51 protein-coding genes, 6 tRNA genes and 1 riboswitch (2 of these 58 only partly in view) are annotated in these 57202 nt (G+C 67.4%); of the genes, 36 read left to right on the plus strand and 21 right to left on the minus strand.

Going from position 1 to position 57202, the window contains the following annotated elements:
• From NFU08_RS11200 to NFU08_RS11235, 8 genes are all read left to right on the plus strand, one after another.
• Positions 1-1597 carry the 3' portion of an APC family permease gene (locus NFU08_RS11200; RefSeq protein ID WP_251423264.1) on the plus strand. The gene continues 380 nt to the left of window position 1, outside the view, so only the last 1597 of its 1977 coding nucleotides appear in the window; its start codon lies beyond the left edge, outside the window; it ends in the stop codon at positions 1595-1597.
• A complete protein-coding gene (locus NFU08_RS11205) occupies positions 1594-2979 on the plus strand; it encodes a class I SAM-dependent RNA methyltransferase (protein ID WP_251423267.1) in 1386 nt (461 codons plus the stop codon). The genes NFU08_RS11200 and NFU08_RS11205 overlap by 4 nt, the downstream gene beginning before the upstream one ends.
• A gap of 179 nt (positions 2980-3158) precedes the next feature.
• Positions 3159-5984 (plus strand): aconitate hydratase, encoded by a 2826-nt coding sequence (locus tag NFU08_RS11210; RefSeq protein WP_251423270.1) that lies wholly within the window; start codon positions 3159-3161, stop codon positions 5982-5984.
• A 141-nt stretch (positions 5985-6125) separates the two neighbouring features.
• Positions 6126-8099, plus strand: coding sequence for a 1-deoxy-D-xylulose-5-phosphate synthase (gene dxs, locus NFU08_RS11215; protein WP_251423273.1), 1974 nt, complete (start codon positions 6126-6128; stop codon positions 8097-8099).
• A complete protein-coding gene (locus NFU08_RS11220) occupies positions 8096-8713 on the plus strand; it encodes a DUF402 domain-containing protein (protein ID WP_251423275.1) in 618 nt (205 codons plus the stop codon). The genes dxs and NFU08_RS11220 overlap by 4 nt, the downstream gene beginning before the upstream one ends.
• Positions 8710-9270 (plus strand): hypothetical protein, encoded by a 561-nt coding sequence (locus tag NFU08_RS11225; RefSeq protein WP_174179313.1) that lies wholly within the window; start codon positions 8710-8712, stop codon positions 9268-9270. Before NFU08_RS11220 ends, NFU08_RS11225 begins: the two co-directional genes overlap by 4 nt.
• 7 nt (positions 9271-9277) lie before the next feature.
• The gene (locus NFU08_RS11230) at positions 9278-10255 is read left to right on the plus strand and encodes an aldo/keto reductase (protein WP_174179311.1); all 978 of its coding nucleotides are present in this window, start codon (positions 9278-9280) and stop codon (positions 10253-10255) included.
• 7 nt (positions 10256-10262) lie between these two features.
• Positions 10263-11288, plus strand: coding sequence for a nucleoside hydrolase (locus tag NFU08_RS11235; RefSeq protein ID WP_251423278.1), 1026 nt, complete (start codon positions 10263-10265; stop codon positions 11286-11288).
• A gap of 21 nt (positions 11289-11309) precedes the next feature.
• Here NFU08_RS11235 and NFU08_RS11240 read toward each other — a convergent pair whose 3' ends face one another.
• A complete protein-coding gene (locus NFU08_RS11240; protein WP_251423281.1) occupies positions 11310-12734 on the minus strand; it encodes a mycothione reductase in 1425 nt (474 codons plus the stop codon).
• Positions 12735-12946: 212 nt separating this feature from the next.
• Here NFU08_RS11240 and NFU08_RS11245 point away from each other — a divergent pair, with 212 nt between their 5' ends.
• Genes NFU08_RS11245 through NFU08_RS11255 form a run of 3 tightly spaced genes read left to right on the plus strand, consistent with a single transcriptional unit; the run spans position 12947 to position 16107 of the window.
• Positions 12947-13762 carry an ECF transporter S component gene (locus NFU08_RS11245; protein WP_251423284.1) on the plus strand — a complete coding sequence of 272 codons (816 nt, stop codon included), beginning with the start codon at positions 12947-12949 and terminating at the stop codon, positions 13760-13762.
• Between the two features lie 11 nt (positions 13763-13773).
• Positions 13774-14517, plus strand: coding sequence for an energy-coupling factor transporter transmembrane component T (locus NFU08_RS11250; RefSeq protein ID WP_251423287.1), 744 nt, complete (start codon positions 13774-13776; stop codon positions 14515-14517).
• A 3-nt stretch (positions 14518-14520) separates the two neighbouring features.
• Positions 14521-16107, plus strand: a complete 1587-nt coding sequence (locus tag NFU08_RS11255; RefSeq protein WP_251423290.1) for an ABC transporter ATP-binding protein — start codon at positions 14521-14523, stop codon at positions 16105-16107.
• Here the strand turns inward: NFU08_RS11255 and NFU08_RS11260 are convergent, their stop codons facing one another.
• The 9 genes from NFU08_RS11260 to NFU08_RS11300 all read right to left on the minus strand — a co-directional run bounded on the left by NFU08_RS11260 (position 16108) and on the right by NFU08_RS11300 (position 26418).
• Complete coding sequence (locus NFU08_RS11260; RefSeq protein ID WP_251423293.1) at positions 16108-18267, minus strand: 3-hydroxyacyl-CoA dehydrogenase NAD-binding domain-containing protein; 2160 nt, start codon at positions 18265-18267, stop codon at positions 16108-16110.
• Positions 18264-19541 (minus strand): thiolase family protein, encoded by a 1278-nt coding sequence (locus tag NFU08_RS11265; RefSeq protein ID WP_251423296.1) that lies wholly within the window; start codon positions 19539-19541, stop codon positions 18264-18266. The genes NFU08_RS11260 and NFU08_RS11265 overlap by 4 nt, the downstream gene beginning before the upstream one ends.
• 341 nt (positions 19542-19882) lie before the next feature.
• Positions 19883-21217 (minus strand): HRDC domain-containing protein, encoded by a 1335-nt coding sequence (locus NFU08_RS11270; protein WP_174179297.1) that lies wholly within the window; start codon positions 21215-21217, stop codon positions 19883-19885.
• A 115-nt stretch (positions 21218-21332) separates the two neighbouring features.
• Positions 21333-21983 carry a DUF3000 domain-containing protein gene (locus NFU08_RS11275; RefSeq protein WP_174179295.1) on the minus strand — a complete coding sequence of 217 codons (651 nt, stop codon included), beginning with the start codon at positions 21981-21983 and terminating at the stop codon, positions 21333-21335.
• 75 nt (positions 21984-22058) lie between these two features.
• A complete protein-coding gene (locus NFU08_RS11280; protein WP_174179334.1) occupies positions 22059-23144 on the minus strand; it encodes a low specificity L-threonine aldolase in 1086 nt (361 codons plus the stop codon).
• A gap of 30 nt (positions 23145-23174) precedes the next feature.
• On the minus strand, positions 23175-23894 hold the full coding sequence (locus NFU08_RS11285; RefSeq protein WP_174179293.1) for an SDR family oxidoreductase: 720 nt from the start codon (positions 23892-23894) through the stop codon (positions 23175-23177).
• A complete protein-coding gene (locus tag NFU08_RS11290; RefSeq protein ID WP_251423299.1) occupies positions 23891-25258 on the minus strand; it encodes a DUF6421 family protein in 1368 nt (455 codons plus the stop codon). Before NFU08_RS11290 ends, NFU08_RS11285 begins: the two co-directional genes overlap by 4 nt.
• A gap of 144 nt (positions 25259-25402) precedes the next feature.
• A complete protein-coding gene (msrB, locus tag NFU08_RS11295) occupies positions 25403-25912 on the minus strand; it encodes a peptide-methionine (R)-S-oxide reductase MsrB (RefSeq protein WP_251423302.1) in 510 nt (169 codons plus the stop codon).
• Between the two features lie 14 nt (positions 25913-25926).
• On the minus strand, positions 25927-26418 hold the full coding sequence (locus tag NFU08_RS11300) for a hypothetical protein (RefSeq protein ID WP_174179287.1): 492 nt from the start codon (positions 26416-26418) through the stop codon (positions 25927-25929).
• A 125-nt stretch (positions 26419-26543) separates the two neighbouring features.
• On the opposite strand from NFU08_RS11300, the gene NFU08_RS11305 reads away from it, so the two are divergent.
• Entirely contained in the window at positions 26544-27818 is a 1275-nt protein-coding gene (locus NFU08_RS11305; RefSeq protein WP_251423305.1) for a S9 family peptidase, read from the plus strand.
• 6 nt (positions 27819-27824) lie between these two features.
• Here the strand turns inward: NFU08_RS11305 and ybaK are convergent, their stop codons facing one another.
• From ybaK to NFU08_RS11320, 3 genes are read right to left on the minus strand one after another with little or no spacing between them, the layout of a single operon-like run.
• Positions 27825-28322 carry a Cys-tRNA(Pro) deacylase gene (gene ybaK, locus NFU08_RS11310; RefSeq protein WP_174179283.1) on the minus strand — a complete coding sequence of 166 codons (498 nt, stop codon included), beginning with the start codon at positions 28320-28322 and terminating at the stop codon, positions 27825-27827.
• Between the two features lie 20 nt (positions 28323-28342).
• Positions 28343-28801 carry a SufE family protein gene (locus NFU08_RS11315; RefSeq protein WP_174179281.1) on the minus strand — a complete coding sequence of 153 codons (459 nt, stop codon included), beginning with the start codon at positions 28799-28801 and terminating at the stop codon, positions 28343-28345.
• Positions 28802-28839: 38 nt separating this feature from the next.
• Complete coding sequence (locus NFU08_RS11320) at positions 28840-29763, minus strand: sulfurtransferase (protein ID WP_251423308.1); 924 nt, start codon at positions 29761-29763, stop codon at positions 28840-28842.
• A gap of 260 nt (positions 29764-30023) precedes the next feature.
• On the opposite strand from NFU08_RS11320, the gene zapE reads away from it, so the two are divergent.
• The gene (gene zapE, locus NFU08_RS11325; RefSeq protein WP_188730021.1) at positions 30024-31061 is read left to right on the plus strand and encodes a cell division protein ZapE; all 1038 of its coding nucleotides are present in this window, start codon (positions 30024-30026) and stop codon (positions 31059-31061) included.
• Positions 31062-31077: 16 nt separating this feature from the next.
• Here the strand turns inward: zapE and NFU08_RS11330 are convergent, their stop codons facing one another.
• The 7 genes from NFU08_RS11330 to NFU08_RS11360 form a co-directional block, all read right to left on the minus strand.
• Positions 31078-32301 (minus strand): benzoate/H(+) symporter BenE family transporter, encoded by a 1224-nt coding sequence (locus NFU08_RS11330; protein WP_251423312.1) that lies wholly within the window; start codon positions 32299-32301, stop codon positions 31078-31080.
• Positions 32302-32454: 153 nt separating this feature from the next.
• The gene (locus NFU08_RS11335) at positions 32455-32718 is read right to left on the minus strand and encodes an antitoxin (protein ID WP_174179273.1); all 264 of its coding nucleotides are present in this window, start codon (positions 32716-32718) and stop codon (positions 32455-32457) included.
• Positions 32719-32942: 224 nt separating this feature from the next.
• Positions 32943-33014, minus strand: a tRNA-Val gene (locus NFU08_RS11340).
• Between the two features lie 41 nt (positions 33015-33055).
• Positions 33056-33128: transfer RNA gene (locus tag NFU08_RS11345), tRNA-Gly, on the minus strand.
• Between the two features lie 60 nt (positions 33129-33188).
• Positions 33189-33263, minus strand: a tRNA-Val gene (locus NFU08_RS11350).
• Between the two features lie 41 nt (positions 33264-33304).
• Positions 33305-33375, minus strand: a tRNA-Cys gene (locus tag NFU08_RS11355).
• Between the two features lie 47 nt (positions 33376-33422).
• Positions 33423-33495, minus strand: a tRNA-Gly gene (locus NFU08_RS11360).
• 306 nt (positions 33496-33801) lie between these two features.
• Between NFU08_RS11360 and NFU08_RS11365 the strand changes: the two genes are divergently transcribed.
• From NFU08_RS11365 to hisF, 14 genes are all read left to right on the plus strand, one after another.
• Positions 33802-33873, plus strand: a tRNA-Val gene (locus NFU08_RS11365).
• Between the two features lie 101 nt (positions 33874-33974).
• Positions 33975-34835, plus strand: a complete 861-nt coding sequence (locus NFU08_RS11370; RefSeq protein WP_251423314.1) for a cytochrome — start codon at positions 33975-33977, stop codon at positions 34833-34835.
• A 78-nt stretch (positions 34836-34913) separates the two neighbouring features.
• Positions 34914-35513, plus strand: a complete 600-nt coding sequence (gene def / locus NFU08_RS11375) for a peptide deformylase (RefSeq protein ID WP_251423317.1) — start codon at positions 34914-34916, stop codon at positions 35511-35513.
• Positions 35510-36430: a methionyl-tRNA formyltransferase gene (fmt, locus tag NFU08_RS11380; RefSeq protein ID WP_251423320.1), complete on the plus strand. Its 921-nt coding sequence runs from the start codon at positions 35510-35512 to the stop codon at positions 36428-36430. The genes def and fmt overlap by 4 nt, the downstream gene beginning before the upstream one ends.
• A complete protein-coding gene (locus NFU08_RS11385; RefSeq protein ID WP_251423323.1) occupies positions 36427-37998 on the plus strand; it encodes an RsmB/NOP family class I SAM-dependent RNA methyltransferase in 1572 nt (523 codons plus the stop codon). Before fmt ends, NFU08_RS11385 begins: the two co-directional genes overlap by 4 nt.
• A 37-nt stretch (positions 37999-38035) precedes the next feature.
• A complete protein-coding gene (gene rpe / locus NFU08_RS11390; protein WP_251423460.1) occupies positions 38036-38716 on the plus strand; it encodes a ribulose-phosphate 3-epimerase in 681 nt (226 codons plus the stop codon).
• Positions 38717-38755: 39 nt separating this feature from the next.
• Positions 38756-38905: riboswitch (FMN riboswitch) on the plus strand.
• Between the two features lie 290 nt (positions 38906-39195).
• Positions 39196-40263, plus strand: coding sequence for a bifunctional diaminohydroxyphosphoribosylaminopyrimidine deaminase/5-amino-6-(5-phosphoribosylamino)uracil reductase RibD (gene ribD / locus NFU08_RS11395; RefSeq protein ID WP_251423463.1), 1068 nt, complete (start codon positions 39196-39198; stop codon positions 40261-40263).
• Positions 40263-40907, plus strand: coding sequence for a riboflavin synthase (locus NFU08_RS11400; protein ID WP_174179259.1), 645 nt, complete (start codon positions 40263-40265; stop codon positions 40905-40907). The genes ribD and NFU08_RS11400 overlap by 1 nt, the downstream gene beginning before the upstream one ends.
• Positions 40904-41635, plus strand: a complete 732-nt coding sequence (gene ribB, locus NFU08_RS11405) for a 3,4-dihydroxy-2-butanone-4-phosphate synthase (protein WP_174179256.1) — start codon at positions 40904-40906, stop codon at positions 41633-41635. The genes NFU08_RS11400 and ribB overlap by 4 nt, the downstream gene beginning before the upstream one ends.
• The gene (gene ribA / locus NFU08_RS11410; protein WP_246256304.1) at positions 41632-42420 is read left to right on the plus strand and encodes a GTP cyclohydrolase II; all 789 of its coding nucleotides are present in this window, start codon (positions 41632-41634) and stop codon (positions 42418-42420) included. The genes ribB and ribA overlap by 4 nt, the downstream gene beginning before the upstream one ends.
• 70 nt (positions 42421-42490) lie before the next feature.
• Positions 42491-42979, plus strand: coding sequence for a 6,7-dimethyl-8-ribityllumazine synthase (gene ribH / locus NFU08_RS11415; RefSeq protein ID WP_104187712.1), 489 nt, complete (start codon positions 42491-42493; stop codon positions 42977-42979).
• 103 nt (positions 42980-43082) lie between these two features.
• Entirely contained in the window at positions 43083-43346 is a 264-nt protein-coding gene (locus tag NFU08_RS11420) for a phosphoribosyl-ATP diphosphatase (RefSeq protein WP_015936881.1), read from the plus strand.
• 90 nt (positions 43347-43436) lie between these two features.
• Positions 43437-44297, plus strand: coding sequence for an ATP phosphoribosyltransferase (gene hisG / locus NFU08_RS11425; protein WP_174179254.1), 861 nt, complete (start codon positions 43437-43439; stop codon positions 44295-44297).
• A 72-nt stretch (positions 44298-44369) separates the two neighbouring features.
• Positions 44370-45146, plus strand: coding sequence for an imidazole glycerol phosphate synthase subunit HisF (gene hisF, locus NFU08_RS11430; RefSeq protein WP_188730001.1), 777 nt, complete (start codon positions 44370-44372; stop codon positions 45144-45146).
• An 80-nt stretch (positions 45147-45226) separates the two neighbouring features.
• On the opposite strand, the gene NFU08_RS11435 is transcribed toward hisF, so the two are convergent.
• Positions 45227-45871, minus strand: a complete 645-nt coding sequence (locus NFU08_RS11435; RefSeq protein ID WP_066280589.1) for a TIGR03085 family metal-binding protein — start codon at positions 45869-45871, stop codon at positions 45227-45229.
• Positions 45872-45983: 112 nt separating this feature from the next.
• Between NFU08_RS11435 and hisI the strand changes: the two genes are divergently transcribed.
• From hisI to gltB, 9 genes are all read left to right on the plus strand, one after another.
• The gene (gene hisI / locus NFU08_RS11440) at positions 45984-46427 is read left to right on the plus strand and encodes a phosphoribosyl-AMP cyclohydrolase (protein ID WP_174179250.1); all 444 of its coding nucleotides are present in this window, start codon (positions 45984-45986) and stop codon (positions 46425-46427) included.
• A gap of 117 nt (positions 46428-46544) precedes the next feature.
• A complete protein-coding gene (locus NFU08_RS11445) occupies positions 46545-48107 on the plus strand; it encodes an anthranilate synthase component I (protein ID WP_251423326.1) in 1563 nt (520 codons plus the stop codon).
• The gene (locus NFU08_RS11450; RefSeq protein WP_251423329.1) at positions 48107-48793 is read left to right on the plus strand and encodes a Trp biosynthesis-associated membrane protein; all 687 of its coding nucleotides are present in this window, start codon (positions 48107-48109) and stop codon (positions 48791-48793) included. Before NFU08_RS11445 ends, NFU08_RS11450 begins: the two co-directional genes overlap by 1 nt.
• Positions 48794-48897: 104 nt before the next feature.
• Positions 48898-49185, plus strand: a complete 288-nt coding sequence (locus tag NFU08_RS11455; RefSeq protein ID WP_104187722.1) for an HGxxPAAW family protein — start codon at positions 48898-48900, stop codon at positions 49183-49185.
• Entirely contained in the window at positions 49185-50006 is an 822-nt protein-coding gene (gene trpC, locus NFU08_RS11460) for an indole-3-glycerol phosphate synthase TrpC (RefSeq protein WP_174179244.1), read from the plus strand. Before NFU08_RS11455 ends, trpC begins: the two co-directional genes overlap by 1 nt.
• A 115-nt stretch (positions 50007-50121) precedes the next feature.
• The gene (gene trpB, locus NFU08_RS11465; RefSeq protein ID WP_251423332.1) at positions 50122-51462 is read left to right on the plus strand and encodes a tryptophan synthase subunit beta; all 1341 of its coding nucleotides are present in this window, start codon (positions 50122-50124) and stop codon (positions 51460-51462) included.
• The gene (gene trpA, locus NFU08_RS11470) at positions 51459-52283 is read left to right on the plus strand and encodes a tryptophan synthase subunit alpha (RefSeq protein WP_174179232.1); all 825 of its coding nucleotides are present in this window, start codon (positions 51459-51461) and stop codon (positions 52281-52283) included. The genes trpB and trpA overlap by 4 nt, the downstream gene beginning before the upstream one ends.
• Before the next feature lie 4 nt (positions 52284-52287).
• Positions 52288-53442: a prolipoprotein diacylglyceryl transferase gene (gene lgt, locus NFU08_RS11475; protein WP_251423335.1), complete on the plus strand. Its 1155-nt coding sequence runs from the start codon at positions 52288-52290 to the stop codon at positions 53440-53442.
• A gap of 263 nt (positions 53443-53705) precedes the next feature.
• Positions 53706-57202, plus strand: partial view of a glutamate synthase large subunit gene (gltB, locus tag NFU08_RS11480; RefSeq protein WP_174179228.1) — the 5' portion only. Its footprint extends 1117 nt past the window's final position; the window shows 3497 of its 4614 coding nt (coding positions 1-3497); the start codon lies at positions 53706-53708; its stop codon lies beyond the right edge, outside the window.

Genomic DNA, 57202 nt, shown 5'->3' on the forward strand with positions numbered 1-57202 from the left:
GTCCATCTCCTCCGCCGCCACGTACCTCACCACCGCCGTCCCGTCGCTGCACGGCAACCAGGCGGCCATTGCCGCCGTCGGCGTTGCGATCCTCGCCCTGGTGAACCTCCGCGGCGTGAAAGAGGCAGGCACCATGTTTGCCATTCCAACCTACCTCTTCATGGCGGCCATCCTGGGCATGACGGCCGTGGGCATTTTCCAGGCGGCCACCGGACAACTAGGGGAGGCACCCTCCGCCGCGTTCACGATCGTCCCGGCCCCCGGGTTTGACGAAGGCCTGGTCGGCCTCGCCGGCGCCTTCCTGCTGCTGCGCGCTTTTTCGTCTGGAGCAGCGGCGCTGACCGGCGTGGAAGCCATCAGCAACGGCGTGCCCAATTTCCGACCGCCGAAAAGCAAGAATGCGGCCACCACCCTGCTGCTGCTGGGCGTCATCGGCGCCACCATGCTGGCGGGCATCATGTACCTGGCCAACGCCACCAAGGTACACATCGTCCTCGACCCCGCAACGGAGTTCCTCCTCAACGGCAACCCGCTGCCCGAGGGGTACATCCAGACGCCGGCCATCAGCCAGATTGCCCACACCATCTTCGGGCCGGGATCCATACCGTTCTATATCGTGGTGGCCGCCACCGGCGTCATCCTGGTCTTCGCGGCCAACACGGCCTTCAACGGCTTCCCGGTGCTCGGCTCGATCCTCGCCCAGGACGGATACCTTCCGCGGCAACTGCGGACCAGGGGCGACCGGCTGGCCTTCAGCAACGGCGTCCTTGCCCTCGCCGCGGGCGCCCTGGTGCTGATCCTGGCGTTCAATGCGGACGTCACCAAGCTCATCCAGCTCTACATCGTTGGGGTTTTTATCTCCTTCACGGCCAGCCAGCTCGGCATGGTCCGGCACTGGGGCCGGAAGCTCAAACTGGCCAGGGACAAAGCCGCCCGGCGCCGCATGGCCAAATCACGCGTTATCAACAGCATCGGCTTCGGCATGACAGCCACGGTCCTCGTCATCGTGCTGATCACCAAATTCGAGCAGGGCGCCTGGATTGCCCTGCTGGCCATGTTCATCCTGTTCCTGATCATGTGGAGCATCAAAGCCCACTATGACAACGTGGCCAGGGAACTGGCAGTGGACGAGGACGCCTCGCCCCGGGCCCTCCCCACCCGGGTGCACGCCGTCCTGCTGGTCTCCCACGTTCGCAAGCCCGTGCTGCGGGCTTTGGCCTATGCCAGGGCCTCCCGGCCCTCCCGGCTTGACGCCGTCACCGTGGACATCGATCCGGAGGAAACCGCGCAGACCGTGGCCGACTGGGACAAGCTGGAGATCCCCGTGCCGCTGACGGTCCTGGCAAGCCCCTACCGCGAGACGGTCACGCCCATCATGGACTACGTCAAGCAGATGCGGCGTGACTCGCCCCGGGACCTGATCGTTGTGTACATCCCCGAATACGTGGTGGGCAAATGGTGGGAACAGCTGGTCCACAACCAGACAGCGCTCCGCATCAAGACCCGGCTGCACTTTGAACCAGGCGTCATGGTGGCGAGCGTTCCCTGGCAGCTGAAATCATCCGAAGAAGCCAAGAACCTGCAGGACGTCCAATGATTGCGAAGGCCCCGTTGCACACGACTCACCAGCCACCCGCCGGAGCCACCGGCACGGAAATAGTGCTCGACGTCGGCCCGGTGGCCCACGGCGGCCACTGCGTCGCCAGGCACGAGGGCCGCGTAATTTTCGTCCGGCACGGCATTCCCGGCGAGAAGGTGCGGGTACGCCTGACGGATGCCGAAGAGAAGGCCAAATTCTGGCGGGCCGACGTCGTGGAGGTTCTTGCCGCCTCCCCGGACCGCGTGGACCACTTCTGGCATGCCGCCGATTCGCTGCGGGCGTGGGGCCACGGACATCCCCCGGTGGGGGGAGCGGAGTTTGGCCACATGACGCTGGCCCGGCAGCGCAGCCTCAAGGCAGAGGTCCTGGCTGAACAGCTCACGCGCCTTGCCGGCGTCGGACAGCTGCCGGATGGAGCCGGCCCCAGCGTTGAAGCAGTGGGCGGACAGGACGACGGCGGGAACGGCCTCGGGTGGCGGACGCGCGCAAGTTTCTCGGTCACCCCCGGCGGGAAGCTCGGCATGCACGCGCACCGCTCCACGCACATCGTTCCCGTCCGGGAGATGCCCCTCGCCGTCGATGCCATCAACGCCCTGCGCCTCTGGGACCTCGACCTGCAGGGCATCGACCGGGTGGAAGTGGCCGCCCCGGCCAACGGCTCACGTCCGCTGGTGCTGCTGGCACCAGGTCCGGGAACCAAGCCCAAGCGGCTTAACGCCGTCGCAGCCCAACTGCCCGGCGAGGTGTCCGTAGCCACCTTTGACCCCGCTACCGAGGCCGTAACCCAGGTGCGGGGCCGCACCTGGGTGCAGGAAACCGCGGCCGGCCATGACTACCGGGTAACCGGTGCCGGATTCTGGCAGATCCACCGCGACGCGCCCGGAGCGCTTGTGGGGGGTGTCACAGAATTCCTCAAGGATGGCGGCTTCCTGCACCCCGGCGCGGTGGTGGCCGACCTCTACGCGGGCGCCGGACTCTTCACTGCCGTCCTGGCCGACGCCGTGGGGGAGACGGGTTCTGTCCTGTCCGTGGAGGGGGCTCCCGGAACCAGCCGGGACGCCCGCAAGAACCTGCATGCAGCGCCGCAGGTGGAGATCGTCCAAGGCCGGGTGGAGCGGGTCCTCCGCCAGAAACCGCGGAACTTTGACGCCCTGGTCCTTGACCCGCCGCGGGCGGGCGCGGGGAAGGCCGTGGTCGGGCAGCTGGTTGAGGCGCAGCCCCGTGCCATTGCTTACGTGTCCTGCGACCCGGCGTCGTTCGCCCGGGACGTAGGGTACTTCCGCCAGGCCGGGTGGGACCTGTCAGGCCTCCGGGCCTTCGACCTGTATCCACACACCCACCACCTGGAGACGGTGGCCCTGTTGACGCCGCGCGCCTGAGGACCGGTCCATGATGCCACCGTCGTTTTCGACTACGATGGCCGTAGTAGTCCCACGTCGCGCTCCGTAATCACGGCCGGCCGTGTGCAATTTTCGGGCCCGGATCTAATTAGGGCCTCCTAACTAGCAGGCGGTCAACCGCGCGACAAAGATGAAACTGTTGCGAGAGGAGTCCTGCGATGAGCACTGTGGACAGCTTCGGTTCAAAAGGCAAACTTAATGTAGCCGGAACCGAATACGAAATTTTCCGGTTGAACTCCGTTGAAGGTGCAGAAAACCTTCCGTTCAGCCTCAAGGTATTGCTTGAAAACCTGTTGAGGACCGAGGACGGCGCGAACATCACTGCCGATCACGTCCGCGCCCTGGCAGGCTGGGATCCCAATGCCCAGCCCGATACAGAAATCCAGTTCACGCCTGCACGCGTGATCATGCAGGACTTCACCGGCGTTCCCTGCGTGGTTGACCTGGCGACGATGCGTGAAGCGGTCAAGGAACTGGGCGGCGATCCCAAGAGGGTCAACCCGCTGGCGCCTGCCGAGATGGTCATTGACCACTCGGTCCAGATCGATGCCTTCGGCAACTCCGGCGCGCTGGAGCGCAACATGGAGATCGAATACCAGCGCAACGGGGAGCGTTACCAGTTCCTGCGCTGGGGCCAGACCGCGTTCGACGACTTCAAGGTTGTCCCGCCGGGAACCGGCATCGTGCACCAGGTCAACATCGAATACCTGGCCCGCACGGTCATGACCCGCGAAGTTGACGGTGCGCTCCGTGCGTACCCGGACACCTGCGTCGGTACCGACTCCCACACCACCATGGTTAACGGCATGGGCGTCCTCGGATGGGGCGTCGGCGGCATCGAAGCCGAGGCAGCCATGCTGGGCCAGCCCGTTTCCATGCTGATCCCGCGTGTTGTGGGCTTCAAGCTGACCGGCTCCATCCCGGCCGGCGCCACCGCCACCGACGTGGTGCTCACCATCACCGAGCAGCTCCGCAAGCACGGTGTTGTGGGCAAGTTCGTGGAGTTCTACGGCGAAGGCGTTGCCGCTGTGCCGCTGGCCAACCGCGCCACCATCGGCAACATGAGCCCGGAATTCGGTTCCACGGCTGCCATGTTCCCGATCGACGACGTCACCCTGGACTACCTGCGCCTCACCGGCCGGTCAGACCAGAACGTGGCACTGGTAGAGGCTTACGCCAAGGAACAGGGCCTCTGGCACGATCCTTCCCGCGAGATCAAGTTCTCCGAATACCTGGAACTGGACCTGTCCACGGTTGTTCCGTCCATCGCCGGCCCCAAGCGCCCGCAGGACCGCATCGAACTGACTGAGGCCAAGGACGAATTCCGCCACGACCTGAAGAACTACGTCGCCCACGATGCCGACGCCGGCACCCTGGACGAGTCGCTTGAGGAGTCCTTCCCGGCCTCCGACGCGCCTTCCTTCACGGCTGGTTCGACCCACATCTCCGACACCGACCGCGAGCCCCCGAAGTACTCGGCGGCACACGGCGGCGCCGGGCGCATCTCCAGCCCGGTTCCGGTCAAGATGGCCGACGGACGCGAGTTCGAGCTGGACCACGGTGCGGTCACCATCGCATCGATCACGTCCTGCACCAACACGTCCAACCCGTCGGTCATGCTGGCCGCCGCTGTGCTGGCACGCAACGCCGTCGAAAAGGGCCTCACGGCCAAGCCGTGGGTCAAGACCTCCGTTGCCCCCGGCTCGAAGGTTGTCACCGACTACTACGAGAAGTCGGGCCTGACGCCCTACCTGGAGAAGCTCGGCTTCTACATCGTGGGCTACGGCTGCGCCACCTGCATCGGCAACTCCGGTCCGCTGGAAGCCGAGGTCTCCGAAGCAATCCAGGCCAACGACCTCGCCGTCGCAGCTGTCCTCTCGGGCAACCGCAACTTCGAAGGCCGCATCAACCCGGACGTCAAGATGAACTACCTGGCCTCCCCGCCGCTGGTCATCGCCTACGCCCTGGCCGGTTCCATGGACTTCGACTTCGAAACCGATGCCCTCGGCAAGGACGAAGCAGGCAACGACGTCTTCCTGAAGGACATCTGGCCCAACCCGGTTGAGGTCCAGCAGGTCATCGATTCCTCGATCGACAAGGAAATGTTCGCCAAGGGCTACGAAGGCGTCTTTGAGGGTGACGACCGCTGGAAGGCGCTCGACACTCCCGCCGGCGACACCTTCGCCTGGGATCCGAACTCCACGTACGTCCGCAAGCCCCCGTACTTCGAGGGCATGCAGGCCAAGCCGGAGCCGGTCAAGGACATCACGGGCGCCCGCGTGCTCCTGAAGCTGGGCGATTCGGTCACCACCGACCACATCTCCCCGGCCGGTTCGTTCAAGTCCGACACCCCTGCCGGCCAGTACCTCCTGGCCAACGGCGTGGAGCGCAAGGACTTCAACTCCTACGGATCCCGCCGCGGCAACCACGAGGTGATGATCCGCGGTACGTTCGCGAACATCCGCATCAAGAACCAGATCCTGGACGGCGTCGAGGGCGGTTTCACCCGCGACTTCACCCAGGACGGCGGCCCGCAGGCCTACGTCTACGATGCTGCGCAGAACTACCAGGCAGCCGGCACCCCGCTGGTGATCCTGGCCGGCAAGGAATACGGTTCCGGGTCCTCCCGTGACTGGGCTGCCAAGGGTACCGCCCTGCTGGGCGTCAAGGCCGTCATCGCCGAGAGCTACGAGCGCATCCACCGCTCCAACCTCATTGGCATGGGCGTCCTGCCGCTGCAGTTCCCGGCCGGCGAATCCGCCGCAACCCTGGGCCTGTCCGGCACGGAGACGTTCTCGGTTGAGGGCGTCACCGCCCTGAACGAGGGCACCACGCCCAAGACCCTCAAGGTCACGGCAACTGCCGAGGACGGCAGCTCGAAGACGTTCGACGCCGTCCTGCGCATCGACACCCCCGGTGAAGCGGACTACTACCGCAACGGCGGAATCCTGCAGTACGTCCTGCGCCAGATCTCCGCTAACTAGCGGTTCCTGACAGCAGGCACCACCTTCCGAAGCCCCGGCCGGTCACCGACCAGCCGGGGCTTCGGCTGTGCAGGTGAGCCTTGTCCCGCGGCCCAAGGCGTTAGAGTTAAACGGCACGTCTACCACCTGAAGGAGGGGTCAGTGGGAATCTTGGAGACCATCCGGAATCCGCAGGACCTGAACGAGTTGTCCGAAGACCAGCTGAAGCAGCTGGCTTCGGAGGTCAGGGACTTCCTGATCACGAACGTCTCCCAGACGGGCGGGCACCTCGGACCAAACCTCGGCGTGGTGGAACTGACCCTTGCCGTGCACCGCATCTTCGACTCGCCCCGTGACAGCATCGTCTTCGACACCGGGCACCAGTCCTACGTCCACAAGCTGCTGACGGGGCGCCAGGACTTCAGCACGCTGCGCCAGGAGGGCGGAATTTCCGGATACCCCTCCCGGGCCGAATCCGAGCACGACATCGTCGAGAGCTCGCACGCCTCATCCTCCCTGTCGTGGGCGGACGGCATCTCCCGCGCCCGCCAGCTCACCGGTGAAGGCGACCGGTACGTTGTCGCCGTGGTGGGGGACGGTGCGTTGACCGGCGGCATGGCCTGGGAAGCCATCAACAACATCGCCGCGGACAAGAAACGCCGCGTGGTGATAGTGGTCAATGACAACGGCAGGTCCTACGCGCCCACCGTCGGCGGCTTCGCGGACTACCTCGCCTCCCTGCGCCCCACGATTGACTCCTTCCGGACCGCACCGGCATACGAAGTGGCGCTGGACTGGTGGAAAAAGAAACTCCAAAACGGGGGACCGGCGGGCCAGTTCACCTACAAGAGCCTGCACGCCATGAAAAAGGGCATCAAGGACTGGTGGGCTCCGCAAGGCATGTTCGAGGACCTCGGCATGAAGTACATCGGCCCCGTGGACGGCCACAACCTCCAGGCCATGGAGCACGCCCTCTCCACAGCCAAGCACTACGGCGGCCCGGTCATTGTGCATGCGATGACCGAGAAGGGCCACGGTTACGCACCCGCCCGCGCCCACGAGGCGGACCAGTTCCATGCCGTCGGCATCATCGACCCCGAAACCGGCGAGCCCACAGGTGCCGCCGGCGCCCAGTCCTGGACCTCGGTCTTCGCCGACGAAATAGCGGCCATCGCGGATGAGCGGAAGGACGTCGTCGGCATCACCGGAGCCATGCTCATCCCCGTCGGCCTGCACAAATTCGCGGCCCGGCACCCGGACCGCGTGATCGACGTCGGCATCGCCGAACAGCACGCCCTCACCTCCGCCGCCGGCATGGCCTTTGGCGGGCTGCATCCGGTGGTGGCCGTCTATGCGACCTTCCTGAACCGGGCCTTCGACCAGCTCCTGATGGATGTTGCCCTGCACAAGGCCGGCGTCACTATCGTCCTGGACCGCGCAGGCGTCACCGGGCCGGACGGCGCCAGCCACCACGGCATGTGGGACATGTCCATGGTCCAGATCGTCCCCGGACTCCACCTGGCGGCGCCCCGTGACGCCAGCAGGCTTCGCGAGGAACTGCGCGAAGCCGTGGCAATCGGCGATGCACCCACCGTGGTCCGCTTCTCGAAGGGATCCGTCGGGGCGGAAGTGGAAGCGCTTGAACGCCTCAGCGACGGCGTGGACGTGCTGGCCCGGCGGCCCAGCGGTTCCACAGAGAACGACGTCCTGATCGTCAGCGTGGGCGCCATGTCCGAACTGGCGCTGGACGTGTCCAACCGCCTCGGCGCGCAGGGCATCAGCACCACCGTGGTGGACCCGCGCTGGGTCCTGCCCGTCCCGCGTTCCATCATCGCGCTGGCATCGCACCACCGCCTGGTGATCTGCATCGAGGACGGCGTCCGTGCCGGCGGGGTCGGTTCGCGGATCCGCCAGGAAATGCGGGCGGCCGGAGTGGATACGGCCTTGAACGAGGTCGGCCTGCCGGTCGAGTTCCTGGACCACGGCACCCGCGCCCAGATCCTTGAACGCGTCGGCCTGACCGCCCAGCAGATCACGCACGACGTCGTCGCGCAGGTCCTCGGCACAAAGGTCCCCTTTGCGCGTCCCCTGCCCGGCCAGCAGCACCCCACCACCGGCAGCCTTCCGATCCTGTGAGGGGAGAGGCTGAGCTGAAATACCCCGGCGTCCTGGGGGAGCCTGTCGGGGAAAGCCATACGGCAGCAACGCGGGTACCGGAGAACCTGGAGCCCGGCCAGCTCGTGGTGGCACGGAACCGTAAATGGAACGGCAAAGCCCACTGGGTGGTACCGGGACGCTACCTCGGCGAGGACCGGCATGGCTGGTGGATCTTCCAGGGCACCAATGAATTCTGTTCGCGCCCGGGCGCGGCGTTTTACACCAAATCAGATGCCGTGCTCCTGGTGCCCCGTGAAGGCGACTGGGTGGCCACTTTCTACGATGACGCCCATCCGGGCGGCATGCGGGTCTACATCGACCTTGCCGTGGCCCACGAGTGGAGCACCATCCGCCCCGCAGTCACCGAATTCCACGTCATCGACATGGACCTGGACGTCGTCCATACGGCCGGCAGGGGCGTGTTCATCGATGACGAGGACGAATTCGCGGAACACCGCGTTGCCATGGACTATCCCGCAGTACTGGTGGAATCCCTCCAGGCATCGGCGGACCAGCTTTACCAGGCCGTGAAGGCGCAGCACGCACCGTTCGACGGCACTGACGCCGAATGGTTTACCAAAGGACGGTCATGAGCGGAATTGTCAGGGTTTACAAGCGCGACGACGAGGGCACCCTCCATTTCCGGGAGGCGTGGTATGACGAGGACTACGGCCAGTTCGTGATGAACTACGGCGTTGTGGGGCACCAGAGCAAAACCGAGGAAACGGACGTCGCCACGCCCGAGGCGGCGGAGAGCCTCCTGGACGCCTTCGCAGCCCAGTGCGCCGAAGACGGCTACGCCGAAATCCCGGAAAAGGAACAGTTCTGGGTGGTGGCCCAGTTCGCGCTGAAGACCCGGGAAGGCACCGACAGGGACCGCTACCTGGAGGAAAAAGCCACGGACGCCCTCATCAGCCACCTGGCCTGGCGCGGGCTGGGGACGGTGGAACGCTCCGAATTCACCGACTACAAGCTCAACATCTTCTGCCTGTGCCCGGAGGTGAACAAAGCCGTTAACGCCGTCAAGGTCTGCATCCGCGGCGAGGACCTGGACTTTACCAAGCTGAGCATCGGTGCCGCCCCCTTCACTGAGCCCACCACCTTCAAGCTCAAGCACTCCGCCAAGCCCGCTGCCGGCTTCAGCCTCTAGGAGCACCATGCCCACCTACCGCCGCCTCGGCAAGTCAGGCCTGACCGTGTCCACGGTGGGCCTTGGCTGCAACAATCTCGGCCGCGCCAACACCGCCACCGAATCCCAGGAGGCCACGGACGGCGTCGTCCACGCAGCGATCGACGCCGGGATCACCCTGTTCGACGTCGCCGACACGTACGGGCGGGAACCAGGGCTCAGTGAGGCGATGCTCGGGAAGGCGCTCGGCGCCAGGCGTGGGGACATTGTCCTGGCCACGAAGTTCGGCATGGACATGAAGGGTGCCAGCGGCCCGGACCTCGGTGCACGCGGCTCACGCCGCTACATCATCCAGGCCGTGGAAGCCTCGCTGCGGCGGCTAGGCACCGACTGGATCGACCTCTACCAGTTCCATACGCCGGACCCGTTGACCCCCATCGACGAGACCCTGTCAGCACTGGACACCCTCGTCAGCAGCGGCAAAGTCCGCTACATCGGGCACTCCAACCGTGCCGGCTGGCAGATCGCCCAGGCGGAGTACGTTGCGCGGGAACTGGGATGCGCCCGCTTCATCTCCACGCAAAACCACTACAACCTCCTGGATCGGCGCGCGGAGCTTGAGGTGACGCCGGCGGCAGAGGAGTTCGGGCTGGGCGTCCTGCCCTACTTCCCGCTCGCGAACGGACTGCTGACCGGCAAGTACTCGCCCGGCCATGCCCCGGACGGATCGCGCCTCAGCCACACCCGCCAGCACCTGGTCCACGACGCCGACTGGGACCAACTGGGCAGGTTCAGCACTTTCGCCCGGGAACGCGGCCTGACCGAAATCCAGGTTGCGTTTTCCTGGCTGGCAGCCCAGCCTTCGGTGGCCAGCGTCATCGCCGGCGCCACCGGGCCGGAACAGGTCCGCCAGAACGCTGAATCAGCCGGCTGGGCGCCCTCGGAGAAGGACCTCGCGGAGCTGGACAGCATCTTCCCTGCCGCTCCCAGGGTTGCCCTGTTCTAGGACCGGGATGAGCGCCTTCCTGCTGGACGTGGACACGGGCATCGACGATGCCCTGGCCCTGGCCTACCTTGCCGCCCTGCCCGATACGGAATTCGTTTCCGTGACAGCCACCCCCGGGAACGTGGACGCGGACCAGGTGGCGCGCAACACCCTGGCATTGCTCGAACTGTGCGGCAGGCCCGGAGTGGAAGTGGCCATCGGCGCACGCGAACCGCTGGCCATACCGCTGCTCACCACTCCCGAGACCCACGGACCGCAGGGAATTGGCTACGCGGTCCTGCCCCAGCCGGCCGGGGCGGTGTCGGAGCGGAACGCCGTCGACCTCTGGGTTGAACACGCCCGCAACCGGCCAGGGGAGCTTACCGCCCTCATCACTGCGCCGCTGACCAACTTTGCGTTGGCCTTGCGGCAGGAACCGGAACTTCCCGAACTGCTCGCCAAGGTGGTGATCATGGGCGGCAGCTTCTACCACCAAGGCAACACCACGCCCACTGCGGAGTGGAACACCCACGTGGACCCGCACGCCGCCAAGGAAGTGTACGCCGCTTTCCGGGGCCGGGCACCGGAGAAACTTCCCATTGTCTGCTCCCTGGACACCACCGAGCGGATGGAAATGCACCCCCACCACGTGCGCCGGCTGGCGGAAGCGGCCGGTGCCCGCATCCCCGAACTGGTGCTGCCTGGACAACCCGAGGGACTGCGCAGCACCTCGGACAACACCCTCGTCCGGCACCTGTCCGACGCCCTGCGGTTCTACTTCGAGTTCCACCGGCACTACGACCAGGGATACCTGGCCCACGTCCACGACTTCTTCGCCGCCGGCGTCGCAGCGGGCACCCTGGAGTTTGAGGCCCGTCCAGCCACGGTGGACGTCGAGACCGGGTCGCCGCTCCTGGCTGGCACCACGGTGGCAGACTTCCGCGGACTCTGGGGCGCACCGCCGAACGCCCGCGTGGTCTCCGCCAACTATCCCGCAGCGGCCTTCACCGAGCTGGTCTCAGCGGTGGGCGGCCTCGCCGCCCGGCTCGCCTAGCGGCCGCTTTCGACGGCGGAACTACAGCGGGGCGTCCTCCGGCAGGTCGACGTCCAGTGCCAGGAGGGCATTTTCCACCACCTCGGTCAGCGCCGGATGGATCCAGTACGGGCCACGGGCCAGCTCATGGACGGGCACCGACCCGGCCATGGCCTGGACCAGGGGCTGGAGGAGGATGGATGCTTCATGACCCAGGATGTGGGCACCCAGCAGCCTGCCTGAGGACTTTTCGGCCACAAGTTTGACGACTCCTTCGCCATCCTCCATGGCCCAGCCGTAGGCGGTGGTGCCGTAGTCCTGGACGGCGGTCACGATGTCGGTTCCCGCGGCTGCCCGTGACCGGGCTTCTTCCTCGGTGAGGCCGACCGATGCCACCTGCGGGTTGGAGAAGACTGCGGCAGGCACTGCGGTGTAGTCGATGCGGCGCAGCCGGTCCGGGTGCTCCAGGTTGTGCGCCACCACGCGGGCTTCCCGGTTGGCCACGTGCTTGAGCTGGTACCGGTTGGCTACGTCGCCCAGGGCGTAGACGCCGTCCAGCGGCTCGCCGTGGGAAAGGACCCGCAGCCTGGCATCCACGGCCAGGGTTCCGTCGTCGTCCACGTCGAACCCGGCGGCCTCCACGCCCAGCCGGTCCGTGTTGGGAACCCGGCCGGTGGCCAGGAGCACAACATCCGCCGGGACGCACAGCGGCCGGCCCTCGGCATCGGCGAAGTTCACCTCAACGGTGCCGGTGCCGGTGTCCTTGATGGACTGCAGCGAGAAGCCCGGTTCCAGCCTCCACCGGCTTGCTGCAGCCGCCGCGAACCGCACGGAGATGTCGGCGTCGTGCCCGCGCAACAGCCGGTGCGAGCGGTTGACCTGGGTTACAACCGAGCCGAAACCGTGGAAGATCCCCGCGAACTCAGCCGCAATGTATCCGCCGCCAACCACCACCACCCTTTCCGGCAGCCCGTCGATCCGCATCACGGTGTCCGAGGTGTGCACCTGCGGCAGGCCGATTCCCGGCACATCGGGCAGGACGGCCCTGGAGCCTGCGGCAACCACAACCTGCTCAGCCGTGATATCTACACCGGATTCGGTCCGCAGGGCCCGGGGCCCGGTGAAGTGTGCGTAGTCCTCATAGAGGTCAACATGGTCCAGTTCCTTTGCCCGGTAGTCCCGGCCGGCTGAGGAGATGGAATCGATCCGGCCGAATATCCGGTCGCGGATCCCGTTCCAGTGCACTTTGTCCAGGCTGAGGTCGACCCCGAGCCGGGCTGCCTCATGGTGCGCCGCGGCCAGCCCGGCCGGATACACGAACATCTTGGTGGGAATGCACCCCACGTTGAGGCAGGTGCCGCCGAAGACGCCGCCGTCGATGAGGGCCACCCGCTTGTTGTCCCAATATGGCGTGATCAGAGAATTGCCGGAGCCGGATCCGATGATGGCGAGGTCATAGTGGGGCATGGCGGGTCTTTCCACGGCAACGGCAGGCGGAATTTGCCTGTCCGGGCAGTCTAGGGCAGTCCGGGACCGGATGCCCCGGCAGCGGTGCTTCGCCAGTAGAATAATCGCGGACGGAACAGGCGCAGCAGCCTGCCGCCAGCTGCCGAGGTGACATACGCAGCGTTCCACCGGCCCGGACTCCCGGGCCTCCACGCGCACCCTGAAGGAACTCCATGTCGCCCTCCCTGACGATGCCCGCCCCGGCACCGGCCGCCGCCCGCAAACGCCGCCTGCTGGAAATCCTTGGCGCGGTGGCCATCGCCGCCACCTACATCTACCTTGTGCTCAACCAGCCGGCTGACATCACCGGCGGGCCCGGCAGCGCGTCCGCCCTCATTGCCCTCTCCGGCTTCCTGGCGGGTGCCATCCTGCTGATCGTCGCCGTCCTCCCGGCGTTGCCGGCCTCCACCGTGGTGCTGATCCCCGTCGCCCTGGTGCTGAACATCGTGCTCGGTCAGTTCGTGGGCAGCACCCTGGTCCCGTTCTACCTCGATGCGATCGGCACGGTCCTCATCGCCGTGCTGGCAGGACCGGCTGCAGGCGCCGCCACCGGAGCGCTCAGCAGCATTGTCTGGTCCTTCTTTAACCCCACGGTGCTGCCCTTCGCAGCCGGCGCCGCACTGATCGGCTGCCTGGCGGGACTCGCCGCGCGCCACGGCATGTTCCGACGCTTCTACCTCGCCCCCGTTGCAGGCTTCGTCACCGGGATCATTGGGGGAGTGGTGTCCGCGCCGGTGGCGGCCTTCGTCTTCGGCGGCACCTCCGGCGTGGCCACCGGTGCCATCGTCAGCGCCTTCCGGTCCATGGGGGACACCCTGCTGGCCGCCATTACCAAGCAGGCGCTCATCTCCGATCCCATGGACAAGGCGATCGTCTTCACCGTGGTGGCAGTCCTGGCCTACGCCCTTCCCCGCCGTGCGCGCCTGCAGTTCCCGTTTGTCCGCCGGCACCGCGTGCTGGCCGGAACCACACCCGGACAGGACTCCTGACCACCCTGCCCATGCGCCTCCACCCGCTGACCTCCCTGGCAGCCGCCGGCAGCACGGCAGTGATAACGACGGCGGCAGCCAGCCTGCCGCTGTCCCTCGCCGTCATGGGTGCTGCCGTGGCCCTCTCGGCCCGGAGCGGCACGGCACGGAGGCTGCTGCCCGCGGCAGCGGCAGTGCTGCTCCCGCTGGGCTTGTCGCTGCTGGTCATGCACGGGCTGTTCTTCCCCGAGGGGCGGACAGTCCTGGCCCAATGGGGAATGGCACGCGTCACCGCGGAGGGGCTTGCCTTCGCCCTGGAAAGGGCAGCGCAGCTGGGGGCGGTGGTCCTTGCCCTTTTGGTGTTCTCCTTCAGCGTCCGCGTGCCGGACCTGGTGGCGGTGCTGTCCTCGCGCGGTCTCCACGGACGGTTCGCGTTCGTGCTGGCCTCCACCTTGACCCTGCTGCCGGCCATCACCTCCCGCGTGGAACGGATCCGGCAGGCACAGGAATCCCGCGGACTGGTGGTCCGCCGCGGACTGCTGCACCGCGCGGCCGCGTTCCGGCTCCAGGCAGTGCCCTTGGTCCTATCCCTGATCGAGGATGCCGGCACCCGGACAGCGGCCCTCGAAGCGCGGGGCTTCAGCAATCCCGGGCCCCGGACCAGCTACCGGGCCGTTCCGGATCCGCGGGGCCAGCGCGTGCTCCGGGCCGCCCTGCTGGCCGCCGCAGCAGCCGCGGTCGCGGCGCGGCTGCTGCTCACCCAGGCAGGAAGCTGAGCCATGTCCGTCGCGCCGCACTCAACGGAATCCCTGCCGGTACTGTCAGCCGGCATCCGGAGCTTCACCTACCACGGGGACGGGCTCCCCGTGCTGGAGGGAATTGATCTCGACCTCGCTCCGGGAACCTTGACTGCCGTCCTCGGGGCCTCCGGAAGCGGCAAGTCCACCCTGGGCCGGCTGCTGTCCGGATGGCTTCCGCCCGGAACCGGAGGCACCCTCCGCGGCTTCCTTGAACTCGCGGGCACGCGCCTGGAGTTCGGCGCTGGCGGCGACCCGCGGATCAACCCCGCGGAATGGGGCCGCCACGTTGGCTTCGTTCCCCAGGACCCCGCCGCCGTCCTGTCCACGGTGCGGGCAACTGTGGCGGAAGAACTCGCGTTCGGGCTGGAAAACGCGGCAGTGGAGCGGCAGGCCATGAAAGCCGCGGTGGAGCACACTGCAGCCCTCCTCGGGCTCACGGAGTTCCTGGAACGGGATCCGGGCTCGCTTTCCGGCGGGCAAATGCGCCGCCTCGCCATCGGCTGCGCCATTATCGCCGGGCCGCGGGTGCTGATCATGGATGAGCCCTTTGCGTCGCTGGACACTGCGGGAACTGCCGGGCTGGCACGCCTGCTGCAGGACCTCGTGAGGCTCGGAACCGCCGTCGTGGTTCTCAGCCAGGTGGTCGACGCGCCGCTCCTGGCCGCCGGAACCTGGGTTGTCCTGGAGAACGGCAGCGTCACTGGAAGCGGCACCCCGGCCGGGCTGCAGGCCGGCTCCGGGCTGCTGCCGCCCGGAATTCGGGCCTCCGGCGGCGCGCCTGCACCGGCCGTGGACCATGCCGGGGCGGCACACGCGGACCGTCTGCTGCCACGCGGCGGCGCCGGTGTCCCTGCGCTGGAACTCCGCGGGGTCTGCTTCGGCTACGGCACCAGGGGCAACGCAGCAAGCGGCAGGACAACCTGGCGCCGGATCCGGGGCGGAAGCACTGCAGCCCATGCCTCCGCTCAGGTGCTTCAAGGCATCAGCCTGCGCGTCCGGCGCGGCGAGATCGTGGCGGTGACCGGCCCCAACGGAGCAGGAAAATCAACGCTGCTGCGCCATGTCAACGGTCTCCTGCGGCCCACCGCCGGCCGCGTGCTGGTCAACGGCAGGGACATTGCAGGGGAGCCGGCCGGCGAGGCGGCACGTTCCGTGGGACTGCTGTTCCAGCAGCCCCGGGACCAGCTGTTCGAGCGGACCGCCCTCCGCGAAGTGCGTTTCGGCCTGGACCGCCTGTTCCACCCCGACGAGGCCGCCGGCCGTGCCCTGGAGGCGCTGTCCGCCGTCGGCCTTGCGGGGGCGTCCGACGCGCACCCCGCCGAACTTCCCGCATCAGGCCAGCGCCTCCTCGCCCTGGCCACGGTGCTTGCCCGCAAACCGGCAGTCCTCGCCCTGGACGAACCCACCGTGGCGATGGACGGCGGCGGCCTTGCCCTGCTGGACGCTGCGGTGCGTTCCGCTGCAGGGGAGGGCGCCGCCGTCGTGCTGGTCACGCATGACCTTGACTATGCGCGGGCCGTGGCGCACCGCGTGGTGACGCTCGACGGCGGCCGGCTGGACGGCTAATCAGGCAGGGCGCGATGCCACTCCCGGCGGCAGGAAGCGCCGTCCGTTGACGCGCTCTGAGGCACCTACCCTGTCGAGGTAGGGGGTGATGCCGCCCAGGAACATGGGCCAGCCCGCGCCCAGGATCATGCAGAGGTCGATGTCCTCGGGAGCGGCAACCACGCCCTCGGCGAGCATGAGGCCGATTTCCTCCGCCAGGGCATCCTGCGTGCGCCGCAGCACCTGCTCCGACGTTGAAGGGGAGGTGCCGAAGGACATCAGCGCCAGCGTGGACTCCGGAATTTCCTGCGAACCGTCCGGTCCTGTTGCCCACAGGCTCTTCACGCCGTTGTCGATGAGCTTCTGCAGGTTGGCAGACACGGCGAAGCGTTCGCCGAAGGCAGCGTGCAGCGACTCCTGGACGTGCTGGGCTACGGGGAGCCCCACCATGGCGCCGAGGGTGAAGGGCGTCATGGGCAGGCCCATGGGCCGCAGGGCGTTGTCCGCCACCTCAGCGGGGGTGCCCTCGTCAAACGCTGCCGTCACCTCTCCCATCAGCCGGAGCAGGATGCGGTTGACCACGAACGCGGCGGCGTCCTTGACCAGCACAGCCGTCTTTCTCAGTCCCTTGGCCAGCTCGAAGGCGGTTGCGAGCACGGCGTCGTCTGTCCTGGGGGCGCGGACGATTTCCAGCAGCGGCATCACGGCCACCGGGTTGAAGAAGTGGAAGCCCACAACGCGCCCGGGGTGCTGCAGGTCCTCCGCCATGGCAGTGACGGACAGTGACGAGGTGTTCGTGGCCAGGATGCAGTCGGGTGAGACGATAGCCTCGAGTTCCGCAAAGACCTGCTTCTTGACGTTCAGCTCTTCGAAGACGGCTTCGATCACAAAGTCGGCGTCCGCGAAAGCGTCCTTGGACACAGACCCCGTCACCAGGGCCTTGGTCCGGTTGGCAGCGTCCTGGCTGATGCGCTTCCTGTCCAGCAGCTTGTCCACCTCGGCATGGACATAGCCCACGCCCTTGTCCACCCGGGCCTGGTCGATGTCCGTCATCACCACGGGGACCTTGAGCTGGCGGGCAAAGAGGAGTGCCAGCTGGCTGGCCATCAGGCCCGCGCCAACAACGCCCACCTTCGTGACAGGACGGGCGAGCTTGCGGTCCGGGGCGCCTGCGGGGCGCTTGGAGCGCTTCTGGACGAGGTCCAGGAACGCGTACACGGTGGCACGGAACTCGTCGGTCTGCATGAGGTCGGCGAGGGTTTCGCATTCGAGGGCAGCGGATTCCGCCTGGGTCATGGTGCGGTTTGCCTCGAGGATGTCCAGGACCTTCCCCGGCGCCGGCGCCGCATTGGACGTCTTCGCGTCAACGGAGGCCCGGCCGGCCTTGACGGCAGCATCCCACTGTGCAGCGGTCGCCGCATCGGCGGGATCGACGGCGTTTGCCCTTTCCGGAACCACGGCGCCGGAAATGACGCCGGCCGCCCACGCAAGGGACTGCTCCAGGAAATCTGCCGGCTCGAACAGGGCGTCCGCGATGCCGAGGCCGAACGCCTGGGCCCCGGTCAGGGTCTTGTTGTTGCTAAGCGGGTTTTCAATCATTACCTTCACGGCGTTTTCCGGGCCGATGAGGCGCGGCAGGATGTACACGCCGCCCCAGCCCGGGACCAGGCCCAGGACGGCCTCCGGCAGCGCAAGTGCGCCCGCCCCGGTGGAGACCGTGCGGTAGGTGGACTGGAGGGCAATCTCCAGCCCTCCGCCCAGTGCCGCGCCGTTGATGAACGCGAAGCTGGGGACGCCCAGGCCGGCCAGCGTGCTGTACACGTCGTGGCCCAACTGCGCCATCCACAGCCCGTGCTCGCGCTGGTCCAGGTTCTTGACGGCGGACAGGTCGGCGCCCGCCACCAGGTAGTAGGGCTTGCCGGTTACTCCGACGCCGACGATCTCACCCCGGTCAGCGCGTTCCCGCAGACCTTCCAGGACCTTGCCGAGCTCCACCAGCGTGTTGGGCCCCAGAGTGGTGGGCTTGGAATGGTCCAGGCCGTTGTCCAAGGTGATGAGGGCGAACGTGCCCGGGCTTTGCTTCCCGGCCGGTGCGGGCAGTTCGATGTCCTGGACGTAGGAATGCGTCACTGTTTCGTTGGGGAACAGGTCGGCAAGTCGGGTGAAATCTTCGGCGCTCATGCGGCTCCTTCGGAAACGGTGTGGGTGGCGGAGTTTGCCGGCCGGGCTCCGCTGTAGTCGGCGTGGTGGGGGTTTTCCCAGACCACCGTGGCGCCCATGCCAAGGCCAACACACATGGTGGTGATGCCGTACCGGACGGAAGGGTCCTCCTCGAACTGCCGGGCCAGCTGGGTCATCAGCCGCACGCCGGAGGAGGCCAGCGGGTGGCCCACCGCGATGGCGCCACCGTAGCGGTTGACCCGGGGGTCGTCGTCGGCAATGCCAAAGTGCTCCAGGAAGCTCAGTACCTGGACGGCAAAAGCTTCGTTGATCTCAAAGAGGCCGATGTCCCCGATAGCCAGCCCTGCGTTCTTCAGGGCCTTCTCGGTGGCCGGCACCGGGCCGATGCCCATGACTTCCGGTTCAACGCCCGCGTAGGCGTAGCTGACCAGGCGCATCCTGACCGGCAGTCCAAGCTCCGCCGCCGCGTCGGACGATGCCAGGACAGCGGCGGTTGCGCCGTCGTTCAGGCCCGCGGCGTTACCCGCAGTGACCCGCCCGTGCGCCCGGAACGGGGTGCGGAGGCCGGCGAGGTCAGCCAGGGAGGTGCCGGGCCGCGGCGGCTCGTCCACGGTATGGAGCGTCCAGCCCTGGCCGGGCTTCATGGCTGCCACGGGAACCAGGTCCGGCTGGATGCGGCCGTCGCGGCGGGCGGCCTCATATTTGTCCTGGGAGGCTACGGCATACGCGTCCGTGCGTTCCTTGGTGATGGACGGGAAGCGGTCGTGCAGGTTCTCTGCGGTGTTCCCCATGTTGAGGGCGGCGGGGTCCACCAGCCGCTCGGACATGAAACGCGGATTCGGATCAGCGCCTGAACCCATGGGGTGGTTGCCCATATGCTCCACGCCCCCTGCCACCGCCACGTCATAGGCTCCGAAACTGATTCCGCCGGCCACAGCCGTCACCGCAGTCATGGCCCCTGCGCACATCCGGTCGATGGCGAAGCCGGGGACCGTCCTGGGCAGGCCGGCCAGCAGCGCGGCGGTCCGGCCCAGGGTAAGGCCCTGGTCTCCGGTCTGGGTGGTGGCAGCGATCGCCACCTCATCAATCCGTTCCGGCGGCAACGAGGGGTTGCGGCGCAGCAGTTCGCGGATGCATTTCACCATCAAGTCATCAGCCCGGGTGCCCGCGTAGATGCCCTTTTCCCCGGCCCTGCCGAACGGTGTGCGGAGGCCGTCCACAAAGACGACGTCCCGGACAGTGCGCATGGATGCGCCGCTTTCCTGGTGGCTCACGTATAACTCCTCATCGAGACGTAGGCGCCGGATGCATGCCGGGATGCGGCAGCCAGCCTGGCGGCAATACCTTCGATGTTACTCGTGAGTAACTTAGCCCGCAAGGCCCCCGTTTGATGGGACGCTCTCTCACTTAATGCATCGTATTGGCAAACGCTCTCTCACTTTGATCCTCAAGTACAGCGAGAGAGCGCCGCCAAAAAGCGCATCGAGTGAGAGAGCGTTGGGGTTGGACACGCATCGAGTGAGAGAGCGTTTGGGTTGGACCGGCATCGAGTGAGAGAGCGTCTGGGTTGGACCGGCATTGAGTGAGAGAGCGTTTGGGGAGTTGTTGGCTGCGGCTACTGGCCGGCCGGGGCTGCGTCCGCTTTGGGTTCCTTGGCGGGCAGCGGCTGGGGGTGCAGGAACGCGTCGGAGATGAGGGGGGCGGCCAGTTCCACTTGCCAGTCCCGTGCCCCCAGTGCGCGCAGTTCCGCGGCAATCGCGTCCTCGCTGACATCCGCCGGTGGCCGCCAGGCCACCCGCCGCAGGTAGTCAGGGGTCAGCAGGTTCTCCAGCGGCAGGTTCAACTCCTCGGCCCGCGCCTGCAGCAGCGGCCGGGCGGTGGCCAGCCGGGCAGCTGCAGCCGGATCGCGGTCGGCCCACACGCGCGGCGGGGGTGGCGCATTGGTGGGCAGGTGCAGCGGCGGGAGCTCATCCAGGTCCCGGGCTGCAGCGATGCACCGCAGCCAGCGGGGAGCCTCCCGCTGGGCAGCCCGGCCGTGGAAGCCCTTGGTCCCCAGCAGTTGCGGCACCGTGGACGGCATCGCCTTGGCTGCGGCCACCAGGGCAGAGTCCGGGATCAGCCTCCCGGGCGCAACGTCCCGCTTCTGCGCCAGGGAGTCCCGCTCCAGCCACAGCTCCCGCACGGCAGCAAGCTGCCGGCGGTCCCGGATCTGGTGGAGCCCTGAAGTCTTCCGCCAGGGATCGACGCGGGCCGGCGGCAGTCCTGCGGCCAGGATCGCAGCGAACTCCTGCTCGGCGTACTCCAGCTTGCCGTCGGCCTCCAGGAGTTCGATCAGCTCCTCCCGTAGTTCCGTCAGGACCTCAACGTCCAGTGCGGCATACCGCAGCCAGGGTTCGGGCAGGGGGCGGGTGGACCAGTCGGCGGCCGAATGCTCCTTGGCCAGCCCGAAGCCCAGCAGCTGTTCGATGACGGCCGCGAGTCCCACACGGGGGAGGCCGGCGAGCCGTGCCGCGAGTTCGGTATCAAAGAGTTTGTCCGGCCACATGCCCAGTTCGGAGAGGCAGGGCAGGTCCTGGCTTGCGGCGTGCAGGATCCACTCGACGCCGCGCAGGGCGTCATTGATGATGTCCAGGTTCCCAAAGGGCTCGGGGTCGATCAGCCAGGTACCGGCGCCTTCACGCCGGATCTGGACCAGGAAAGCGCGCTGCCCGTACCGGAAACCGGAAGCACGCTCAGCGTCAACCCCAGCCGGCCCCGTTCCTGCCGCTATGGCCGCAGCGCAGCGCTCCAGGCCGGACTGCGTTTCGATCACCAGCGGAACACCGTCCCGTGGTGCCGCAAGTTCGACGATTTCGGGGACGGGGCTGTCAAAGCCTTCCACCGTGATGTGGGGTGCGGTATCAGCAGCCGGGACGCCGGCCGTGGTGTTATCCGGAATGTTAGGGGTCATGATGCCCTTAGTTTACCGGCCGGCCGGTCCGCGCCTGCGTGCGGGACATCGTGCGGGCCTGCAAAGTGCTGCCTTCCGTCCCTGGGCGCCCTTTGTGCGCCACCGGCCAGGGCCCTCAGTTCCGCCGCCGGTGCGTCAGCGGCGTGACGCCGTCCGGCAGGGGCGGCAGTCCGGCGAACGTGCAGACCATATCCGACCACGCCTCGAGGTGGGCCCTGACATCGGATGTGGCTGGCGTCCAGGAGGCACGGAGTTCAATATCAATGGAACCAGGACGCTCCGAGAGGGTGCCGAAGCTTTCGGAGAGGACGCGCGTGGCCGTACCGCCCGCTGCCCGGTACGGTGCCTTGTGGTTTTCCAGTGCCTCCACGAGCCAGGTCCAGGCGACTGTTCCGAGCATCTCATCGTTGCCCATCTCGGGCTCCAGTTCCGCGCGGATATAGGTGACGATGCGGAACTCCCCGCCCCAGACCTCCGACCCGTCCGGGTCGTGCAGGAGGATGAAGCGGCCCGTTGCCAGTTCCGTGCCGCCGTCGTCTTCCGTTCCCGACGCGGCGGCCAGTGCCATGGCAGCCGGGCCGTGGAGCGGCGTTCCGGCCGTGCCGGCGCCGGGAGCATAAACCTCGGCACCGAGGGCCACGGCAAATGGCGCCAGGCGGGCAGGCGCCGGAATCTCCGCCAGGCGGAGCTCCCGGCGGCACTGGGCTTTCCTGAGGGTTCCCAAGGCGTGGAGAAACTCCGGGGGAACCTGGTCAAGTGCGTTCACCTTCGCAGGTTACGCAACCGGGCCGGGCCGGGCGGGTAGGCTCGCCGCCCGCCCCCTGCCCTGGTGCCCGCAGCGTCATCCCTCACGCTGCCGGAGTTCCCGGCGGATGGCGGCAGCAAAGGTATCCACGTCTTCCTCGGTGGTGTCAAAGGAACACATCCAGCGGACCTCCCTGGCAGCCTCATTCCAGTCGTAGAAGCGGAAGGACGTGCGCAGCCTGTCAGCCACGCCTTCGGGGAGGATGGCGAACACGCCATTGGACTCGGTCTTCTGGGTGGGCTGGACGCCGTCGATGGTGTCGACGGCGGCGCGGAGCCGGGCGGCCATGGCGTTGGCGTGGGCGGCGGAGCGCAGCCACAGGTCACCCTCCAGGAGCGCGATGAACTGCGCGGACATGAAGCGCATCTTGGACGCCAGCTGCATGTTCATCTTGCGCAGGTACACGAGCCCGTGCGCGGCTTCCGGGTTCAGGGCCACCACCACTTCACCGAAGAGCAGGCCGTTCTTGGTTCCGCCGAAGGACAGGATGTCCACGCCGGCGTCGCGGGTGAAGGCGCGCAGCGGAACCTGGAGGTGGGCCGCGGCGTTGGCCAGCCTGGCACCGTCCATGTGGAGCTTCATGCCCCGGGCATGGACGTGGTCGGCGATGGCGCGGACCTCCTCCGGCGTGTAGCACGTGCCAAGCTCGGTGGTTTGGGTAATGGAGACGGCGAGCGGCTGGGCACGGTGCTCGTCGCCCCAGCCCCATGCCTCCCGGTCGATGAGTTCGGGCGTGAGCTTGCCGTCTGGCGTCGGAACGTGCAGCAGCTTGATGCCGCCGACGCGCTCGGGGGCGCCGTTTTCGTCCATGTTGATGTGGGCCGTTGAGGCACAGACCACCGCCCCCCAGCGGGGGAGCAGCGACTGCAGCGAAAGGACGTTCGCGCCGGTGCCATTGAAGACCGGAAAGCACTCAATCCCGGGCCCGAAGTGCTCCTCCATCAGTTCCTGCAGCCTGGCTGTGTAGTCGTCCTCGCCGTAGGAGACCTGGTGGCCGTCGTTCGCGGCAGCCAGCGCTGCGAGGACTTCCGGGTGGACCCCGGAATAGTTGTCCGAGGCGAAGCCCCGCACGTTCGGATCGTGGAGGCGGATCCCGGCGGCGGTTTCAGCAGTTGTTGTCATGGGTTTGCTCACGCTTTCAGTCTAGGTAGGTCAGGGCGCCAGCAGCATCCGGCTGCCGTTCAGTTCCGCGGCAGGGGCCTGGAAGAGGCCGACGACGGCGCGCGCCAGGTCCCCGACGTCCGTCGCCCCCGGGAATGAACGCTCCGGGTGGCTGCGGCGCAGCCCCTCATCCACCAGGGCCTTGACCACCAGGACGACGGCGGCCGCCGTGCCGCCGTCGACCTTGCCGGCGTCCCGGCGGAAACCGTCCGCCACGGCCATGGTCCAGGCCTCCGCGGCTGCCTTCGCTGCGGCATAGCTGGCCGCCGCCGCCGAGGGCTTGGCGACGGCGGTGGAGGACACCATGGCGAAGCGGCCGTCGGGGGAGGCGGCGACGTCGTCGTAAAAAACGCGCGAGACGTTGCGGAGCGTCGTGATGGCTCCCCGCTCCAGGAAGTCCCAGTCCTCGTCCGTCTGGTCCGTGATGCCGCGCGCGCCCCGCCAGCCGCCCACCAGGTGGATCACCGCATCCATCGGCCCGGCAGCAGCGGAGACCTCGGCCCGCAGCTGGCGTACCTCCTCCATCCGTGCGAGGTCGCACACGAAGGGGGCAACGCCGTCGCCCGCCTGTTCGGCCGCGGCACTGATCCTGGCCTGGTCCGACCCCACGGTGAAGACGCGGTGGCCCGCTTCCCGGAGGGCGCGGGCCACGGCAATGCCGGACGCTCCGCTGCCGCCGGTGACCAGTACGTTCAGCCGCCGTTGTGTCACAGGGCAGAGGCTCCGGTGATGCCGGCCGTGGACTCGATGACGGGGCGCATCTTCTTCTCCAGCGCTTCGTAGAACATGGACAGCGGGAATTCGTCGTCCAGCACCTGGTCGGTGAGGCCGCGGGGCGGGCCGGCCAGCGGCAGGGCCTCCGGGCCCTTCGCCCAGACGGACGCCGGGTGGGGAGTGACGGTCGCGGAAATCAGCTGGTACGCGGCCAGCCAGTGGGCAGTCTTGGGCCGGTCGATGGAGCGCCAGTACAGCTCGTCGATGCTCGCGCCGAGGGCGATGACGGCGTTGGCCACTTCGTCCCAGTCGATGGTGAGCCGGGTGTCCGTCCAGTGCAGGACCCGCTGCTGGTGCAGCCAGGCGAACAGGAGCTGGCCGCCCAGGCCGTCGTAGTTCCGGACCCGGCTGCCGGTGATCGCGAACCGGAAGATGCGGTCAAAGAGGATGGCGTACTGCACCAGTTTGGCGTGGCGCCGGGCCTCGGGATCGGCGTCCTCGTCTTTTTCTATCCTTACCGATTCGCGGAACGCCGTCAGGTCGCAGCGCAGCTCTTCGAGTGAGTACAGGAAGAAGGGCATCCGCTGCTTGATCATGAACGGATCGAACGGCAGGTCCCCACGCATGTGCGTCCGGTCGTGGATCAGGTCCCACATGACAAACGTGGCCTCGGTCAGGTCCTGGTCGGCGAGCAACTCCGCTGCGCCTTCGGGCAGTTCCAGGCAGGTGATCTCGGCTGCGGCTTTGAGGACGCGGCGGAATCTGGCCGCTTCCCGGTCCGCGAAGATGGCCCCCCAGGTGAAGGTGGGGGTCTTGCTGACGGCGACGGTCTCCGGGAACAGCACGGCGGAATTGGTGTCATAGCCGGCAGTGAAGTCCACGAAGCGGATGGGAACGAACAGCTTGTTCGCGTAGTCGCCCGCCTCGAGGCCGGCAATGAACTCCGGCCAGATCACTTCGACCAGGACTGCCTCCACCAGGCGGCTGCTGCTGCCGTTCTGCGTGTACATGGGGAAGACGACCAGGTGCTGGAGGCCGTTCCGGCGCTGCTCCTGCGGCTGGAAGGCGAGGAGGGAGGACAGGAAGTCCGGAGTGGCAAACGCGGTGCCGGCCCAGCTGGAGAAATCCGCGCACACGGCGTCCAGGTAGGCGGCGTCGTGCGGGAAGGCGGGGGCCAGGGCGCGGACGGCGCGGACGATGTCCTCCACCAGGGACGCGGCCTCGGAGTGGTGCGCGGCGTCCGGGATGGAACCGTCCTGGACCTGGAGGGCCTGCAGGGCAGTGGCGGCGGCCTTGAGCCGCTTCCAGTCCTGGTTCTCTGCGGAAATCCCGGTGACGGCGGTGGTCAGGGTTTCGGTCATCGTCGGCTGCCTTTCTGGTTGCTTGCTACCTGATGCCGAGCGTAGCAAGCAACCAGCAGGGCTAATGCCGAAATGGTCTTAGCCTAAGAAAGCGTTAGGCTCAGGTGCCCAATCTGCCACGGGAGGAGGCCCGCAGCTGGGGGATCAGTTCTCCTGTTCCGTTCCGCTGACCTGCGCATCCTCCTGCGGGACCAGCCGGATCGAAATGGAATTAATGCAGTAACGCTGGTCCGTAGGGGTTCCGAAACCCTCGCCTTCGAACACATGGCCCAAATGGGAATCACACGATGCGCAGCGGACCTCCACCCGGTCCATCCCCAAGGTGCGGTCGTGGATGTAGCGGACGTTCCCCTCAGCGAGCGGGGCCCAGAAGGACGGCCACCCGCAGTGGGAATCGAACTTTTCCTTGCTGGTGAAGAGTTCTGTTCCACACGCGCGGCACTGGTAGACGCCGGCTGTGTGGGTGTCCCAGTATTCACCGGTGTACGGACGCTCGGTCCCCGCCTGGCGGAGCACATGGTATTCCTCGGGCGTGAGCTCCTCACGCCATTGGGCATCGGTCTTTTCAGCGCCCTTGCCGCCCACAGCGGACGCCGCTTCCGGAGCTGTGTCGGGGGCCTTGTGTCCGAAGATGCTGTTTCCGAAGATGCTCATAGCCTTGTCAACGCTCACGAGTCGCCAATAAATCCCGAGCCCGCGTACAGGTGCAGCACGGGTACTCCCAGCTGGTCCTGTGCCTTGTTGGCCCAGTCCGTGTGGAACGTGTCCGCCACGGCGTGCGGCCGGGTAATCACTACTGCCTGCGCAGCGCCGGTCTCACGTACTTTCGAGACCAGGCCACTGACAGCGCCGCCGTCCACGACTTCCCCCGTGACGCCTGAACCCAGTCCTTCCAGGGCCGCAAGGGACACGGACAGGGTCTCAGCGGCCTTGGCACGTTCCTGGGTGGGATCCGGAGCGTGGGAGGTCAACTCCCGGAAGGCCTTGGCGATGTCCAGCAGCGAAAGGTTCTCGAGGAAGTCCACCAGCAGGTGCCGCTCGGTGTTTGCCGGCACCAGGACAACCAGGCGGGTATCCGCGCCGTCCACGAGGCGTTCGATGTTCAGGCGGTCGTCCGCCCCCAGGGGTTCTTCGGTCAGGATGACGATGGGTTCACTCATGGCCCTAGCCTAGTCCTGCAGCGCTGCCCTGCGCAGTGGCAGCCGCGCCGTCCGGAGGTGCGGGCAGGCCATGACCGCACGCGGCGGAATGCGGGCATCCGTCCCGGGCCGGTAAGAATAGTTTCATGGCATCTTTCCAGCGAACCCGCCCCGCCCCCGTCCAGACCAGCCCCGATTCCGGGGGGATGTCGCTGCGGGCCAAATGGGCGATCGGCGGCGCGATCGGCGGAGGTGGCGTGGCAGGGCTCCTGGCCACGGGGTCATCGGCGCTCGCGGTGTACTTCGCGCGGCGGGTCATCACACCGGCACGGCAGCGGGCAGCAGACCAGGAGATGCTCGCGCTCATCAGGGACGGCCAGCGGCAGCAGGCGATCTTCGCCGCCACGGACGACACCACGGTGGACGGTGTTTACGGATTCTTCTTCGACGGCGGCAAAGGGCACGCGCGGATCGGCCGCATCGTTTCCTATTCGCCCGCCGAGCGGACCGTCCTGCGGGACGTTGAGGCGGTCTACTCCGGGGACCTCTCCACCGCCCGCCGCGGCTGGTGGAGCGGAGCTGTCCATCCGGACCCCGCCGCCGTCGGACTGCCGTATGAGGAGGTCATGATTGACGTTGACCGGGGGCAGGCCCCGGCGTGGCTTGTCCGGGCCGGCGGGACGGCCCGGACCTGGGCGGTCATGGTGCACGGACGCGGAGCCACGCGCCAGGAGGCGCTGCGCGCCGTAGGCCCCGCTTTGGAGCTGGGGCTGACCAGCCTCCTGGTGTCCTACCGCAACGACGGCCTTGCCCCCTCCGCCGACGACGGCCGGTACGGCCTGGGTTCCACGGAATGGCGTGACGTCGAGGCGGCGATCGAGTACGCACTGGCCAACGGTGCGGAAGAAATCGTGCTGTTCGGCTGGTCGATGGGCGGCGCCATCTGCCTGCAGGCGGCCGACCTTTCCCGCTGCCGGCACCTGATCCGGGCGATGGTGCTCGATGCGCCCGTCACCGACTGGGTGAACGTCCTGGCCCACCATGCACAGCTGAACAGGATTCCCTCCCTGGTGGGCCGGTATGGCCAACTCATGCTGGGGCATCCCCTGGGGAGGCGCCTCACGGGATTGTCTGCCCCGGTGGACCTGAAGGCGATGGACTGGGTGTCCCGTGCAGTGGAACTCCGCACGCCCACGCTGGTGCTGCACAGTGTCGACGACGAATACGTGCCGTACGGGCCCTCGGCCCTGCTCGCCGAGCGGAACCCGGAGATGGTGACCTTCGAGCCCTTCCACCAGGCACGGCACACCAAGGAATGGAACGTCGATCCGGAGCGGTGGGAAAGCCTGGTCAAGGCGTGGCTGCGGCAGCAGCTGGCGCCCAGGCTGAATCCGGGCGCGCTGGCCCCGGCCAGTTCCTGAGCCTAATCAGGCGGCCGGCGTACCGATCGGTGCTGTCACTGCCTGGGTGAGGCGGACCAGGTCAGCCGGTGCCAGTTCGATGTCCAGGCCGCGCTTTCCGCCGGAGACCAGCAGGGTCTCCAGGGCCAGGGCACTTGAGTCCAGGACGGTGGGGGAGGGCTGCCGCTGGCCGAGCGGGGAGATGCCTCCCAGTACGTAGCCCGTGCGCCGTTGGGCTGCCGCCGGATCTGCCATTGCCGCTTTCTTGGCCCCGAGGGCGGTGGCCAGCGCCTTGAGGTCCAGGGTTCCGCTGACCGGGACGATGCCCACGGCCAGCCGGCCCTCCACCTCAACCATCAGCGTCTTGAAAACCCGTGAGGGATCAATGCCGAGGGCCTCGGCCGCCTCCGCCCCGTAGCTGGCGGCGGTCGGATCGTGCGTGTAAGGGTGCAGCACGAACGGAACCCCGGCCGCGGTCAGCGCCGCTGTTGCCGGGGTTCCCTGTGATGCGTTCCTGCGGGCCATAATGCTGGTCCGGGCTGCGGCTAGGAGCGCACGCCGGACGCGGCAGCGACCTTGCGCTTGATCCTTCCCAGCATGGCGGTCATGCCGCGCATGCGGAGGGGCGTGATGGCCCGGGTGAGTCCGAGGAGTTCAGGCATGTCGTCCGGGACGGAGAGGATCTCTTCCGCGGACAACCCGTCCAGGCCCTCGTGCAGCACGCCGGCGAACCCCCGCGTTGTCGGGGCCTCTGCGGGAGCCTTGAAGAACAAGCGCACGGCGCCGGCCGGGCCGCCGTCGTTCTCCGTCTCGATAGTGAGGAAGAGCGGCGACTGGCACTCCACCACCTGCTCCAGCAGCTCAGGGTGGTCCTTGAGCCGGTCCGGAAGTTCCGGCAGGCCCTCGGAGAATTCCAGCAGCAGCTGCAGCCGCTCGGGTTCGGACATGGCCTGGAAATCGTCCACGATGGCCGCGAGGGCGGAAGGCAAGGCTTGAGTAGTCATCGGTTCAAGTCTACGCAATTGCTGCGGCACGGGCCGCGTCAGGAACCGACGGCAACAGGAACAGAACCGCGCTCTGCGCCCTTGGCGATCGGCACCCGCACGGCGTTGCCCCATTCGGTCCAGGAACCGTCGTAGTTGCGGACGGAATCGAAGCCCAGGAGGTACTTGAGGGCGAACCAGGTGTGGCTGGAACGCTCACCGATGCGGCAGTACGCTACAACGTCGTCGCCTTCGGCCAGCCCGGCTTCGTCGAGGTAGAGGGCCTCAAGTTCCGCACGGCTGCGGTAGGTGCCGTCCTCTGCGGCGGCGCGTGCCCAGGGGATGGAGGCAGCCGTGGGAATGTGGCCGCCGCGGAGGGCGCCCTCCTCCGGGTACGCCGGCATGTGCGTGCGCTGGCCCGTGTATTCCTCGGGGGAGCGGACGTCGATGAGCGGCTTGCCCAGGTGGGCAAGGACGTCCTCCTTGAAGGCACGGATGGGGGCGTCGTTGCGCTCGACGACGGGGTAGTCACCCCTGGCCGGGGCCGGCTTCTCCCTGGTGAGTTCGCGCCCTTCGGCAATCCACTTGTCCCGGCCGCCGTCCAGCAGGCGCACGTCCTGGTGGCCAAAAAGCGTGAAGACCCAGAGGGCGTAGGCAGCCCACCAGTTGGATTTGTCCCCGTAGATGACCACGGTGCTGTCACGGGAGATGCCTTTCGACGCCGCCAGCTCGGCGAACGCGGCTCCGTCCACATAGTCGCGGGTGACGTCGTCGTTCAGGTCGGTGTGCCAGTCGATCTTCACGGCGCCGGGGATGTGCCCGGTTTCGTAAAGCAGCACGTCCTCATCAGATTCGACCACCACCAGCTCACCGTTGGCGACGGCGCCGCTTTCGATGGCGGCAGCGAGCCACCCGGTGGACACCAGCCGTTCCGGGTGGGCGTAGGCTGCGAACTTCTCGTTCTGTTCAACGGGGTAGGGCATGATCTTGGCCTTTCATTGAGGACACGGGGAGCCTGCTGGACCTGGCGGCGCCGGCATTGGGACCTGCTTCCACACTAGCCAGCACCCCGGCCGGTGTCCGTATTCCGTTAACAGGACGAAATGTTGCCTTCATCACGCTGCGCTGGCCGGAACCGGTGACGCAGTATGCGGGAGCAATGCGTGGCGCATCATGGGACGGAAACGGGGCGCCGCATTGCCGTATTCTTTCTGGGGACCAACCACCAGCAGAACGGACCCCCTTGGTACAGATCGAACAGCTTGCCGCCCGCACTCCGGCAGTTTCGGTGGATGAGCTCCTCAAAGGTTTCTATCCATCGCCGCGGTTCGGCCAGGTTTCCTTTTCCAGCTACCGCCCCGATCCCAAGCAGCCCAGCCAGTCTGCGGCCGTCAGGGCGCTGGAGGGGTTTGCCGACGGCGTGGGCTCCGCGGGCGGGGGAGGACTGTTCAAGAAGTTCTTCGCCAAGAAGGACGAAACCCGAGCCGGCATCTACCTCGACGGCGGGTTCGGCGTCGGCAAGACGCACCTGCTCGCCTCGCTCTGGCATGCCTCGCCCGGCCCCAAAGCTTTTGGCACCTTCGTGGAGTACACCAACCTGGTGGGTGCGCTGTCCTTCCGCAAGACGGTGGACGCGCTCAGCAGCTACAAACTTGTGTGCATCGATGAGTTCGAGCTCGACGATCCCGGCGACACCGTCCTCATGTCCCGGCTCATGCGTGAACTGGCCGACGCCGGGGTAAAGCTCGCAGCCACCTCCAACACCCTGCCCGGATCGCTGGGCGACGGCAGGTTCGCAGCCGTCGACTTTCAGCGTGAAATCCAGGTCCTCGCGGACCAGTTCGACGTCCTCCGGATCGACGGGGAAGACTTCCGGCACCGCGGACTGCCCGCAGCGCCGGCGCCCCTGAAGAACAGCGAACTGTCCTCGCACATGAAGGCGGAGTTCGATGGGAAGACGGTGGCCCAGGACGAGTTCAGCACGCTGATCCATCACCTGGCGGGCGTGCACCCCAGCCGCTACCGCCAGCTCATTGACGGCATTGACGGCGTGGTGTGGCGCAACGTCCACACCATCACCGAACAGGCCGTGGCGCTGAGGTTCGTGGTGCTTGCTGACCGGCTTTACGACAAGGATGTCCCCATCCTCGCCAGCGGTGTTCCGTTCGACCAGCTGTTCACGGAGGAAATGATGACGGGCGGCTACATGAAGAAGTACTTCCGCGCCGTTTCCAGGCTCACCGCACTGGCCCGCGAAGGCCAGAACCACGAACCGTCCTAGCGGCGGTCCGGCCCGGTCAGCCTGTTGCTCCGGGACTGCGCGGCCTTAGCACCAGGCGGACCGCCAGCCCGGCAGCGAGTGCCCAAAACGCCGACCCAATACCGGCGAAGGCAAGGCCCGAGGCCGCCATGAGGAAGGTGACGGCCGGGGCTATCCTGTCCTCCGCATCGGCCAGCGCGGCTGACACGGCACCGGCCAGGGTCCCCAGGAGTGCCAGGCCGGCCACGGCTTCGAGCATGCCGGCCGGTGCGGCCGTCACCAGGGTCACCAGCGCGGCGGAGAACGCAGCCAGCACAAGGTAGGCAAGCCCGGACGTGAAGCCGGCCACCCACCGGCGGTGCCGGTCCAGCCCTGCCTCCTCACCGGCTGCCAGGGCGGCGCTGAGCGCGGCGAGATTAATGGCGTGGGCGCCGAACGGCGCTGCTGCCGCGGTGCCCGCACCGGTCACCAGCATGGCGGGACGCCACGGGGTGTCATAGCCGAAAGACCGGAGCACTGCCACGCCGGGGACGTTCTGCGATGCCATGGTCACCACAAACAGCGGAAGCGCAATACCCGCCATGGCCTGCAGGCTGAAGGCCGGCGTGGTCCATTCAAGGGCTGGAAGGATTTCGCCCTCCCCCAGGGAGGTGCCCCCTGAGGCCAGGGACATCCCGATCACGGCCAGGGCCGCCAGCAGGGCTGCCGGGACGGACCAGCGGGGCGCCAGCTTCATCATCAGCAGCCAGCACAGGATGACCGGCGCAATGAACAGCGGGACTGTCCCCAGTGCCTTGAACGGTGCCAGGCAGAGCTGCAGCAGGACGCCGGCGAGCATGGCCTGCGCAAGGGTCGCCGGGATCCTTGCCATCAGCCGCCCCAGGGCCGGGACCAGGCCGGTCATGGCGATCAGCACCCCGGTGGCAAGGAAGGCCCCGACGGCGGCCGGCCACCCGCCGTCGACCGTTCCGGACGTTGCCAGCAGGGCAGCGCCGGGCGTGGACCAGGCGAGGGTCACCGGCACTTTGGAACGCCATGAAAGCCAGAGCACCCCCAGGCCCACGGCCACGGTCGGTGCCAGCAGTCCGGACGCCGCCTGCGCGGGGCTGGCGCCCACTGCCCTGAGCCCGGCCAGGACCACGGCGAAGGAGGACGTGAAGCCCACCAGCGCGGTGACGATACCAGCCACAACGGGGCGGGAATCGAGCTTGTGCCGACCGGGTGACTGCTGTGCCGTGGGATATGCGGGGGACTTCGCCATAGGGGCAGGTTACCGGCCCTGTTTCGTGAAGCCTCAATCGGCCTGGGCATGCCGGCTGAACGTCCCGCTTAAACGCCAAAGGTGCAGGTGCCGCCTCCCGGCGGGACCTGCACCCCCTTGACGTGCTAGGGCAAGACCCTGGCCAAATCCTGTTTACGGAGTCCTGTCAGCCGGCGGAACCGGGTTGACGGGAGTGACCGGCGGAACCTGCTCGGCGGCAGGTGCCTGTCCCGGGGTGCCGTTCTTGTCAATGAGCTTGGAAGCGCCATCCTGGACCTTGTTGACGTGGCCCGAGTACTTGCCTCCGGTCTTGGTGTCCACAAAATCACCGGCCTTGTTGATGCCGTTCTTGATGGCCTGCTCGTTGCCGCGGATGAGACCCTGAGCCTTGCCCTTTAGATCGTCAATCAGTCCCACGAGCACCTCCCTTCAATCGCGGAGCCAGGTCGCTCCTCCGCATTCGATCCTAGCGCCGTCCGGAAGGCCTGCCAAGGAAATCAGGGGTACAAGGCGTTCGCCCGCAGCGGATGCACGCCTGCCTGCAGTGGTTGCCGTTCGTATGTCTCCGGCAAGGGCGCCGTGGATGAGGGCGCACACGGTGGCCGGGCACGAAAAAAGCAGCTCCGGGGAGCTGCTGCATGTGGGCGATACTGGGATCGAACCAGTGACCTCTTCCGTGTCAGGGAAGCGCGCTACCGCTGCGCCAATCGCCCGGAACCGGAAGACCGGCTGATGGGATCTTAAGAAACAAGAGAGCGGACGACGAGATTCGAACTCGCGACATCCACCTTGGCAAGGTGGTGCTCTACCAGCTGAGCTACGTCCGCAGATATGAAGTGCGTTCCGGCGGGGGGCCGGTCGAACTGCATGAAGCAAGTTTCCTTGCTTGGTGGGCGATACTGGGATCGAACCAGTGACCTCTTCCGTGTCAGGGAAGCGCGCTACCGCTGCGCCAATCGCCCATGTCCATCCGGAGGTGATCCGGAAACCATGGTTTTCACCGAGGTGGGTACGGGATTCGAACCCGTGTATACGGCTTTGCAGGCCGCTGCCTCGCCTCTCGGCCAACCCACCGTGTAAGCGTCGGTTCCGGAGAACCGTTGCTGTGACAGTGTCCTGCGAGCGGACGACGAGATTCGAACTCGCGACATCCACCTTGGCAAGGTGGTGCTCTACCAGCTGAGCTACGTCCGCATTTTGGAGGCTGATTCCCTGCCGTTTCCGGCATTTCCTCGCGTTCCAACGAGTAAAAACAATATAGGAGGTTCAAGGATTCTCCAAATCGCCGGCGCCCCGATTGCCCTTTGTGTCCTTTCTTCCCAGCAATGGCGCGGTTTTGGCCTACTTACAGCTGTGTAATTTACGACGACGGATGCGCGCCTGGGTGCCACCTTCGGCAGGGTGCAGGGCGGGTCGGGGCGCTTTTGGCTGCCTGGGGATGGGGCCGGAAGCGCCGATTTTTGAATTGGGTGCGGCGTCGGCTAGCATTCAAGTGCATCAGGGCGATTGGCGCAGTGGTAGCGCGCTTCGTTCACACCGAAGAGGTCACTGGTTCGAACCCAGTATCGCCCACCGCACAAAGGTCCGTTTCCGCGCGCAGCGGAAGCGGACCTTTTTTGTGCGCGGATCCGTGCCTGCTGATTTTGTCGGCCCCCTGTGAAAGAGTTTTTTCCATGACAGCTCCACTCCTCGCCCACGCCACCGAATACGGCCGGATGTACGCCCGCTCAACGTCGGAGCAGTACTCGGTTCCGTCCATCACCACCGTCATCAGCCAGCAGCCGCACGGACTGGATGGCTGGTTCGGCTACATGGGCGCGAGCAGCCTGGCGAACGATCCCCTGCTGGCGGACTGCCTGGGCAGCCCTGCCAAGATCAAGCAGGCCGTCAGCCGGGCAGCCAGGGCGGCCGAGACGTACCGCGATGAAGCCGCGAAGCGCGGGGACCGGGTGCACAACTACTGCGAGCAGGTGGCGCTCCGCGCCCTGGGCCGCCCGCACGCCATGAAGGAAACCCGTGAGGCCCTGGCAGCCAACGGCGAGGAAGCCTTCGCGGTCCGCTTTGACGAGTGGTGGGAGCTGTACCGGGTGGAGCCCATCGCCCCGGAAATCACGGTCTGGAACAACGCAGTGGGATACGCGGGAACCCTGGACCTGGTGGCCCGCATCAACGGCCGCGTCTGCCTTATCGACTACAAGACCAAGGGCACCACCCGGGACGGCCTGGTCAAACCGCTCGATGACAAGGTGGTGATGCAGCTTGTCGCCGGGATGAAGGCGGAAGAGAGCCTTGTTGATCCCGTGGCCGGGACCTGGGAGCCGTGGAAGTACGGGGAGGACCCCGTCCTCCTGGCAGTGGCCATCGGGGAAACCGAAGTGCGTCCTGTGCGGGCCAATCCCGAGGTCCTCAAGCACCACTGGTGGAAGTTCTGTGCCTTGAGGCGGGTGTGGGAGCTCTCGGCGGACACCATCAGCGCCGGTGCCGCGCTGCTTCCCATCGCCCCGCCGCCGCTGGCACACGTAAAGACTGCTTAGGCGTTTGACGGCGGCCCATATGACTGCGCCTAAACTGGACAGGTTCCCTTTCCCGCCAACTGTAAGGAATTACTGCGCATGGCTATCCTGAATATCCGCATCATCGGCGATCCTGTGCTGCGCACAGTGGCCGATCCCGTGACGGAATTCGGGCCGGAGCTGGCCAAACTGGTCGCGGATATGACCGAAACCATGGAGGACGTGGACGGTGCAGGCCTGGCCGCGCCCCAAGTAGGCATCAGCCAGAGGGTTTTCACCTACCGGATTGACGGCGTGGAAGGGCACATCATCAACCCCGTCCTGGAAAACAGCGAGGATTACCAGGACGACCAGGTGGAGGGCTGCCTGTCCATTCCCGGACTTGGCTTTCCCGTCCGGCGCTTCCGCTCCACCCGCGTGACCGGCGTGGACATGCACGGCAACCCCGTCACGGTGGAAGGGGAAGGGATGCTCGCGCGGTGCTTCCAGCACGAGAACGACCACCTGGACGGCATCCTCTACACCGACCGGCTGGAGGGGGAAGACCGCAAGGCCGCCCTGCGGTCCATACGTAATGCCAACTACGGCTCGGTCACAGAGCGGACGGCCGCCAAGCGCGCCAAGACGGTCGGATCCAGCTTCGGCGGCTCCCTGCCCGGCTCCAGTTTTGGTCCCGGAGCGGCCGGTAACGCCGGGTGAGGGTCCTCTTCGCGGGAACCCCCGCCGTCGCCGTCCCGTCCCTTGATGCGCTGGTGGAGGCAGGCTTCGACGTCGTCGCCGTGCTGACCCGCCCCGACGCCCCCGTGGGCCGCAAGCGCGTCCTCACGCCGTCGCCCGTGGCTGCGCGCGCCGCCGAACTCGGAATCGAGGTCATCCGCGCAGCCCGCGTTGATGCCGGGGCAACCGCCAGGATCGCTGACGTAAACCCTGATGTGGCCGCCATCGTTGCCTACGGCGGGCTGGTTCCGCCTGCCGCCCTGGCCGTTCCCCGGCATGGCTGGATCAACCTGCACTTTTCCCTGCTGCCTGCGTGGCGCGGAGCGGCGCCCGTGCAGCGCGCCGTCATGGCCGGGGACGACGTCACCGGGGCTGTGACCTTCCTGCTGGAAGAGGGGCTGGACACCGGCCCCGTCTTCGGCACCCTGACCGAGTCCGTGGGGCCCGAGGACACCGCAGGCGAACTCCTGGAAAGGCTGTCCCGCAGCGGTGCGGTCCTCCTGGCCCAGACGCTGTCCGCCATTGGGGCAGGCAAGGCCTCGGCGCAGCCGCAGGCCGGCGAGGTGTCCCTGGCGCCCAAGCTGACCCTTGAGGATGGCCACCTGAAGTGGAGCCATCCCGCCCTTGCCATCAGCCGGCAGGCCCGCGGCGTCACTCCCGAACCGGGTGCGTGGACGGTGCTGGACGGGCAGAGGGTGAAACTGGAACCGGTCCGGCTGCGTCCGGACGTCACGACACTTGCTCCGGGAGCCCTGGCGCTGCACGGCAAGAGCGTGCTGGTGGGCACAGGTTCCCACGCGGTGGAACTGACCAGGATCCAGCCGGCAGGCAAAAAGATGATGGCCGCGGCTGATTGGGCACGCGGCATGGCTTCCCTTGAAAGCGTGGTGTTCGAATGAGCGGGTCCGGCGGCAATCCAGGCGGGCGTGGGAGCGGGCAGGGCAACTCCGGGCAGGGCCGCGGCAAAGGCGGACCCCGGGACAACAGCCGCCGTAACGCCCAGGGCCGTGAACGCAACCGCGGTCCGCAGCGGAGCTTCACGGACAGCGCCCCGTCCCAGCGCACTCGACGGGCGGATCCTGCCCGTCTTGTCGCCTTCGAAGTCCTGCGCGCCGTAGCGGCGGAGGACGCCTACGCCAACCTTGTCCTGCCGGCACGGATCCGCCACCACGGGCTGGACAAGCGCGACGCCGGATTCGCCACCGAACTGACCTACGGCGCCCTGCGCGGCCAAGGCACCTACGACGCCATCCTGGCCCGCTGCGTGGACCGCCCCCTGGACCAGCTGGATCCCGCCATCCTGGATGCCCTGCGCATCGGGGCGCACCAGCTGCTCGCCATGCGCGTGCCGGCACACGCCGCCCTGGACCAAACCGTCGGGCTGGCGCGCGCCGTGATCGGGGCAGGCCCGTCTGCGCTCATCAATGCCGTGCTGCGCAAAGTTGCCGCGCACACCCTGGAGGAGTGGCTGGACGACCTCGTGGCCGGGGAGACCGACGCAACGAAGATCGCTGCGCTCCGCTACGCCCACCCCGAATGGATCGTCCGCGCAATGCGCCAGTCACTGGTTGCACACGGGCGCTCCGCCGATGAAATCAACAACCTGCTGGAAGCGGACAACGCTGCCCCCGTGGTTAACCTGGTAGCCCTCCCGGGGCTCGGCAACCTGGACGAGGCCTTGGAACACGGCGCTACTCCGGGTGGGCTCGTCGAGGGTTCGGCTCTTTCCAGTGGCGGTGACCTGGGACGCTTCTCATCAGTCCGGGAAGGAACCACCCGCGTCCAGGACGTTGGCTCGCAGCTGGTGGCCCGGGCCATGGCGGCCGTCGATCTTGGCGGGCCGGCGGGCGGGACAGGCGCCGGACAAGCCGAGGCATGGCTGGACCTGTGTGCCGGCCCCGGTGGAAAGGCAGCCCTGCTCGGCGCACTGGCAAAGCAGCAGGGCGCCACGCTGCTGGCCAATGAGCCCGCCCCACACCGGGCCAAGCTGGTGAGCCAGGCCCTCTCGGCCGTGCCGGCCGAAACATGGCAGGTCCGCACCGGTGACGGCCGCGACCTCGGCTCCGAACGGCCCGGCTCTTTTGACCGCGTCCTGGTGGACGTTCCCTGCAGCGGGCTGGGCGCCTTGCGGCGCCGGCCCGAGTCCCGCTGGCGCCGGTCGCCCAAAGACCTGGCGGACCTCGGTCCGTTGCAGCGCGAGCTCCTCGCCTCGGCGCTGGCAGCCGTGCGGCCCGGGGGAGTGGTGGCCTACGTGACGTGTTCCCCGCACCCGGCGGAGACCACCGCAGTGGTTGCCGATGCCCTCCGCAAGCGTGACGACCTGGAGCTCCTGGACGCCGGGGCAGCACTGGACGCCGTCAGCCTTCCGGGGAAGCTGGAGGCGGGCCATGAGTCCACGGCCCAGCTCTGGCCGCATATCCATGGGACGGACGCCATGTTCCTGGCACTCATCCATAAAAAGGCCTAGGCGAAAGCGAACAACAGACCCAGTGAAAGGCAACCCCGTGACGCAATGCTGCATCAACCCGAGCATCCTCTCCGCCGACTTCGTCAACCTGGAGGCGGAACTGCAGCGCATCAGCACCGCTGACGCCGTGCACGTGGATGTTATGGACAACCACTTTGTCCCCAACCTGACCATCGGACTGCCCGTGGTGCAGCGCATCCAGGCGGTCAGCCCCATCCCCCTGGACGCGCACCTCATGATCGCCGATGCCGACCGTTGGGCGCCGGGATTTGCCGACGCCGGCCTGGCGTCGGTCACCTTCCATGCCGAGGCCTCCATCGCCCCGGTGAAGCTGGCGCGCGAACTCCGCAGCAGGGGGTCGAAGGCGGGGATGGCGCTTCGGCCCGCAACCCCTGTGGATCCGTACCTGGATATGCTCACCGAGCTGGACATGCTGCTCATCATGACCGTTGAACCCGGGTTCGGGGGACAGGCCTTCCTGGACCTCACCCTGCCAAAAATCCGGCGGGCAAGGGCAGCCATCGACGGGTCCGGAGCGGACGTGGCCATCCAGGTGGACGGCGGCATCACGGAGGAAACCATCGTCAGGGCAGCCGACGCCGGCGCCACCGTTTTTGTTGCCGGCTCCGCTGTCTACGGCGCTGACGACCCCGCCGCTGCCATTGAACGGCTCCGCATGCAGGGCGGCCGTTCGTTACGTGCGGCGTCTGCGGAATAGGCGGGAGCCCGTGCCGGTTATGGCACAATAGCAACACACATACGTGCTCCGGGGTCGGTGTAAGTCCGAACCGGCGGTGACAGTCCGCGACCCGCGAGCCGGTGCCTTCCGCAAGGAAAGCCCGGCAGACGGTTGAACCGGTGAAATTCCGGTACCGACAGTTAAAGTCTGGATGAGAGAAGCACGTACAGCTGTACCTGTGGGGCCGTCCCGGTCCCGCAGCCTTCTGCTGTCGTATACCCCCGGAGCCATCGCGCTTCGAGAGGGAAGGAACGACACGGAATGAACCCCAAGCGATGGCTCTTAGATGCCGGACGTCCCGCCGCTTCAGCGGGGGACGCAGCCGTGGCGATGGTCGCGGCATGACGGCGGCCACACAATCTCTTGGTGCCGGAGCCGGCACCGCCCTGCATCCGGGCCACCCGCTCCAGCCCGCCGACGGCGTCGTTACCGCCTTCAGCGCAGGCGAGACCAGGGCCATGGAGGCTGCGCTGCAAGCAGCCCTGCGGGGCCCGCGCGGGGCGAACCCCCTGGTGGGCGCCGTCGTCGTCGATCCTGAGGGCAACCACCTGATCACCGGGTTCCACCGCGGCGCCGGCACCGCGCATGCGGAGGCCGACGCCATCGCCCAGGCGGCAGCAGCGGGCGTGGATCTCTCAGGCTGCACCATGCTGGTGACGCTGGAACCCTGCAACCACCTCGGGCGCACCGGCCCGTGCGCGCAGGCCATCATTGCCGCCGGAATAACGGACGTCGTTTACGCCGTGGACGATCCGCACGACCCTGCGGCAGGTGGAGCGGCAACGCTGCGGGCCGCCGGCGTCCGCGTCCGCAGCGGCCTGGGAGCCGCTGAATCCCTGGACCTGAACCGGCAGTGGTTCGAGGCGGTGACCGCGAAGCGGCCTTTCGTCACCCTCCACATCGCCCAGACGCTGGACAGCCGCATCGCTGCCCAGGACGGCACCAGCCAGTGGATATCCAGCCCGGAATCCCTCGCGGACAACCACGCCATCCGCGGGCGGATCGACGCCATCCTGGTGGGCACCCAGACCGTCCTGGTGGACAACCCCCGGCTCACCGCCCGCGACCCACAGGGAACACCGGCGCCGAACCAGCCGGTCCGGGCTGTCATGGGCTTGCGGGACGTCCCAGGCGGGGCCGCCGTACGCGGAACTGACGGGCGGGTCACGCACCTGCGCACCCGCGACCCGCACGAGGCGTTGTCCCTGCTCTACGCGTCCGGGACCCGCCACCTCATGGTCGAGGGAGGCTCGCGCATCCTGAGCGCGTTCCTTGCCGCCGGACTCGTGGATGAGCTCATCGTGTACCTGGCGCCCACCCTGCTCGGCTCCGGCACACCGGCCCTGGACGGCCTCGGCATCACCACCCTCGCCGACGCCCAGCAGTGGGAATGGGACGAGTCCGACGGCGGTGCCGTGCGCAGGCTGGGCCGCGACCTGAGACTCCACCTGAGACCGCAACGAACCGTTGCCCTAGACCCCCAACCATCCCGCGCAACCGCGGAACAAGCCCAGGAAGGCCACTGATGTTTACCGGAATTATTGCCGAACAAGGGCACGTTCTGTCCGTCGAGCGGGACGGGGACGCCAGCGCCACCCTCCGGCTGCATGCGCCCGGCAGCACTGAAGGGCTCGCCCTGGGCGGCTCCGTGGCCGTGAACGGTGTCTGCCTGACGGCCACCGGGATCAACGGCGCGGACTTCAGCGTCGACGTGATGGGGGAGACTTTGGTCCGCAGCACCATCGGCGAACTGGCGCCCGGCGACTCCGTCAACCTTGAGCGCTGTGTTCCTGCGGGCGGCCGGCTGGACGGGCATGTGGTGCAGGGGCATGTTGACGGCGTCGGCGTGCTGCTGGAACGGGAAGCACTGGGCAACTGGGAGCGGCTCCGGTTCGGCGTGCCCGCCAACCTGGCCCGCTACATCGCGGAAAAGGGCTCGATCGCCATCGACGGCGTCTCCCTCACCGTCACCGCCGTCAGCGAGGCCGCCGAGCCCGAGCCCTGGTTCGAAGTGGGCCTGATCCCCACCACCCTGGCCGAAACCGGGCTGGGTTCCAAGACCACGGGCAGCCGGGTCAACCTCGAGGTGGACGTCCTGGCCAAGTACACGGAACGCCTCCTTGCGTTCAGGACTTCGGCGCCGGCAGCTGCTGACGGAGGTGCACTGTGAACGCCGTGCTCCGGCTCGAACCAGAGGCAGCGCCGGCAGGCGTCGTTCCTGCCCCCGATGCCCGCGGGCTCGACTCGATTGAAGTGGCAGTGCAGGCCATGGCCGCCGGCAGGCCGGTGCTCGTGGTGGACAACGAGGACCGCGAAAACGAGGGCGACATCATCTTCGCGGCACAGCATGCCACCCCCGCGCTGATGGGATGGACCATCCGCTACAGCTCGGGCGTCATCTGCGTTCCGCTGTCCGGCGACCGGGCGGATGCCCTTGCGCTGCCTCCCATGGTGTCGGTCAACGAGGACGCCAAGGGAACCGCGTACACCGTTTCCTGCGACGCCGCGCTGGGTGTGAGCACAGGAATCTCCGCCACGGACCGGGCCCTTACCGCCAGGGTCCTGGCCGACCCCCACGCCGTGCCGGCGTCCCTGACCAGGCCCGGGCATATATTTCCGCTCCGTGCAGTTGACGGTGGTGTGCGGGAACGCCCCGGCCACACCGAGGCTGCGGTGGACCTGTGCCGCCTGGCCGGCCTCGAACCGGTGGGCGTGATAGCAGAAGTTGTGTACGACGACGGCGAGATGATGCGCCTGGACGGGCTCCGGACCTTCGCGGCAGAGCATGGCTGCCCCCTGATCTCCATAGAGGATCTGGCGGCCTACCTCGCAGCGGGGGAAGCCCAGCCCACGGAGAGCGCCCGCGAAGTTGCGGGCGGCAAGAAGGAGACACGATGACCTCTTCGACAGCCCGCAACAGCGGTTCGCCGAACGGCCACGGAAATTCCCGGGACGGTTTGGGGGCTTCCCCGATAAGCCACGGGTCCTCCGCCAACGGTCAGGAGCGCAGCAGCAGCGGCGTTGCCCCGCACCCCGTGAGCGGCGGCCCGATAGTGCAGCTGCCCACGGCCTTCGGTGATTTCGTGGCGCAGGCCTGGACCGACCTGGTGACCGGCGTGGAGCACCTGGCCGTCAGTTCCCCCAACCCGCCCAAGGACGGCAAGGCCCCCCTCGTCCGGCTGCACTCGGAATGCCTCACCGGCGACATTTTTGGGTCCTACCGCTGCGATTGCGGGGAGCAGCTTGCCTTCGCCCTGGAAATGATCCAGCAAAACGGCGGCACCCTGCTCTACCTGCGGGGGCAGGAAGGCCGGGGCATCGGCCTGGCCAACAAGATCAAGGCCTACGCACTGCAGGAGGCCGGCTTCGACACGGTCGAGGCCAACGAGCAGCTGGGCCTTCCCGTGGACGCCCGCTCCTACAACGCCGCGGCCCAGGTCCTCGCGGAGATGGGACTCCATGAGGTGCGGCTCCTGAGCAACAACCCGGACAAGCAGAACAGGCTGGCACGGGCTGGTGTGAAGGTAGTGGAGATGGTTCCCACCGAAGTGCCGTCCCGCGACGAGAACATCCGCTACCTGCGCACCAAGAAGGACCGCATGGAACATCGGCTGCTGCTGGACACCCATGTGGTGGCTGTTCCCGTCACCACCCCGGAAACCTTCGACCACGAACAAGACTGACCGGCTGAGGCCTGCCCTCCGGCCCCGGCACTGACAACACACACCACCACTGAACGGAAGAGACTGACCCATGAGCGGACACGGCGCCCCCGATATCGACCTCAGCACCCTCAACCCCGCAGAAACGTCCCAGCTGCGGCTGGCGATTGTGGCGGCCAGCTGGCACACCCAGATCATGGACGGGCTGCTGGACGGAGCGCTCCGGGCAGCGAAGGACGCCGGCATCGCCGAGCCCACCGTCCTGCGCGTACCGGGAAGCTTTGAGCTGCCGGTTGCCGCCGCCCGGCTCGCACCGCACTTCGACGCCGTCGTGGCCCTCGGCGTCGTCATCCGCGGCGGAACCCCGCACTTTGACTACGTGTGCCAGGCAGCGACGTCGGGACTCACCGACGTCAGCGTGCGCACCGGCGTCCCGGTGGGCTTCGGCGTCCTGACCTGCGACACCGAACAGCAGGGCCTGGACCGTGCCGGCCTTCCCGGCTCCAAGGAAGACAAAGGCCACGAGGCCGTCACCGCGGCGCTGGCCACCGCCGTCGTGCTCAAGCAGTACGGCAAGTAACGGAGCCCGCAGGACGGGCGCGCTTGTGTATTCGCTCACATCGCGCCCGTCATGCAACGGCCCGGGAAGCGCCCTGTGGGCTGCAGCAAGTAGGCTGGAGGGCGTGAAGAATTTCGAGACGCTGTTCGCTGAGCTCAGCGAGAAGGCAGCCACCCGCCCGGAAGGCTCCCGCACCGTCGCTGAATTGGACTCCGGTGTGCACGGCATCGGCAAGAAAGTCGTTGAGGAAGCAGCCGAAGTATGGATGGCTGCCGAATATGAATCCGATGAAGCCGCGGCAGAGGAAATTTCCCAGCTGCTGTACCACCTGCAGGTTCTGATGCTCGCCAAAGGCCTGACCCTGGAAGACGTCTACAAGCATCTGTAGCCACCGGTCCGGCGCGCTCCACGCCGCCGGTGCCCGCCGTGGCCTGCATTGCCTGAACACCTAGACCTCCCCACACCAGAAAGACCCCCAATGCTGCGAGTAGCCGTCCCCAACAAGGGCTCCCTGTCCGAAGCCGCCTCTGCCATGCTCTCCGAGGCGGGCTACCGCCAGCGGCGGGACACCCGTGAACTCGTTATGGTGGACCCGGACAACGACATCGAGTTCTTCTTCCTCCGCCCGCGGGACATCGCGGTGTACGTCGGCCAGGGGACGCTCGACGTCGGCATCACCGGACGCGACCTTCTCCTGGATGCCGAAGTGGAGGCGGAAGAGCTCCTTCCGCTGGGCTTCGCGGCGTCCACATTCCGTTTTGCAGGTCCCGTCGGGGACTTCGCCAAGGTGGAGCAGCTTGAGGGCAAGCGGCTGGCCACCAGCTACGACGGCCTGCTCCGCGGCTACCTCGCCGGGAAGGGCATCAACGCCAAGGTGGTCCGCCTGGACGGCGCCGTTGAATCATCCGTCAGGCTGGGCGTGGCAGACGCCATCGCCGACGTCGTGGAAACCGGCAACACCCTCAAGGCCGCCGGAATGGAAATCTTCGGCGATCCCATCCTGAAGTCCGAGGCCGTGCTGATCCGCCGCACCGGCGAAGGCGGCGCTGCGAACGGCACCGCCAAGGAGATCGAGGTCCTGATCCGCCGCCTCCAGGGCGTGCTGGTGGCCCGCCAGTATGTGCTGATGGACTACGACATCCGCAAGGAACTGGTGGAAAGTGCCGCCGCGCTGACCCCCGGCCTGGAATCGCCCACCGTCTCCCCGCTGCGGGATTCCGACTGGGTGGCCGTCCGTTCCATGGTCCCGAAGAAGGAAACCAACCGGATCATGGACGAGCTGTACGACCTCGGTGCACGCGCCATCCTGGTCAGCAGCATCCACGCCTGCCGCATCTGAGCCGGCCCCCGCAGTACCAACCCGCGCTTTAACAACCCAGCGCAGCACAAGCCAGAATTTCCAGGAGCTCCCATGGCAGTAGCAGTACGCGTCATTCCCTGCCTCGACGTGGACGCCGGGCGCGTCGTCAAAGGCGTTAACTTCGAGGGCCTGCGGGATGCCGGCGATCCCGTGGAGCTGGCGCACCGCTACGACAACGCCGGCGCGGACGAGCTGACCTTCCTGGACGTCACGGCGTCCTCGGGCAACCGGGAGACCACCTTTGACGTGGTCCGCCGCACCGCGGAGGAAGTCTTCATTCCGCTCACGGTGGGCGGCGGCGTCCGCGGTGTTGCCGAGGTGGACAAGCTGCTGAGGTACGGCGCGGACAAGGCGTCCATCAACACCGCAGCCGTCGCCCGGCCCGATGTCATCGATGAGATCACCCGGCACTTCGGTTCCCAGGTGCTCGTCCTGTCCCTCGATGCCCGCCGCACCCGCCCCGGTTCCCAGCCCACGCCGTCGGGATTTGAAGTGACCACCCACGGCGGACGGACCGGTACCGGGATCGACGCGATTGCCTGGGCCAGGGAAGCCGCGGACCGCGGCGTGGGCGAGATCCTGCTCAACTCCATTGACGCCGACGGCACCAAAGACGGCTTCGACCTGGAGCTCATCAGGCTGGTCCGGGCTGCGGTCAAGGTGCCCATCATTGCCTCCGGCGGAGCAGGGGAGCCTGCCCACTTCCCCCCGGCCGTCGCCGCGGGTGCAGACGCCGTGCTGGCAGCATCGATCTTCCACTGGGGACCGGACAACATGATGTCCCAGGTCAAGGACGCCATCCGGAACGCAGGCTTCGAAGTCCGCTAAAGCGTGTCCCAACCCAACTAAGTAGCGCTAAGTGTCGTCTTGAGGGCTCATAACGACACTTAGCGCTACTTAGTTGGGGGTTAAAGGCCTACTTCGGCTGACTGGAGGAGGGCGACGGCGTCGGGCTGGCCTTCGAAGGTCACCAGGGCGTGGCGGGTGCGGCCGTGGGCGTGCATCAGCAGCTCGCCCGGCTCGCCCACGATGGCCACCGAAACAGGTGCGCGCTTGGCGACGTGGCGGGGCCCGGACGGGCGAACCAGGACGATTCCCAGGTCAACGCCGCGGTAAAGGATCGCGGCGCGCTTGACGAGTTCGTCCCAGAGAGCCTCCGAGTACGCCTCGTCCAGTGCCCGCGGCGCCCACCGGTCAACGGCGCGGCGGATATCCTCCGTGTGCACGAAGTATTCGATGAGGTTGGAGCTCTCGTCGAGGGCCTTGATGTTCATAGGGGACAGCGCAGGCGGTCCTGCCCGGAACGTGTTGACCAGCTTTGCGTACGCTTCGGCGGTGGTCAGTTTCGCGGCGAGCCTGGCAGTGGCCTGGTCCGAGGCTTTGGCCAGCCGTTTGATGATCAGGCCCAGCCCTACGGCTGCCTTGCGTTCGCGCAGGTACAGGTGCGCGGCAAGGTCCCTGGTGCGCCAGCCCTTGCACAGCGTGGGCGCATCAGGACCGGCCGCAAGCAGGGTCTCGGCCAGGACTTCTCGGGACGGTTCGACGAAATGCATCACTTGTGAAACTAGCATGACAGGCGCGGAGTTGGGCAGCGCGGCTGCCCCTGCTGGCGTGCCGTTGTTCACACACATCCGGGGCCGCGGCGCAGGCACTAGACTTGACCTGATGTCTGAGTACCCCGCCCCCGTCCCGAACCCCGGCTCTGCCGTGCCCGTGGCTGCCGCGCCCGGCCCGGCCGCCGCAGCAAACCCAAGCCCGCTTCCCGGCGAACTGGCCGCCGCGCTCAAGCGCGACAGTGCCGGCCTCGTAGCCGCCGTGGTGCAGCAGTACGACACCAACGAGGTCCTCATGCTGGGCTGGATGGACGATGAAGCGCTGCACCGCACCATGACCACCGGGCGGGTGACCTTCTACTCGCGTTCCCGCCAGGAGTACTGGCGCAAGGGGGACACTTCCGGGCACGTGCAGTGGGTCAAGTCCGTGGCGATGGACTGCGACGGCGACGCGTTGCTGGTGCGGGTGGACCAGGTGGGCGCAGCGTGCCACACGGGCACCCGGACCTGCTTCGACGGCCGGGACCTGGCTGTCACCACCGGCCAGGCAGGCTGAACAACTCAGGAACCGCAGCCCGCTGCGGACCCTCGGGGGAGGGCCGGCTGCCCCCGCAAGCACACCTACAGGCGCCGGCGCAGACGGACCAACGAGAACAGGCGGAACAGCATAGCCATGCAGGACCTTGGAATCATCAGCCCGGGCCTCGAGGAATTCCGGGAGCTGGCCGGGCACAGCCGCGTCGTCCCTGTCCGGCTCAAGGTGCTCGCGGACGCCGAGACCCCCATCGGCCTCTACCGGAAGCTCGCCAACGGCCAGCCCGGCACCTTCCTGATGGAATCCGCGGCAGTAGGCGGGGCGTGGTCCCGCTACTCCTTTATCGGCGCGAGGTCCAGGGCCACGCTGACCACCAAGGACGGGAACGCGCACTGGCTGGGCCAGCCTCCCGCCGGGGTCCCCGTGGACGGCAGCCCGGTGGACGCCATCCGCGACACCATTGAAGCCCTCCGCACCGACAGGTTCGACGGACTGCCGCCCTTCACCTCCGGCCTGGTGGGATTCCTGGGCTGGGAAACGGTCCGGCACTGGGAACGCCTGGTCAGCCCGCCCGAGGACGACCTGCAGCTCCCCGAAATGGCGTTGAACCTGGTCACGGACATGGCCGTCCACGACAACGTCGACGGCACCGTGCTGCTTATCGCCAACGCCATCAACTTCGATGACAGCTCCGAGCGGGTGGATGAGGCCTGGCACGACGCTGTGGCCCGGGTCAAAGCGCTGCTCGCCAAGGTCAGCACCCCCGTGGCGCAGCCCGTCTCGGTCCTGGCTCCCGCGGCACTGGACTTCGCCTCCAGCGTCCAGGAACGCTGGGACGAGGCCGAGTACCTGGCTGCCCTGGACCGCGGCAAGGAGGCCATCGTGGACGGCGAGGTGTTCCAGGTGGTCATCTCCCGCCGCTTCGAAATGGAGTGCCAGGCATCGGCCCTGGACGTCTACCGGGTCCTGCGGAACACCAACCCCAGCCCCTACATGTACATCTTCAGCCTCGAGGACGCTGACGGCCGGGAGTACTCCATTGTTGGCTCCTCGCCCGAGGCGCTGGTGACGGTGACCGGTGAGGAAGTCATCACCCACCCCATTGCCGGGTCCCGGCCTCGGGGCCGGACGGTGGAGGCGGACAAGGCACTCGCCGAGGAACTCCTGGCGGACCAGAAGGAACGCGCTGAACACCTGATGCTGGTGGACCTCTCACGGAACGACCTGTCCAAGGTCTGCGTGGCGGGGACGGTGGACGTTACCCAGTTCATGGAGGTGGAGCGCTTCAGCCACATCATGCACCTGGTCTCCACCGTGGTGGGACAGCTGTCGCCCCAGGCCAAGGCCTACGACGTGCTGAAGGCAACCTTCCCGGCGGGCACACTGTCCGGCGCCCCCAAACCACGTGCGCTGCGGCTCCTGGATGAACTCGAACCGCACCGCAGGGGCATCTACGGCGGAGTGGTGGGCTACCTGGATTTCGCCGGCGACATGGACATGGCCATCGCCATCCGCTCCGCGCTGATCCGGGACGGGCGCGCCTACGTCCAGGCCGGGGGCGGCATCGTGGCTGATTCGGTCAACGACACCGAGGCCCTGGAAACCGTCAACAAGGCCGCGGCGCCCCTCCGCGCCGTCCACACCGCGGGCACCTTGCAGAACATCTCCGCGGACTCGCTTCCCGGCGGGTCGGACTCCTGATGCCCCGTCCGGAAGCCTCACAGGAACCCTCATCAGCACGGGAACCCGTATCGGGACAGGCAGGCGCAGGGCAGGCGGCAGCTGCGGCCAAGGGTCCCGCGGCGCCGGCCTGGGCCCGTAAGTCCACGCTGGTACTGCTCATTGCCGTGCTGGCGCTGGCGGTTTTCGGCACCACCACCCAGACCTGGATCAGTGTGACCCTCGATCCCAACCAGCTTGGCCAGGGCGGCGCCGCGCAGGAACCGCTCCCGGTGCAGGGCAGCAAGGCGGCCACCGCCGTCACGGCCCTGGCTCTGGTGGCCCTCGCCGGGGGCCTGGCAGCCGCCATTGCCGGCCGGATTGCCCGGTGGATCATCACCGCCATCATCGTCCTGGCCGCCGCCGGAATTGTCGCAGCAGCCGCGACGGTCCTCGCCAGCCCGCTGGCCGCCGCCCAGGGATCCATAGCGGAAGCGACCGGCGTCACCGGAAGCCAGGCCCAGGTGGCTGTCACAGCATTCCCGGTCCTCGCCGTCGTGGCCGGATGCCTGCTGGCTCTGGCTGCCCTGGTGATCGTCCCCGCCGGACGGCACTGGAAAGCCCGGACGAAATATGACGCACCGGCGGCGGGCAGCCCCGCGGCGGCGGGTCCCGTCGACGAGATCGACAGCTGGGACCGGCTCTCCCGCGGCGACGATCCCACCTGACGCGCCCCGCGCGGACACCGGGCACCGGCAGCGCGCCGCCCGATAAACGGTTGCGGGCCAAAAAATGGCAGAATGTAAGCAGTATTCACCCTGAGGAGATTTCCATGAGCAAAGCACCTGCGTCCGTTTCCAAGTCCGGCACCCGCACGGTAGCCCCGGGCGTCATCGACCACAGCCAGGAACTTGGCCACGGCAACAGCCCCGCAGCCTGGACCTGCGTCATCGTGATGCTGGTCGGCGCCCTGATCATGTCAATCGCGTTCGTCATTGCCAACACCCCCATCTTCATTGCCGGCGGCGGCGTCATGGTGCTCGGCCTGATCCTGGGCTACATCATGCGCAAGGCAGGCTACGGCGTTGAAGGCAGCAAGCTGAAGAACTCCGGCCACTGATGTCCACTGTTCTCGATGACATCAACGCCGGTGTCAGGGAGGATATGGAGGCCCGGAAACAGCTTGTTTCACTGGCTGAACTGAAGGACCTGGCGCAGGCCGCGGCACCTGCCCGCGACGCCTGGGCAGCGCTCGGCGGCCCTTCGCCCTCCCGGGCTGAGCTTAAAGTCATCGCGGAAATCAAACGCCGCAGCCCCTCCAAGGGGGACCTCGCCGCTATCGGGGACCCCGCGTCCCTCGCCAGGCAGTATGCCGACGGCGGTGCCTCCGTCATCAGTGTCCTCACCGAGCAGCGCCGCTTCAGCGGGTCCCTCGCGGACCTCGACGCCGTGCGGGCCGCCGTCGACGTTCCGCTCCTGCGGAAGGACTTCACGCTTGACGAGTACCAGATCTGGGAAGCCCGCGCCCACGGCGCGGACCTGATCCTCCTCATCGTTGCCGCGCTCTCCGACGCCCAGCTCGCCGAGTTCAGCGCCCTCAGCCGCGAACTTGGCATGAACGTGCTGGTGGAAACGCACACCGAAGAGGAAATCGAGCGGGCCGTTGCCGCGCAGGCGCGCATCATCGGCGTCAACGTACGGAACCTGAAGACGCTCGACGTCGACCGTTCCGTTTTCGCCTCGCTGGCAGGGCAGATCCCGGCCGGGGCAGTGGTGGTTGCCGAGTCCGGCGTGCGGGACGCCGACGACGTCACGCACTACGCCGCCAGCGGCGCCAACGCCGTCCTCGTCGGCGAGGCCCTGGTGAGCCACTCGACACCGCAGGAGCGGATCGCCGAGTTCAAGGCGGCAGGCGCCGCCGCCATTGCCGCCCGCGGCTGACGCACACAAAGGTGCAGGAGCAGAAGGCGGGGCTGTGCCCCGCCGGCCGGTCCTGCACGGCCGGCCCGCAGGAACCACACTTTGAGAAACATCCAACTGGAAGAGGACGGGACTGATGGCTGAAGCACCCTCCGGCAACGCCGACAACAATACTGACAACAATGCCGCCGAAGCATTCCTGCAGGGAGAGTCCCTCAAGCACGCCCCGGGACCCTATTTCGGAAGCTACGGCGGACGGTGGATGCCGGAATCCCTGATCGCCGCGCTGGACGAACTCGAGGAAACCTTCAACAAGGCCAAGGAAGATCCCGAATTCCGGGCCCAGATCGCCGACCTGAACAAGAACTACTCCGGCCGGCCGTCGCTCCTGACCGAAGCCAAGCGCTTCTCCCAGCATGCCGGGGGCGTGCGCATCTTCCTCAAGCGCGAGGACCTCAACCACACCGGATCGCACAAGATCAACAACGTCCTCGGCCAGGCGCTGCTCGCCAAGAGGATGGGCAAGACCCGCGTCATCGCCGAGACCGGCGCAGGCCAGCACGGCGTGGCCAGCGCCACCGCCGCTGCCCTCATGGGGCTCGAATGCGTGGTGTACATGGGTGCCGAGGACTGCCGCCGCCAGGCGCTGAACGTTGCCCGCATGGAACTCCTTGGCGCCACCGTGATCCCCGTGACCAGCGGATCGCAGACCCTCAAGGACGCCATCAACGACGCCCTGCGCGACTGGGTGGCCAACGTGGACAACACCCACTACCTCCTGGGCACCGCAGCCGGGGCCCACCCGTTCCCGGCCATGGTCCGGTACTTCCACGAAGTCATCGGCGAGGAAGCCCGCGCCCAGATCCTCGAGCAGGAAGGCCGGCTCCCCGACGCTGTCTGCGCGTGCATCGGCGGCGGCTCCAACGCCATCGGCATCTTCCACGGCTTCCTTGACGATCCGTCCGTGAAGATCTACGGTTTCGAAGCCGGCGGTGACGGCGTGGACACCGGACGCCACGCGGCCACCATCACGCTGGGCAAGCCCGGCGTGCTGCACGGCGCCCGTTCCTACCTCATGCAGGACGACGACGGCCAGACCATCGAGTCGCACTCGATTTCCGCAGGCCTCGACTACCCCGGTGTGGGCCCCGAGCACTCCTACCTGGCGGACATCGGTCGGGTGAGCTACGAGCCCATCACGGACAGCGAGGCCATGGAGTCCTTCCGGCTGCTGTGCCGCACGGAAGGCATCATTCCCGCCATCGAGTCCTCCCATGCCCTGGCGGGGGCTATCAAGGTGGGCCAGCGCCTCGCCGCCGAAGCCGCGGCCAGCGGCGGCACGGCGCAGGACAAGATCGTCATTGTGAACCTTTCGGGCCGCGGGGACAAGGATGTGGCCACCGCAGCCGAATGGTTCAACCTGTTGGACAAGGATTCCGCCGAGTCGGAAATCGGCAAAGAGGGGGAACAGCTGTGACCACTGCACAGACCACCAGCAAGTCAGCGGCCGCCATTGACAAGGCCCGTGCCGAGGGCCGCGCAGCCCTCATCGGCTACCTTCCCGCCGGCTACCCCAGCGTCGAGGAGACCATCGCCGCCGGCATCGCCCTGGCTGAGAACGGTGCCGACCTCATCGAGATCGGCATTCCCTACTCCGACCCCGTGATGGACGGCCAGGTCATCCAGGCCGCCACCACCGAGGCGCTGGCCAAGGGGTTCTCCGTCAGCCAGGTGTTCGACGTCGTGCAGGGCATCACCAGCAGGACCGATGCCGCCGTCCTGGTCATGACCTACTGGAACCCTGTGGTCCGGATGGGCGTGGACGAGTTTTCCCGCCGCCTGGCCGAGGCCGGGGGAGCAGGGCTCATCACCCCTGACCTCATTCCGGATGAGGCTGCCGAATGGATGGAAGCCTCCGACAAGTACGGCCTGGACCGCGTGTTCCTGGTTGCGCCGTCCTCCACCACGGAGCGCATGCAGCGGACGGTGGACGCCAGCCGGGGCTTCGTCTACGCCGTGTCCATCATGGGCGTCACCGGTGCCCGGACCTCCGTCAGCACCGCGGCCAAGGACGTGGTGGCAGCGGCACACGCCGCCGGCGCCGAGCGGGTGTGCGTGGGCCTCGGCGTCTCCAACGCCGGCCAGGTCCGCGAGATCGCCGCCTACGCCGAAGGGGTCATCGTGGGTACCGCCCTGGTGGCAGCAATCCGCGACGGCGGTGTGGACGCCGTCGCTGCCCTCACCAAGGACCTCAGCACCGGACTGAGCCGCACCGGACTGACAGAGGAAGAAGCCTAAACCCATGCAGACCCTCCTTCAGGCAGCCGCCCTGGTGCCGGCCAGCATTCCGAGCCCGGACTGGTCCGGGTTCGATATTCCCCTTCCCTGGGGAACGCTGCGCATCCACGCCTACGCACTGTGCATCCTGGCGGGCATCGTGGCGGGCCTCTGGCTGACCTCCGTGCGCTGGGCCCGCCGGGGCGCACCTGAAGGCAGCGTCTGGGACATCGTGGTCTGGGCCATCCCCTTCGGCATCATCGGCGGCCGCCTCTACCACGTGGTGTCCTCACCCGACGCCTACTTCGGCCCCGGATTCGATGGCACCGGCGACCTGTCCCTCATACCGCAGATCCAGCGCGGCGGACTCGGCATCTGGGGCGCCGTTGTGCTGGGTGTCGTGGGTGCCTGGATCGGCTGCCGGCGCAGCGGCGTCAAGCTCAGCGCCTTCCTGGACGCCGCCGCCCCCGGACTGCTGCTGGCCCAGGCCATCGGCCGCTGGGGCAACTACTTCAACCAGGAACTCTTCGGCGGCCCCACCACCCTGCCGTGGGCCCTGCAGATCGACGCCGACAACCCCAACTTTCCGGCCGGAACTCCGGCGGACACGCTGTTCCACCCCACGTTCCTGTACGAATCGCTGTGGAACCTGGCCGGCGTCGTCCTCCTGCTCGCATTGGACCGGAAGTTCAACTTCCGCCGCAGCAGGCTCTTCTGGCTCTACGCCATGTACTACACACTGGGCCGGGTCTGGATCGAGGCGATGCGGATAGATGACGCCGAGCAGATCGAACTGTTCGGCATCACCACCCGCCTGAACGTCTGGACCAGCATCTTCGTTTTCCTGGCAGCCCTGGCGGCCTTCATCCTGCTGGGAAGGAAAAAGCGCACCGGGCGGGACACCGTGTACTTGCCGGGCCGTGAGCCGGAGAAGTCTGACGGTCCGAAGGCCGCAGGAGCGGCCGTCGACGAGGTCCGTGATCCGGACACTGTTGTCTCAGATAGTGAATCGCGTGATAATCTCCCTGATAACCAAAACGGTTCCCGGCGTGCTTCCGTGCCAACGGAAGAGGCCGCGGCTGCACCGGCGGGCCCAACGCCCGGACCGGACGCAACGGCCGCCGGAAAGTCCGGCAGCACTGCCACAGGAACCGCGCCGGAAGCCGGCGCTACCAAGTAGCGCGCGGGCCAGGCAGGGCAGCAGAGCCACCGCTCGAAGCGCCCAATCACCACAGCGTCGTGGCAGCGGGGCCACCCTGGACAGCATAGAGCTGCTGTCCGGTGTTGCCCGGGGCAGGGGCCTGCGTAACTGTTAGTTCAGCAGGCCATGCTGACCTACAATTTCCAGTAAATAACACTTTGTTGTGCCCATCAGAGCGGCGCCGACGAGTGGGGCCAACGGTGTCCCTTCCATACGCACGATCAGGAGGAAGGACGTCTCCCATGACCCAAACTCTTCACACTCCCAGCTGGTCAGAACCGGACCAGCCTGAGACTGCCATGTCGCCGTTCAAGCGCTTCGCAGCCCTGCCGGAGGCGGCCGGGCTCTACAACCCGGAGCAGGAGAAGGACGCCTGCGGTCTTGCGATCATCGCCACCCTCCGCGGCGAGCCCGGCTATGACATCGTGGACGCCGCCCTCACCGCCCTGCGCAACCTTGAGCACCGCGGTGCCGTGGGCGCGGACGAGGGCACCGGTGACGGCGCGGGCCTCCTCATGCAGATCCCGGACGAATTCTTCCGCGCGGTCACGGAGTTCGAACTTCCCGCTCCCGGCCAGTACGTGGCCGGCACCGCCTTCCTCCCCGCCGAACAGCGCGAGGCAGACGCCGCGAAGGCCGGCATCGAGGGCCTGGCAGCCGACGAGGGCCTGACGGTCCTCGGCTGGCGCGAAGTGCCCATCGTCGCGGACCTGGTCGGTGCCATGGCACGCGCCTGCATGCCCTACTTCTCCCAGCCCTTCCTGGCATCCGCCACCGGCGAGGAACTGGACCGCAATGAGCTGGATTCGCGCGCCTGGCGGATCCGCAAGCGGGCCCAGAACAAGTTTGGCGTCTACTTCCCTTCGCTGTCCTCGCGCACCATTGTCTACAAGGGCATGCTCACCACCGCCCAGCTGGAGCCGTTCTACCCGGACCTCTCGGACAAGCGCTTCAAGACCAAGCTGGCAATCGTCCACTCACGCTTCTCCACCAACACCTTCCCGTCCTGGCCGCTGGCCCAGCCGTTCCGCACCATCGCGCACAACGGCGAAATCAACACGGTCAAGGGCAACCGGAACTGGATGCGCGCCCGCCAGTCGCAGCTGGCCAACCCGCTGCTGGGCGACACCCCGGAAGAGCTGTACCCCATCTGCACCCCGGGCGCCTCGGACTCCGCGTCCTTCGACGAGGTGGCCGAGCTGCTGTGGCTGTCCGGCCGCCCCATAACGCACTCGATCATGATGATGATCCCCGAGGCCTGGGAAAACCACGCCACCATGGATCCGGCCCGACGCGCGTTCTACGAGTACCACTCCCTGCTGATGGAACCGTGGGACGGCCCCGCCGCCGTCTCCTTCACCGACGGCAGCCTGGTGGGCGCCACGCTGGACCGCAACGGCCTGCGTCCCGGGCGCTTCTGGATCACTGAGGACGGCTTGATCGTCTTCGCCTCCGAGGTGGGCGTCATCGACGTCGAAGCCTCCAAGGTGGTCAAGAAGGGCCGTGTGTCCCCGGGCAAGATGTTCCTGGTGGACACCGAAGCCGGCCGCGTCATCGACGATGAGGAGGTCAAGGCCGAGGTCGCCGCTGCCAACCCGTGGGCGGAGTGGGTCAAGGACAACCTGATCGACCTCAACGAACTCCCCGAGCGCGAGCACGTGGTCCACACGGCCGCGTCGGTGAACATCCGCCAGCGCACCTTCGGCTACACCACCGAGGAACTGAAGATCCTGCTCGGCCCGATGGCCCGCACCGGCGCTGAACCGCTGGGCGCGATGGGCTCGGACACCCCGGTGGCGGTGCTGTCCAAGCGCCCCCGCCTGCTCTTCGACTACTTCGTGCAGTCCTTCGCGCAGGTGACCAACCCGCCGCTGGACGCCATCCGCGAGGAACTGGTCACCTCCCTGACCTGTGCCATTGGCCCCAACGGCAACCTCCTGGACACCAAGCAGGTCCGCCAGCCCCAGGTCCAGCTGCCGTTCCCGGTGATCAACAACGACCAGCTCGCCAAGATCGCCAACATTGAAAACGCCGACGGCGACAAGGTGGCCATGAAGGTCCGCGGGCTTTACCGCCCCGAGGGCGGCGAGAATGCACTCCGCGCACGGCTCACCGAGATCTGCGAGCAGGTGTCCGGTGCCATCAACCGCGGCGTGCAGTACGTGGTGCTCTCCGACCGTGACTCCAATGCCCAGTGGGCGCCCATCCCGTCGCTGCTGCTGGTCAGCGCCGTGCACCACCACCTGCTGCGCAGCGCCAACCGCACCAAGACTGCCTTGGTGGTGGAAGCCGGCGACGTCCGCGAGACGCACCATGTGGCCGTCCTGATCGGCTACGGCGCCTCCGCCGTCAACCCGTACCTGGCCATGGAGTCGGTGGAGCAGCTGATTGCCGCCGGCGACGTCACCGGGGTCACCCCGCAGGACGGCGTGTACAACCTGATCAAGGGCCTCGGCAAGGGCGTCCTGAAGATCATGTCCAAGATGGGCATCTCCACGGTGGCGTCCTACACCGGCGCCCAGACGTTCGAGGCGCTCGGCCTGGGCCAGGAGCTGGTGGACGAATTCTTCGCCGGCACCCACTCGCAGCTTGGCGGCGTGGGCCTGGACGTCATCGCCGCGGAGGTTTCCGCGCGCCACCAGATGGCCTACCCCGAGGGCGGCATCGAGCAGCCCCACCGCCCGCTGCTGGGCGGCGGCGAGTACCAGTGGCGCCGTGACGGCGAGCCCCACCTGTTCAACCCGGAAACGGTGTTCCGGCTGCAGCACGCCACGCGTGAGCGCCGCTACGACATCTTCAAGGCGTACACCAGGGGAGTGGACGACCAGTCCGAGAACCTGATGACACTCCGTGGCCTCCTCAAGTTCAAGAACGAGCGCCCGCCCGTTCCGCTGGAGGAAGTGGAGCCTGTCTCCAGCATCGTCAAGCGGTTCTCCACGGGTGCCATGAGCTACGGCTCCATCTCCCAGGAGGCCCACGAGACGCTGGCCATCGCCATGAACCAGTTGGGCGGCAAGTCCAACACCGGTGAAGGCGGCGAGGACGTTGACCGCCTGCTCGACCCCAAGCGCCGCTCGGCCGTCAAGCAGATCGCGTCCGGCCGGTTCGGCGTGACCAGCCTGTACCTGACCAACGCGGACGACATCCAGATCAAGATGGCCCAGGGCGCCAAGCCCGGCGAGGGCGGCCAGCTCATGGCGCAGAAGGTCTACCCGTGGGTGGCCCGGACGCGGCACTCGACGCCCGGCGTCGGGCTCATTTCCCCGCCCCCGCACCACGACATCTACTCCATCGAGGACCTCGCGCAGCTCATCTACGATGCCAAGCGCGCCAACCCCTCGGCCCGGGTGCACGTCAAGCTCGTCTCCGAGGTGGGCATCGGCACGGTTGCCGCCGGTGTGACCAAGGCGAAGGCCGACGTCGTACTGGTCTCCGGCCATGACGGCGGAACCGGCGCCTCGCCGCTGAACTCGCTCAAGCACGCAGGTGTTCCGTGGGAGCTCGGCCTGGCCGAGACCCAGCAGACCCTGATGCTCAACGGCCTGCGCGACCGTGTGGTGGTGCAGGTTGACGGCCAGCTCAAGACCGGCCGTGACGTGGTGATCGCCGCGCTGCTCGGCGGCGAGGAATTCGGCTTCGCCACCGCCCCGCTGGTGGTGGAAGGCTGCATCATGATGCGCGTTTGCCACCTGGACACCTGCCCGGTGGGCGTGGCGACGCAGAACCCGGAACTCCGCGC

It is taken from the genome of Pseudarthrobacter sp. NCCP-2145, assembly GCF_023708005.1.
GTDB classification, from domain to species: Bacteria; Actinomycetota; Actinomycetes; order Actinomycetales; family Micrococcaceae; genus Arthrobacter; species Arthrobacter oxydans.

What these genes read in the sequence shown, in the direction of transcription:
- NFU08_RS11205 (WP_251423267.1), top strand. Translation starts at nt 1,594, where the DNA reads ATGATTGCGAAGGCCCCGTTGCACACGACTCACCAGCCACCCGCCGGA.
- NFU08_RS11210 (WP_251423270.1), top strand. Translation starts at nt 3,159, where the DNA reads ATGAGCACTGTGGACAGCTTCGGTTCAAAAGGCAAACTTAATGTAGCC.
- NFU08_RS11225 (WP_174179313.1), top strand. Translation starts at nt 8,710, where the DNA reads ATGAGCGGAATTGTCAGGGTTTACAAGCGCGACGACGAGGGCACCCTC.
- NFU08_RS11230 (WP_174179311.1), top strand. Translation starts at nt 9,278, where the DNA reads ATGCCCACCTACCGCCGCCTCGGCAAGTCAGGCCTGACCGTGTCCACG.
- NFU08_RS11235 (WP_251423278.1), top strand. Translation starts at nt 10,263, where the DNA reads ATGAGCGCCTTCCTGCTGGACGTGGACACGGGCATCGACGATGCCCTG.
- NFU08_RS11240 (WP_251423281.1), bottom strand. Translation starts at nt 12,734, where the DNA reads ATGCCCCACTATGACCTCGCCATCATCGGATCCGGCTCCGGCAATTCT.
- NFU08_RS11245 (WP_251423284.1), top strand. Translation starts at nt 12,947, where the DNA reads ATGTCGCCCTCCCTGACGATGCCCGCCCCGGCACCGGCCGCCGCCCGC.
- NFU08_RS11250 (WP_251423287.1), top strand. Translation starts at nt 13,774, where the DNA reads ATGCGCCTCCACCCGCTGACCTCCCTGGCAGCCGCCGGCAGCACGGCA.
- NFU08_RS11255 (WP_251423290.1), top strand. Translation starts at nt 14,521, where the DNA reads ATGTCCGTCGCGCCGCACTCAACGGAATCCCTGCCGGTACTGTCAGCC.
- NFU08_RS11260 (WP_251423293.1), bottom strand. Translation starts at nt 18,267, where the DNA reads ATGAGCGCCGAAGATTTCACCCGACTTGCCGACCTGTTCCCCAACGAA.
- NFU08_RS11270 (WP_174179297.1), bottom strand. Translation starts at nt 21,217, where the DNA reads ATGACCCCTAACATTCCGGATAACACCACGGCCGGCGTCCCGGCTGCT.
- NFU08_RS11280 (WP_174179334.1), bottom strand. Translation starts at nt 23,144, where the DNA reads ATGACAACAACTGCTGAAACCGCCGCCGGGATCCGCCTCCACGATCCG.
- NFU08_RS11290 (WP_251423299.1), bottom strand. Translation starts at nt 25,258, where the DNA reads ATGACCGAAACCCTGACCACCGCCGTCACCGGGATTTCCGCAGAGAAC.
- msrB (WP_251423302.1), bottom strand. Translation starts at nt 25,912, where the DNA reads ATGAGCATCTTCGGAAACAGCATCTTCGGACACAAGGCCCCCGACACA.
- NFU08_RS11300 (WP_174179287.1), bottom strand. Translation starts at nt 26,418, where the DNA reads ATGAGTGAACCCATCGTCATCCTGACCGAAGAACCCCTGGGGGCGGAC.
- NFU08_RS11305 (WP_251423305.1), top strand. Translation starts at nt 26,544, where the DNA reads ATGGCATCTTTCCAGCGAACCCGCCCCGCCCCCGTCCAGACCAGCCCC.
- ybaK (WP_174179283.1), bottom strand. Translation starts at nt 28,322, where the DNA reads ATGGCCCGCAGGAACGCATCACAGGGAACCCCGGCAACAGCGGCGCTG.
- NFU08_RS11315 (WP_174179281.1), bottom strand. Translation starts at nt 28,801, where the DNA reads ATGACTACTCAAGCCTTGCCTTCCGCCCTCGCGGCCATCGTGGACGAT.
- NFU08_RS11320 (WP_251423308.1), bottom strand. Translation starts at nt 29,763, where the DNA reads ATGCCCTACCCCGTTGAACAGAACGAGAAGTTCGCAGCCTACGCCCAC.
- NFU08_RS11330 (WP_251423312.1), bottom strand. Translation starts at nt 32,301, where the DNA reads ATGGCGAAGTCCCCCGCATATCCCACGGCACAGCAGTCACCCGGTCGG.
- NFU08_RS11370 (WP_251423314.1), top strand. Translation starts at nt 33,975, where the DNA reads ATGACAGCTCCACTCCTCGCCCACGCCACCGAATACGGCCGGATGTAC.
- def (WP_251423317.1), top strand. Translation starts at nt 34,914, where the DNA reads ATGGCTATCCTGAATATCCGCATCATCGGCGATCCTGTGCTGCGCACA.
- NFU08_RS11385 (WP_251423323.1), top strand. Translation starts at nt 36,427, where the DNA reads ATGAGCGGGTCCGGCGGCAATCCAGGCGGGCGTGGGAGCGGGCAGGGC.
- ribD (WP_251423463.1), top strand. Translation starts at nt 39,196, where the DNA reads ATGGAGGCTGCGCTGCAAGCAGCCCTGCGGGGCCCGCGCGGGGCGAAC.
- NFU08_RS11400 (WP_174179259.1), top strand. Translation starts at nt 40,263, where the DNA reads ATGTTTACCGGAATTATTGCCGAACAAGGGCACGTTCTGTCCGTCGAG.
- ribA (WP_246256304.1), top strand. Translation starts at nt 41,632, where the DNA reads ATGACCTCTTCGACAGCCCGCAACAGCGGTTCGCCGAACGGCCACGGA.
- ribH (WP_104187712.1), top strand. Translation starts at nt 42,491, where the DNA reads ATGAGCGGACACGGCGCCCCCGATATCGACCTCAGCACCCTCAACCCC.
- hisG (WP_174179254.1), top strand. Translation starts at nt 43,437, where the DNA reads ATGCTGCGAGTAGCCGTCCCCAACAAGGGCTCCCTGTCCGAAGCCGCC.
- hisF (WP_188730001.1), top strand. Translation starts at nt 44,370, where the DNA reads ATGGCAGTAGCAGTACGCGTCATTCCCTGCCTCGACGTGGACGCCGGG.
- NFU08_RS11435 (WP_066280589.1), bottom strand. Translation starts at nt 45,871, where the DNA reads ATGCATTTCGTCGAACCGTCCCGAGAAGTCCTGGCCGAGACCCTGCTT.
- hisI (WP_174179250.1), top strand. Translation starts at nt 45,984, where the DNA reads ATGTCTGAGTACCCCGCCCCCGTCCCGAACCCCGGCTCTGCCGTGCCC.
- NFU08_RS11445 (WP_251423326.1), top strand. Translation starts at nt 46,545, where the DNA reads ATGCAGGACCTTGGAATCATCAGCCCGGGCCTCGAGGAATTCCGGGAG.
- NFU08_RS11450 (WP_251423329.1), top strand. Translation starts at nt 48,107, where the DNA reads ATGCCCCGTCCGGAAGCCTCACAGGAACCCTCATCAGCACGGGAACCC.
- NFU08_RS11455 (WP_104187722.1), top strand. Translation starts at nt 48,898, where the DNA reads ATGAGCAAAGCACCTGCGTCCGTTTCCAAGTCCGGCACCCGCACGGTA.
- trpC (WP_174179244.1), top strand. Translation starts at nt 49,185, where the DNA reads ATGTCCACTGTTCTCGATGACATCAACGCCGGTGTCAGGGAGGATATG.
- trpB (WP_251423332.1), top strand. Translation starts at nt 50,122, where the DNA reads ATGGCTGAAGCACCCTCCGGCAACGCCGACAACAATACTGACAACAAT.
- lgt (WP_251423335.1), top strand. Translation starts at nt 52,288, where the DNA reads ATGCAGACCCTCCTTCAGGCAGCCGCCCTGGTGCCGGCCAGCATTCCG.